This is a genomic window from Pseudomonas alcaligenes, assembly GCF_014490745.1.
Classification (GTDB): Bacteria; Pseudomonadota; Gammaproteobacteria; order Pseudomonadales; family Pseudomonadaceae; genus Aquipseudomonas; species Aquipseudomonas alcaligenes_C.
In genome coordinates, this window is sequence record NZ_LZEU01000001.1 from 4,216,137 (window position 1) to 4,269,537 (window position 53,401).

General features: G+C 66.4%; 55 protein-coding genes (2 of these 55 only partly in view). 24 read left to right on the forward strand and 31 right to left on the reverse strand.

The features are described 5' to 3' along the window. The 3 genes from A9179_RS19285 to A9179_RS19295 form a co-directional block, all read left to right on the forward strand. On the forward strand, window positions 1-835 hold the 3' portion of the coding sequence (locus tag A9179_RS19285) for an ABC transporter permease (protein ID WP_187807823.1). It extends 428 nt beyond the left edge of the window; 835 of the gene's 1,263 nt are visible here — the last part of the coding sequence; its start codon lies off the left edge, out of view; its stop codon occupies window positions 833-835. 7 nt (window positions 836-842) lie between these two features. Beyond that, the gene (locus tag A9179_RS19290; RefSeq protein WP_187807824.1) at window positions 843-1,355 is read left to right on the forward strand and encodes a DUF3299 domain-containing protein; all 513 of its coding nucleotides are present in this window, start codon (window positions 843-845) and stop codon (window positions 1,353-1,355) included. A 115-nt stretch (window positions 1,356-1,470) separates the two neighbouring features. Next, complete coding sequence (locus A9179_RS19295) at window positions 1,471-2,157, forward strand: OmpW/AlkL family protein (protein ID WP_187807825.1); 687 nt, start codon at window positions 1,471-1,473, stop codon at window positions 2,155-2,157. 124 nt (window positions 2,158-2,281) lie between these two features. Here A9179_RS19295 and A9179_RS19300 read toward each other — a convergent pair whose 3' ends face one another. The 5 genes from A9179_RS19300 to A9179_RS19320 form a co-directional block, all read right to left on the reverse strand. After that, on the reverse strand, window positions 2,282-3,214 hold the full coding sequence (locus tag A9179_RS19300) for an NAD-dependent epimerase/dehydratase family protein (protein WP_187807826.1): 933 nt from the start codon (window positions 3,212-3,214) through the stop codon (window positions 2,282-2,284). A 7-nt stretch (window positions 3,215-3,221) separates the two neighbouring features. Further along, window positions 3,222-4,106 carry a sugar nucleotide-binding protein gene (locus tag A9179_RS19305; protein WP_187807827.1) on the reverse strand — a complete coding sequence of 295 codons (885 nt, stop codon included), beginning with the start codon at window positions 4,104-4,106 and terminating at the stop codon, window positions 3,222-3,224. Between the two features lie 344 nt (window positions 4,107-4,450). Beyond that, window positions 4,451-5,815 (reverse strand): DUF1329 domain-containing protein, encoded by a 1,365-nt coding sequence (locus tag A9179_RS19310; RefSeq protein WP_187807828.1) that lies wholly within the window; start codon window positions 5,813-5,815, stop codon window positions 4,451-4,453. A 14-nt stretch (window positions 5,816-5,829) separates the two neighbouring features. Beyond that, entirely contained in the window at window positions 5,830-7,632 is a 1,803-nt protein-coding gene (locus A9179_RS19315; RefSeq protein ID WP_187807829.1) for a DUF1302 domain-containing protein, read from the reverse strand. Between the two features lie 143 nt (window positions 7,633-7,775). Further along, a complete protein-coding gene (locus A9179_RS19320; RefSeq protein ID WP_187807830.1) occupies window positions 7,776-8,402 on the reverse strand; it encodes a TetR/AcrR family transcriptional regulator in 627 nt (208 codons plus the stop codon). 272 nt (window positions 8,403-8,674) lie between these two features. Here A9179_RS19320 and A9179_RS19325 point away from each other — a divergent pair, with 272 nt between their 5' ends. From A9179_RS19325 to A9179_RS19345, 5 genes are all read left to right on the forward strand, one after another. Further along, window positions 8,675-10,264 carry a xylulokinase gene (locus A9179_RS19325; protein ID WP_187807831.1) on the forward strand — a complete coding sequence of 530 codons (1,590 nt, stop codon included), beginning with the start codon at window positions 8,675-8,677 and terminating at the stop codon, window positions 10,262-10,264. Continuing rightward, window positions 10,261-10,890 carry a class II aldolase/adducin family protein gene (locus A9179_RS19330; protein ID WP_187807832.1) on the forward strand — a complete coding sequence of 210 codons (630 nt, stop codon included), beginning with the start codon at window positions 10,261-10,263 and terminating at the stop codon, window positions 10,888-10,890. The genes A9179_RS19325 and A9179_RS19330 overlap by 4 nt, the downstream gene beginning before the upstream one ends. A 14-nt stretch (window positions 10,891-10,904) precedes the next feature. After that, a complete protein-coding gene (locus A9179_RS19335; RefSeq protein WP_187807833.1) occupies window positions 10,905-12,368 on the forward strand; it encodes an aspartate aminotransferase family protein in 1,464 nt (487 codons plus the stop codon). Between the two features lie 2 nt (window positions 12,369-12,370). Beyond that, entirely contained in the window at window positions 12,371-12,982 is a 612-nt protein-coding gene (locus A9179_RS19340; protein ID WP_187807834.1) for a hypothetical protein, read from the forward strand. 181 nt (window positions 12,983-13,163) lie between these two features. Further along, a complete protein-coding gene (locus A9179_RS19345) occupies window positions 13,164-14,201 on the forward strand; it encodes an AraC family transcriptional regulator (RefSeq protein WP_187807835.1) in 1,038 nt (345 codons plus the stop codon). Window positions 14,202-14,396: 195 nt separating this feature from the next. Here the strand turns inward: A9179_RS19345 and A9179_RS19350 are convergent, their stop codons facing one another. From A9179_RS19350 to A9179_RS19360, 3 genes are all read right to left on the reverse strand, one after another. After that, a complete protein-coding gene (locus A9179_RS19350) occupies window positions 14,397-15,608 on the reverse strand; it encodes a DSD1 family PLP-dependent enzyme (RefSeq protein ID WP_187808638.1) in 1,212 nt (403 codons plus the stop codon). A gap of 72 nt (window positions 15,609-15,680) precedes the next feature. Continuing rightward, window positions 15,681-17,075: a D-arabinono-1,4-lactone oxidase gene (locus A9179_RS19355; RefSeq protein ID WP_187807836.1), complete on the reverse strand. Its 1,395-nt coding sequence runs from the start codon at window positions 17,073-17,075 to the stop codon at window positions 15,681-15,683. Window position 17,076: 1 nt separating this feature from the next. Beyond that, complete coding sequence (locus A9179_RS19360) at window positions 17,077-17,424, reverse strand: c-type cytochrome (RefSeq protein WP_187807837.1); 348 nt, start codon at window positions 17,422-17,424, stop codon at window positions 17,077-17,079. Between the two features lie 278 nt (window positions 17,425-17,702). Here A9179_RS19360 and A9179_RS19365 point away from each other — a divergent pair, with 278 nt between their 5' ends. Continuing rightward, complete coding sequence (locus A9179_RS19365; protein WP_187807838.1) at window positions 17,703-19,103, forward strand: flavin-containing monooxygenase; 1,401 nt, start codon at window positions 17,703-17,705, stop codon at window positions 19,101-19,103. 14 nt (window positions 19,104-19,117) lie between these two features. Then, window positions 19,118-19,966, forward strand: coding sequence for an SDR family NAD(P)-dependent oxidoreductase (locus A9179_RS19370; RefSeq protein WP_187807839.1), 849 nt, complete (start codon window positions 19,118-19,120; stop codon window positions 19,964-19,966). 36 nt (window positions 19,967-20,002) lie between these two features. On the opposite strand, the gene A9179_RS19375 is transcribed toward A9179_RS19370, so the two are convergent. The 3 genes from A9179_RS19375 to selD all read right to left on the reverse strand — a co-directional run bounded on the left by A9179_RS19375 (window position 20,003) and on the right by selD (window position 23,963). Further along, window positions 20,003-21,643, reverse strand: a complete 1,641-nt coding sequence (locus A9179_RS19375; protein WP_187807840.1) for a methyl-accepting chemotaxis protein — start codon at window positions 21,641-21,643, stop codon at window positions 20,003-20,005. A 185-nt stretch (window positions 21,644-21,828) separates the two neighbouring features. After that, entirely contained in the window at window positions 21,829-22,929 is a 1,101-nt protein-coding gene (gene mnmH / locus A9179_RS19380) for a tRNA 2-selenouridine(34) synthase MnmH (protein ID WP_187807841.1), read from the reverse strand. After that, on the reverse strand, window positions 22,929-23,963 hold the full coding sequence (selD, locus tag A9179_RS19385; RefSeq protein ID WP_187807842.1) for a selenide, water dikinase SelD: 1,035 nt from the start codon (window positions 23,961-23,963) through the stop codon (window positions 22,929-22,931). The genes mnmH and selD overlap by 1 nt, the downstream gene beginning before the upstream one ends. A 252-nt stretch (window positions 23,964-24,215) precedes the next feature. Here selD and A9179_RS19390 point away from each other — a divergent pair, with 252 nt between their 5' ends. The 5 genes from A9179_RS19390 (at window position 24,216) to dapA (ending at window position 28,615) form a co-directional block, all read left to right on the forward strand. Beyond that, entirely contained in the window at window positions 24,216-25,067 is an 852-nt protein-coding gene (locus A9179_RS19390; RefSeq protein WP_187807843.1) for a putative selenate ABC transporter substrate-binding protein, read from the forward strand. Continuing rightward, on the forward strand, window positions 25,064-25,858 hold the full coding sequence (locus A9179_RS19395; RefSeq protein WP_187807844.1) for a phosphonate ABC transporter ATP-binding protein: 795 nt from the start codon (window positions 25,064-25,066) through the stop codon (window positions 25,856-25,858). The genes A9179_RS19390 and A9179_RS19395 overlap by 4 nt, the downstream gene beginning before the upstream one ends. Next, window positions 25,852-26,679 (forward strand): PhnE/PtxC family ABC transporter permease, encoded by an 828-nt coding sequence (locus tag A9179_RS19400; protein WP_187807845.1) that lies wholly within the window; start codon window positions 25,852-25,854, stop codon window positions 26,677-26,679. The genes A9179_RS19395 and A9179_RS19400 overlap by 7 nt, the downstream gene beginning before the upstream one ends. Then, window positions 26,676-27,443 carry a phosphonate ABC transporter, permease protein PhnE gene (gene phnE / locus A9179_RS19405; protein ID WP_187807846.1) on the forward strand — a complete coding sequence of 256 codons (768 nt, stop codon included), beginning with the start codon at window positions 26,676-26,678 and terminating at the stop codon, window positions 27,441-27,443. The genes A9179_RS19400 and phnE overlap by 4 nt, the downstream gene beginning before the upstream one ends. 293 nt (window positions 27,444-27,736) lie before the next feature. Continuing rightward, window positions 27,737-28,615, forward strand: coding sequence for a 4-hydroxy-tetrahydrodipicolinate synthase (dapA, locus tag A9179_RS19410; RefSeq protein ID WP_187807847.1), 879 nt, complete (start codon window positions 27,737-27,739; stop codon window positions 28,613-28,615). Between the two features lie 21 nt (window positions 28,616-28,636). On the opposite strand, the gene pdxR is transcribed toward dapA, so the two are convergent. Continuing rightward, complete coding sequence (pdxR, locus tag A9179_RS19415; protein ID WP_187807848.1) at window positions 28,637-30,109, reverse strand: MocR-like pyridoxine biosynthesis transcription factor PdxR; 1,473 nt, start codon at window positions 30,107-30,109, stop codon at window positions 28,637-28,639. A gap of 101 nt (window positions 30,110-30,210) precedes the next feature. On the opposite strand from pdxR, the gene A9179_RS19420 reads away from it, so the two are divergent. The 4 genes from A9179_RS19420 to A9179_RS19435 all read left to right on the forward strand — a co-directional run bounded on the left by A9179_RS19420 (window position 30,211) and on the right by A9179_RS19435 (window position 32,710). Continuing rightward, the gene (locus A9179_RS19420; protein WP_187807849.1) at window positions 30,211-30,843 is read left to right on the forward strand and encodes an FMN-binding negative transcriptional regulator; all 633 of its coding nucleotides are present in this window, start codon (window positions 30,211-30,213) and stop codon (window positions 30,841-30,843) included. A 23-nt stretch (window positions 30,844-30,866) separates the two neighbouring features. Further along, entirely contained in the window at window positions 30,867-31,313 is a 447-nt protein-coding gene (locus A9179_RS19425; RefSeq protein ID WP_187807850.1) for a GNAT family N-acetyltransferase, read from the forward strand. 13 nt (window positions 31,314-31,326) lie between these two features. Then, on the forward strand, window positions 31,327-32,007 hold the full coding sequence (locus tag A9179_RS19430; protein ID WP_187807851.1) for a GNAT family N-acetyltransferase: 681 nt from the start codon (window positions 31,327-31,329) through the stop codon (window positions 32,005-32,007). Between the two features lie 136 nt (window positions 32,008-32,143). Further along, the gene (locus tag A9179_RS19435) at window positions 32,144-32,710 is read left to right on the forward strand and encodes a COG3904 family protein (protein ID WP_187807852.1); all 567 of its coding nucleotides are present in this window, start codon (window positions 32,144-32,146) and stop codon (window positions 32,708-32,710) included. A gap of 247 nt (window positions 32,711-32,957) precedes the next feature. Here A9179_RS19435 and A9179_RS19440 read toward each other — a convergent pair whose 3' ends face one another. Continuing rightward, the gene (locus tag A9179_RS19440) at window positions 32,958-34,082 is read right to left on the reverse strand and encodes a M14 family metallopeptidase (protein ID WP_187807853.1); all 1,125 of its coding nucleotides are present in this window, start codon (window positions 34,080-34,082) and stop codon (window positions 32,958-32,960) included. Between the two features lie 174 nt (window positions 34,083-34,256). On the opposite strand from A9179_RS19440, the gene A9179_RS19445 reads away from it, so the two are divergent. The 4 genes from A9179_RS19445 to A9179_RS19460 all read left to right on the forward strand — a co-directional run bounded on the left by A9179_RS19445 (window position 34,257) and on the right by A9179_RS19460 (window position 38,271). Beyond that, a complete protein-coding gene (locus A9179_RS19445; RefSeq protein ID WP_187807854.1) occupies window positions 34,257-34,874 on the forward strand; it encodes a TetR/AcrR family transcriptional regulator in 618 nt (205 codons plus the stop codon). Window positions 34,875-35,024: 150 nt separating this feature from the next. Beyond that, window positions 35,025-35,855 (forward strand): SDR family oxidoreductase, encoded by an 831-nt coding sequence (locus tag A9179_RS19450; RefSeq protein WP_187807855.1) that lies wholly within the window; start codon window positions 35,025-35,027, stop codon window positions 35,853-35,855. Then, window positions 35,852-36,814, forward strand: coding sequence for an alpha/beta hydrolase (locus tag A9179_RS19455; RefSeq protein ID WP_187807856.1), 963 nt, complete (start codon window positions 35,852-35,854; stop codon window positions 36,812-36,814). The genes A9179_RS19450 and A9179_RS19455 overlap by 4 nt, the downstream gene beginning before the upstream one ends. Further along, window positions 36,811-38,271 (forward strand): flavin-containing monooxygenase, encoded by a 1,461-nt coding sequence (locus A9179_RS19460; protein ID WP_187807857.1) that lies wholly within the window; start codon window positions 36,811-36,813, stop codon window positions 38,269-38,271. Before A9179_RS19455 ends, A9179_RS19460 begins: the two co-directional genes overlap by 4 nt. Window positions 38,272-38,343: 72 nt before the next feature. On the opposite strand, the gene A9179_RS19465 is transcribed toward A9179_RS19460, so the two are convergent. Next, window positions 38,344-38,841: a single-stranded DNA-binding protein gene (locus tag A9179_RS19465; RefSeq protein WP_187807858.1), complete on the reverse strand. Its 498-nt coding sequence runs from the start codon at window positions 38,839-38,841 to the stop codon at window positions 38,344-38,346. Between the two features lie 9 nt (window positions 38,842-38,850). After that, window positions 38,851-40,245, reverse strand: a complete 1,395-nt coding sequence (locus A9179_RS19470; protein WP_187807859.1) for an MFS transporter — start codon at window positions 40,243-40,245, stop codon at window positions 38,851-38,853. Between the two features lie 133 nt (window positions 40,246-40,378). On the opposite strand from A9179_RS19470, the gene uvrA reads away from it, so the two are divergent. Next, window positions 40,379-43,213: an excinuclease ABC subunit UvrA gene (uvrA, locus tag A9179_RS19475; protein ID WP_187807860.1), complete on the forward strand. Its 2,835-nt coding sequence runs from the start codon at window positions 40,379-40,381 to the stop codon at window positions 43,211-43,213. Window positions 43,214-43,269: 56 nt separating this feature from the next. Here uvrA and katG read toward each other — a convergent pair whose 3' ends face one another. From katG to rplE, 16 genes are all read right to left on the reverse strand, one after another. Further along, window positions 43,270-45,417, reverse strand: a complete 2,148-nt coding sequence (katG, locus tag A9179_RS19480; protein WP_187807861.1) for a catalase/peroxidase HPI — start codon at window positions 45,415-45,417, stop codon at window positions 43,270-43,272. A 222-nt stretch (window positions 45,418-45,639) separates the two neighbouring features. After that, complete coding sequence (gene rplQ / locus A9179_RS19485; protein ID WP_187807862.1) at window positions 45,640-46,029, reverse strand: 50S ribosomal protein L17; 390 nt, start codon at window positions 46,027-46,029, stop codon at window positions 45,640-45,642. A gap of 43 nt (window positions 46,030-46,072) precedes the next feature. Beyond that, window positions 46,073-47,074, reverse strand: coding sequence for a DNA-directed RNA polymerase subunit alpha (locus tag A9179_RS19490; protein ID WP_187807863.1), 1,002 nt, complete (start codon window positions 47,072-47,074; stop codon window positions 46,073-46,075). Between the two features lie 22 nt (window positions 47,075-47,096). Continuing rightward, entirely contained in the window at window positions 47,097-47,717 is a 621-nt protein-coding gene (gene rpsD / locus A9179_RS19495; RefSeq protein ID WP_187807864.1) for a 30S ribosomal protein S4, read from the reverse strand. A gap of 16 nt (window positions 47,718-47,733) precedes the next feature. Next, window positions 47,734-48,123: a 30S ribosomal protein S11 gene (rpsK, locus tag A9179_RS19500; protein ID WP_021702690.1), complete on the reverse strand. Its 390-nt coding sequence runs from the start codon at window positions 48,121-48,123 to the stop codon at window positions 47,734-47,736. A 30-nt stretch (window positions 48,124-48,153) separates the two neighbouring features. Next, window positions 48,154-48,510, reverse strand: a complete 357-nt coding sequence (gene rpsM / locus A9179_RS19505; RefSeq protein ID WP_187807865.1) for a 30S ribosomal protein S13 — start codon at window positions 48,508-48,510, stop codon at window positions 48,154-48,156. Between the two features lie 133 nt (window positions 48,511-48,643). Further along, window positions 48,644-48,760, reverse strand: a complete 117-nt coding sequence (rpmJ, locus tag A9179_RS19510) for a 50S ribosomal protein L36 (RefSeq protein ID WP_003281814.1) — start codon at window positions 48,758-48,760, stop codon at window positions 48,644-48,646. A 30-nt stretch (window positions 48,761-48,790) separates the two neighbouring features. Next, the gene (gene secY, locus A9179_RS19515) at window positions 48,791-50,119 is read right to left on the reverse strand and encodes a preprotein translocase subunit SecY (RefSeq protein ID WP_187807866.1); all 1,329 of its coding nucleotides are present in this window, start codon (window positions 50,117-50,119) and stop codon (window positions 48,791-48,793) included. Then, window positions 50,120-50,554: a 50S ribosomal protein L15 gene (rplO, locus tag A9179_RS19520; protein WP_187807867.1), complete on the reverse strand. Its 435-nt coding sequence runs from the start codon at window positions 50,552-50,554 to the stop codon at window positions 50,120-50,122. 3 nt (window positions 50,555-50,557) lie between these two features. After that, the gene (gene rpmD, locus A9179_RS19525) at window positions 50,558-50,734 is read right to left on the reverse strand and encodes a 50S ribosomal protein L30 (RefSeq protein ID WP_187807868.1); all 177 of its coding nucleotides are present in this window, start codon (window positions 50,732-50,734) and stop codon (window positions 50,558-50,560) included. A gap of 2 nt (window positions 50,735-50,736) precedes the next feature. Then, a complete protein-coding gene (rpsE, locus tag A9179_RS19530; RefSeq protein WP_187807869.1) occupies window positions 50,737-51,264 on the reverse strand; it encodes a 30S ribosomal protein S5 in 528 nt (175 codons plus the stop codon). 3 nt (window positions 51,265-51,267) lie between these two features. After that, a complete protein-coding gene (gene rplR, locus A9179_RS19535) occupies window positions 51,268-51,618 on the reverse strand; it encodes a 50S ribosomal protein L18 (RefSeq protein ID WP_187807870.1) in 351 nt (116 codons plus the stop codon). Window positions 51,619-51,628: 10 nt separating this feature from the next. Continuing rightward, window positions 51,629-52,162 carry a 50S ribosomal protein L6 gene (rplF, locus tag A9179_RS19540; protein ID WP_187807871.1) on the reverse strand — a complete coding sequence of 178 codons (534 nt, stop codon included), beginning with the start codon at window positions 52,160-52,162 and terminating at the stop codon, window positions 51,629-51,631. 12 nt (window positions 52,163-52,174) lie between these two features. Further along, window positions 52,175-52,567 carry a 30S ribosomal protein S8 gene (gene rpsH / locus A9179_RS19545; protein WP_187807872.1) on the reverse strand — a complete coding sequence of 131 codons (393 nt, stop codon included), beginning with the start codon at window positions 52,565-52,567 and terminating at the stop codon, window positions 52,175-52,177. Between the two features lie 179 nt (window positions 52,568-52,746). Continuing rightward, the gene (rpsN, locus tag A9179_RS19550; protein ID WP_187807873.1) at window positions 52,747-53,052 is read right to left on the reverse strand and encodes a 30S ribosomal protein S14; all 306 of its coding nucleotides are present in this window, start codon (window positions 53,050-53,052) and stop codon (window positions 52,747-52,749) included. 14 nt (window positions 53,053-53,066) lie between these two features. Continuing rightward, window positions 53,067-53,401, reverse strand: partial view of a 50S ribosomal protein L5 gene (gene rplE, locus A9179_RS19555; RefSeq protein WP_187807874.1) — the 3' portion only. 205 nt of this gene lie beyond the right edge of the window; only the last 335 of its 540 coding nucleotides appear in the window; the start codon falls outside the window, past its right edge; its stop codon occupies window positions 53,067-53,069.

The following is a 53,401-nucleotide window of genomic DNA, read 5'->3' on the forward strand; positions in this document are numbered from 1 at the left end:
CGAAGTGGTGCTCGGCGCCGAAGTGGCGCAGGCACTGCACTACAAGCTGGGCGACCGGATCGTCCTGGCCCACGGTGTCAGTACCGTCAGCCTGACCCAGCACGACGACAAGCCGTTCACCGTGGTCGGCATCCTCGCCCGCACCGGCACGCCGGTGGATCGCACCCTGCACATTTCCCTGGCCGGCATGGAGGCGCTGCACGTCGACTGGCAGAACGGCGTGCCGGCCCGTGGTGCCGGCAAGGTCTCGGCCGAGCAGGCGCGCGAGATGCACCTGCAGCCCAAAGCGATAACGGCAGTGCTACTGGGGCTGAAGAGCAAGATCGCCACCTTCGCCGTGCAGCGCCAGGTCAACGAATACCGCGGCGAACCGCTGCAGGCGATCCTCCCCGGCGTGGCCCTGCAGGAACTGTGGAGCCTGATGGGCGTGGCCGAGAAGGCACTGCTGGTGGTCTCGCTGTTCGTCGTGCTGACCGGCCTGATCGGCATGCTCACCGCCATCCTCACCAGCCTCAACGAACGCCGCCGCGAGATGGCCATCCTGCGTTCGGTGGGCGCGCGGCCCTGGCATGTCGCCGGCCTGCTGGTACTGGAAGCCTTTGCCCTGGCCGGCGCCGGCGTGGTGCTGGGCCTGACCCTGCTGTACCTGGGCATAGCCGCCAGCCAGGGCTACGTGCAGGCACAGTACGGCCTGTTCCTGCCGCTGGCGCTGCCGAGTGGCTATGAGTGGAGCCTGCTCGGCGCTATCCTGGCCGCCGCCCTGCTGATGGGCAGCGTGCCGGCCTGGCGCGCCTATCGGCAGTCATTGGCCGATGGCCTGTCGATTCGTCTATGAGGTAGTCATGCGCAGTTTGCTGCTCGCCCTGCTGTTGTCCTGCATCACTCCGCTGTGGGCGGCGGAACCGCGCGCACTGACCTGGGTCGAGATGATTCCGCCGGACGCCCCGCCGCAGCCGGCGCAGCAAGCGCCACTGCACGACCTGTCGCAACTGGCCGACGCCCTGGCTGCGGAAAGCGCCCCCGCCGCCACCCAGCAATCCCCCGCCGCGCCGGTGGTACAGGCGCTGGACGGCCAGCAGGTCAAGCTGCCGGGCTACATAGTGCCGCTGGACGTGACCGAAGAAGGCCGGGTGACCGAGTTTCTCTTCGTGCCCTACTTCGGCGCCTGCATCCATGTGCCGCCACCGCCGTCGAACCAGATCGTGCATGTGCGCAGCGAGCTGGGCGTGCTGATGGACGAGCTGTCGCAGCCGTTCTGGATCGAAGGCCCGCTCAAGGTCGAGGCCAGCAGCAGCGACATGGGCAACGCCGGCTACCAGATGGACGCCGAGAAGATCTATCCCTACGAGATGTAGTGCGACAGGCCGTCGCACCCCAACCTACTTGGCCATTGAGCCAGGTCAACAAGTGCCCCATCAGGCCGGCTGACAATTCACTCAGCCAAACACTTTCAAACTGATGGAGCACACCATGCACAAGCCCCTGCTGAAGGCTTCCCTTCTCGCCCTGGCCATCGCCGCGCCCGCTGCGCAGGCCTTCGAAGCCGGCGACATCATCGTCCGCGCCGGCGCCATCACCGTCGATCCGCACGAGAGCAGCAGCGACATCTGGGTCGGTGCGCTGAACACCGACGTGGCCGGCAGCAAGGCCACCCTCGACAGCGACACCCAGCTGGGCCTGAACTTCGCCTACATGGTCACCGATCATGTCGGTGTCGAACTGCTGGCCGCCACGCCATTCAGCCATGACGTCGGGGTCAAGGGCATGCCCGGCGCCTTCGCCGGCCTCAACGGCAAGCTCGGCTCGCTCAAACAACTGCCGCCTACCCTCAGCCTGGTGTACTACCCGCTGGACAAGCAGTCGGCCTTCCAGCCCTATGTCGGCGCCGGCATCAACTACACCTGGTTCTTCGATACCGAGCTGAGCAGCGAAGCCGAAGACAAGGGCTTCAGCGGCCTGGACATGGACAACTCCTGGGGCCTGGCCGGTCAGGTGGGCATGGACTACATGCTCAGCGACAACATCATGCTCAACGCCCAGGTGCGCTACATCGACATCGACACCACCGGCACCACCCACTTCGCTGGCAAAGAGGTCAAGGTCGATGTGGATGTCGATCCCTTTGTTTACATGGTCGGCCTGGGTTACAAGTTTTAAACCTCGCCCTCCTGCCCATCCGGCACGGCAGAAAAGAAAAAGCCCCGCATTGCGGGGCTTTTTTGTGGCTACGGACTGTAGGGCGGGTGAAACCCGCGAGCAGGCAGCGCGGGTTTCACCCGCCCTACGCGCGCCCCAGCAACTGGGCCAGGCCAACCTGCAGCGGGGTGGCCGGGGCCAGCTGGAAGCGCTGGCGCAGCAGGCCGTTGTCCGCCCGCGAGTGGCGGATGTCGCCGGCACGGGCCGCGCCGTGGCTCACCGCCGGCAGCTCGCCGAGCACCGCGCGGATGCCGGCCAGCAGCTGGTTGAGGCTGACCGACTGGCCGTGGCCGACGTTCACTGCGCCGGCTTGTACCTGCGCCTGGGTCAGGCCCTGCACCAGCAGCGGCACCAGGTCGGCGACGTAGAAGAAGTCGCGGGTCTGCTCGCCATCGCCGAATACGCTGATCGGCACGCCGCCCAGGGCGCGCTCGGTGAAGATGCTGATCACCCCCGAGTAGGGCGAGGACGGATCCTGACGCGGGCCGAAAATATTGAAGAAGCGGAAGATCACCGGCTCCAGGCCATGCTGGCGCTGGTAGAAGTCCAGGTAGTGCTCGCTGGCCAGCTTGTCCGCGGCATAGGGGGTTAGCGGCGCCTTGGGCGTGTCCTCGCGCACCGCCACGCCTTCGCCGTTGTTGCCATACACCGCCGCGCTGGAGGCGAACACCACGCGGCGCACGCCGGCCTCGCGCATCGATTCACAGACGTTCAGGGTGCCGATGAAGTTGCTCTGGTGGGTGGCCACCGGGTCGTCCACCGAAGCCTGCACCGAGGCCACCGCGGCCAGGTGGGCGACGGCCTGGCAGCCGGCCATGGCACGGCGCACCAGGGCGGCATCGGCGACGTCGCCTTCGAGCAGTTCCAGGCGCGGGTTGTCCAGGGCCAGGTTGCTGCGCTTGCCGGTGGACAGGTTGTCCAGCACGCGCACGCGGTGGCCGGCGGCCAGCAGCGCATCGCAGAGGTGCGAGCCGATAAAGCCGGCGCCGCCGGTGACCAGGATCAGGGAATCGGACATGCGTTTCTCAGAGATGACGGTAGTAACGGTCGAGCAACGCCGGCAGCCCGGCGCGCCAGGCCCGCGGCTTGATGCCGAAGGTATGGAAGATCTTCTTGCAGGCCAGCACCGCGTGCTGCGGCTCGTCGGCCGCATCCGGGCGGGCGGCATGGGCCTGCGGGCTGACTTCCTGCACCTTGAGCGGATGCAGCGGGCGCGCCTCGCCGAGAATCGCCTGCCCCAGCGCCAGCGGCGTGGTCGCCTCGTGGGCGCCGTAGTGATAGGTGCCCCACAGCGGGGTCTGGCAGTCGAGCTGCTTGAGCACGGCGAGAATCACCCGCGCGGCATCATCGACCAGGGTCGGGTTGCCGCGGCGGTCGTCGGCCATGAACAGCTCCTGGCCCAGCTCGGCACGCCGCAGGAAGCGCCCGAGCAGGCCCTCGGCGCTGTCGTCGAGCAGCCAGCCGAAGCGCAGCAGCACATGCCGCGGGCAGGTGGCGCGCACGCTCTGCTCGATACGACGCAGGGCCTGGCCGCGGATGCCCAGCGGAATCGGTTCATCCTTCTCGCTGTAGGCGGTGGCGCGCGAGCCGTCGAATACCCGGTAGCTGGAGGGCTGCAGGAGGAGAATGTTGTGGTGCTGGCACAGTTCGGTGAGGCGCTCGACGGCGCGTTCCTGGATGGCCAGGCGCTTCTCGTCGATGGCCTCGGCCTGGAACCAGTCATGGTAATAGGCAAGGTTGATCAGCGCCGCCGGACGGGTCTCGTCGAGCAGCTGGGTCAGGCTGGCCACATCCCAGCCGCCCTCGGGCGGGCGCGGGGCAAGGAAGCCGATATCTTCTTCGGCGCCCAGGCGGATCAGCGCCTGCCCCAAGGCATTGCCGCCGCCCAGCAGCATCAGGCGCATGCGCATGGTGGTGCGGGTTACTCCAATCACAAAAGAAACAGGCTGCCAGGCAGCCGGATTTAAAACCTGTTTACGATTTTCTGAATTAGAGCCAGACAAGGCAAAAGCGGCCGAGGAAGCGCAGTTTACGAGCTGTAAATGAGCATTCCGAGGCCGTTTTTAACGCCGGATGGCCGCGAGTCAGAAGATCGTAGACAGGTTTTTGGGGCATTTTGCGGGTTTTACCGAAGGCCGTCACCCGCAAACTGCCGAACAGGCGCCGGGGCGCCTGTTCGGGGGTGCTGCATGGTGATGGGTAGGGCCCCTCACCCCGGCCCTCTCCCGGAAGCAGAGGGAGGAATGCAGTGGCTCTACTGCGTGCCTTTGCGGCGCAGGCTGGCCGGCGTCCAGTAGCTTTCCGGCGGCGGGGTGAGGAGGAACTGGCGCGGCGCCTTCTCGTTGTTGCGCAGGCCGATCACCGTGTAGCTGCGGGCGATCAGGTCGTGGAACACGATGTTCACCGGGGTGATCACCGGCACCTCGTAGGCATTCTTGGTGAAGGCCAGGTTGACGTGCCACAGCTCGCCACGGGCGTCGTAGTTCTCCACCATCAGGGCGTACCAGCTGTCCTCGTCGAGGTAGAAGCGGCGCTTGGCGTGCACATGGCGCTGACCCGGACGCAAGGTCGCCTCGACCACCCATACGCGGTGCATTTCCCAGCGGGTCAGGTCGCTGTTGAGGTGGCCCGGCTTGACCAGTTCCTCGACCTGCATGCCCGGCTTTTCCATGGCGTAGTTGTGGTACGGCACCAGCAGCTCCTGCTTGCCCACCAGCTTCCAGTCGTAGCGGTCGGTGGCGCCGTTGTACATGTCGGTGTCGTCGGCGTAGATGCCGTCGATCGGCGTGTCGTAGGCCAGGGTCGGCGCACGGCGCACGCGGCGCTGGCCGGGGTTGTAGATCCACGCCGAACGCGGCGCGGCGACCTGGTCGATGGTCTCCTGCACCAGCAGCGCACGACCGACATCGCGCGACGGCGGCAGCAGCTCGCTGGCGAAGTAGTAGAGGATGTTGTCCAGGCTGCCGGCGTCCTTCTTGCCGTTGTAGTAGTTGGACAGCAGCTGGATGTGCTCGCGCAGCAGCGAGTAGCTGCCGCTGGTGGTGACCTGGGCGGTGACCGCCACCTCGTCGATGTAGCGGCCCTGCCAGCGGGCGATATGGTTCCAGATCGCCTGGCGGCCATCGGCCGGGATCGGGAAGGGAATCCCCGCGTAGGCATTCACCAGGCCGTAGCCGGCGCCATCCAGCTCGGCCTTCTGCGCGTTGGCGGCGGTGTTCTGGTAGATGTCCTGCGGCGCGGCGAAGCTGCGGTGGCTGGGGTAGACCGGCACCTTGAAGGTCTGCGGGTAGGTTTTCAGCAGCGCCTTGACCCCCTCGCTGAGGTGCGCGGCATCGGCCTGCATGTTCTGCGCGTCGATCACCCGCAGCGGCTGCTCGCCGGCATAGGGGTCGACATGGAAGCTGCCCGGGCCGCCGTAGCCGGCCGGGGCCTGGGTCAGGCCGCCCGTCCACTCGGGAATGCCATTGGCGGCATCGCCCTGGCGCTCGGCGCCGAACGGCGTGAGGCTGCTGCCCAACTGGGCCGCCTGCTCGGCACTGACCTTGGCCTGGGCCGCCAACGGCAGCAGCAGGCCGAGGGAGAGCAGGACGGAACTGACACGCGAAGCTGTACTGATCATGGTGATTCCTGCGCTCAGAAGGAGTAGGAGACGTTGAGGGCGACGTGGTCGCGGTCGATCAGCGCGTTGTCTTTACGCGCGCCCCAGAACGAGGTGTAACTGAGCTTGCCGGCCAGCTTCTGGCCGTACTTGCCGCCCAGCTCGACGGTGGCCGACTTGCGCCCCTGGATGAAGTTCTCGTTGAGCGCCGGCGAGGTGCCGGAAACATCCTGGCGGAAGGTGATGGCCGGCATCAGATCGAAGTTGGGCCGCACGTCCTGGTACAGGCCGGATAGGTTCACCGTGTAGCCCCAGGCGAAGGAGTCCAGGTAGGCGTAGTTGACCGTGTCCAGCAGGCTGCCGGGGATGTAGTTGAAGGCCGCTTCGGCCAGCACCATCAGGTCGTCCAGGCCGGCGGTGGGGCCGAAGGTGTGGATGGTCGAGACCGAGCCGGTATACAGCTCGTCGCGCTTGTACAGGTCGATGGCGCGCCGCGGGTCGTTGGCCGAACCGTCGCCGAACACGCCCAGGTCGATGCTGCCGCCGCTGGCCCCGCCGGTGGCCAGGGCGCCTTCGGCCAGCTGCTCCAGCTCGTAGGTCATCGCCGGCTCGATCGGCGCGTTGGGCCGGTAGGTCAGCTCGCCGGCCACGCTGGTGTCGCCGACCGTGCCGGACACGCTGAAGCCGAACAGGCGGATGTCCTCGGGGTAGATGAAGTCGTAGTAGGTGCTGTCGAGCAGGGCCAGGCCGTCGACCAGTGGCACCGAGGCCGGGTCGAGCGCCTTGGCCAGGCCGCACACATCACTGAAGCGCCCGCCGCTGCCGCCGCTGCAGCCGTAGGACTGGCCCTTCTGCACGCTGAGGAACGGCACCTTGCTGTGGTAGTTGAGGTAGTAGAGGCTGAATTCGGTGTTGTTCCAGTCCTCGGCCAGGTAGCGCATGGCCACGCCGAACTGGCCGTCGTCGCGGGCATCGTGCTCGGTGCCGTAGCGCGCGCCGGCGACTATGCCGTCCTCGCCGTTGAGCCCCGGCACCAGCTCGGCCAGACTGCCCAGCTCGTTGCGCAGGTCGACCAGCACGCCGTTGCTGCCCTTGCCGAAGTAGTCCTGGTTGTTGAGGAAGGCACCGGTGGGAATCAGCTCGTGGCCCTTCCATTCCAGGCCGTAGAAACCCTCGATATTGAGCTGGTCGGTGAGGCCGAACTGACCGGAGATCATGTTGGTCGGCAGCAGCGCGTCCTTGAAGCTGGCGTTGGGCAGCACCACCCGGCCGATGTCCACCGGGTTGATCACGTTGAGGCCGTCGGCGTAGTAGATGCCCTCGCCCCAGTTGATCACCTGGCGCCCCAGCCGCACGCTGACCGGGTGATCGCCGATGTAGCGGTTGGTGTAGAGGTAGGCATCGAGCAGGCGCGAACGGTGGCCGGCGCGGTTCTCCAGGTCGGAGGGGTAGCGCTCGTCGCTGTCGGTGTTGTGGGTGTCGAAGCCGTCGCCCGTGGGGTTGTGATCCATCAGCTGGGTGTCGTACCAGGCGGTACCCCGCATGAACAGGCCATCCTGCTCGGTGCGCACATGCAGCTCGGAAGTCAGCTTGAACTCGTTGGAAACGAAGCCGCGGTCGTAGTACTCGCTGCCATCGTTGTTGTTGATGAAGACGTTCTGCCCACCGCTCTCGATGTGCTCAGGCGAGGTGGTGCGGTACACCGAGGTGTACTCGGCAACGCTCTCCAGCGAAGTGGTCAGGTTGGGCCCGGTATCGATCTGAAATGCCTGGGCCTGTTGCGCCCCCCACAATCCAATCCCTACTGCCAGCGCTATCTTGCTTTTGTTATGCGACATGCGGCTATCCCCTAGCGGTTCTGATGCGAAACTAGCTGACTTGCGAAAACCTCCACGGGGCCGATCCGGACAAAAAACGGTGCCGAAAGGGCCCTTGAAACATTTCTGAACCATCGCCGCGCGTCCCACCGCGCGGCACTCCACTACGCCTGCCGGGCAAAGGCCTCGAGGCTGCTGGCGTAGACGAACTGCAGGGTCTTTTTCAGCTGGCCTAGGGTGCGCGAGCGTTCCGGCTCGGGCAGCGACAGGGCCAGCTTGGTCACCGAGCTGCCGGCCTCGCACAGCAGCAGCGCCAGGCCGCGCACCTGCTCGGCATCGGCCTTGGGCTGGGCCGCGCGGATGGCGGTGGCCACCAGCTCGGCGGTGGCCAGGGTGTCGGCGCTGTTCAGCGCGCGCAGCTCGGGCGACGCGGCCACGCAGCCCCACACCTCGACGAAGCCGGGATGGCTGACCTGGATATCCACCATCAGGTCGATAAGGCGCTCGATCATCGCCCCCGCCGCCGCACTGTCCGGCGCGCCGTCGATCTGCGCCAGGTCGGCCTGCAGGCGCTCGCCGACGCTGCCGGTATAGCGCTGCCAGACTTCCTGGACGATGGCCAGCTTGGTCGGGAAATACAGGTACAGCGAGGCGATCGGCAAGCCGACCTCGCGGGCAATTTCACGCATCGATACGGCTTCGTAGCCACGCGCAGCGATCAGGCCCAGGGCCACTTCGAGGATCGCCTCGAAGCGTGCCTGGCTGCGTTCCTGCTTCGGCTCGCGGCGCACTCGAGGCGTCGGCGGGGTGCTTGACAAAGTTTTGTTGGCCACAGCATTCTCGAAAAACATGAGCAATGCTTATGTTTTAGCGTGACTCTCACGAAATGGGAAGAGGCCGATGACTGCGAGAACCTGTTTACGATTTTTTGAGCTAGAGGCAGGCAAGGCGAAATTAGGCGAGGGCGCGGAGTTTACGGGCTGTAAATGAGCAGCCCGTGCCTGATTTCAACGCGGCATGACCGACGATCAAAAGATCGTAGACAGGTTCTGAGGGGAAAACAGTGAGCCACGACGAACGCCTGGTACTGGCGGTAGACCTCGGCAGCTCCGGCTGCAAGACCGCCCTGGTCGGCCTCGACGGCCGGGTGCGCGCCTTCGCCTTTCGCCCGGTGGCCAGCCATGTGCTGCCCGGTGCCGGCGTCGAGCAGTGCCCGGAAGACTGGTGGCAGGCCTTCCTCGACAGTGCCGGCGAGGTGCTGCAGAGCAACCCGCAGGCTCGGCAAACGCTAGTTGCCATCGCCTGTTCCTGCCAGGGCGAAGGCACCCTGCCGGTGGATCGCGACGGCAACCCGCTGGCCCGTGCCCTGCTGTACATGGACATGCGCGGCCAGGCCGCCGTGCAGCGCCAGGTCGGCGGCAAGCTGCCGCGGGTGGCCGGCTACGACCCGCTGAAACTGTGGCGCTGGCTGCGTTTGACCGGCGGCGCGCCGGCACTGTCCGGCAAGGACACCTTCGGCCATATCGCGTTTATCCGCGAGGCGCTGCCCGAGCTGTACGGGCGCACCGCCAAGTTCCTCAACGTGCTCGACTTCATGAACCTGCGCCTGACCGGGCGCACCGTGGCCACCGTGGATTCGGCGCTGACCACCTGGGTCACCGACAACCGCGACCCGGCCCATATCCGCTACGACGACGGCCTGCTGCGCCTGGCCGGGCTGCAGCGCGAGCAGCTGCCGGAACTGGTGCGCTGCAGCGAGGTACTCGGCCCGCTGCGCCCGCTGGTGGCCGAGCAGCTCGGCCTGCCGGCCGGCATTCCGGTGGTCGCCGGCGCGGTGGACAACAGCGCCGCGGCGCTGGGCTCCGGCGCGGTGGCGGACAACGCCCTGCACCTGTACGTCGGCACCTCGTCCTGGGTCGGCGCCCACGTGGCGCAGAAGAAAACCGACCTGCGCCGGCAGATCGCCGCCGTGCCCTGCGCCCTGCCCGAGCGCTACCTGATGATGGTCATGCAGTCCGCCGCCGGGGCCAACCTGAGCTTCCTGCGCGACCGCATCCTGTTTGCCAAGGACGCCCTGCTGCAGGACGAGGCGCGCCCGGATGTCTACCGCATCCTCGATGAGATCGCCGCCGGCGTGCCGGCCGGGGCCCGCGGCCTGCTCTACCTGCCCTGGCTGATGGGCGAGCGCAGCCCGGTGGACGACGCCAACCTGCGCGCCGGCCTGCTCAACCTGAGCCTGGAACACGCCCGCGAAGACATGGTGCGCGCCTTCCTCGAAGGGGTGGCGCTCAACACCCGCTGGATGATGGAAGCGGTCGAGGGTTTCCTCGGCACGCCGGCACGGGAAATCACCCTGGTCGGTGGTGGCGGCCAGTCCGATGTGTGGAGCCAGATCTTCGCCGACGCCCTGGGCATCACCGTGCACCAGCCGGAGCAGCCGATCCAGGCCAACGCCCGCGGCGCCGCCTTCCTCGCCGCAGTCGGCATCGGCGCCCTGGACTTCGCCGACATCCCGGCGCGGGTCGCCATCCGCCGCAGCTTCGAGCCCGGCGCCGGCAACCGCCAGCGCTACAGCGACAGTTACGCCACCTTCCGCGCCGCCCACCAGGCGCTGGCGCCGTTCTACGCCAAACTCCACGGAGCCCGTTCATGAGCCTCGAACAACAGGCCCGCGAGGCCGTGGTGCGCACTGCCGTACAACTGGCCGACCAGGGCTTTCTCGCCGGGGTCGGCGGCAACCTGGCACTGCGCATCGATGCCGAACGCTTCGCCGTCACCCCCTCGGCCAGCGACTACTACGCGATGAGCGCAGACGACATCTGCGTGCTGCGCCTGGACAGCCTCGAACAGCTTTCCGGCCACGGCAAACCCTCGGTGGAAAGCGGTCTGCATGCCCGCGTGCTGCAGGCTCGCCCGGACTGCTGGGCCAGCGTGCACACCCACCAGCCGGTGGCCAGCGCCTTCACCCTGCTCGACCGGCCGTTGCCGGTGTACAGCGCCGAGGCCCGCCAGCTGATCGGCGGTGAGGTACCGATGTGCGCCTATGCACCCTCCGGCACCCGCTGGCTGGCCGCCAACGTCGGCAAGCAGGTACGCCCCGAACTGAACGCCTACCTGATGCGCAACCACGGTGCCGTATGCCTCGGCGCCACCCTCGCAGACGCCTGTCGGGTGGTCGAGCTGCTGGAACAGGAAGCCGTGCGCTGGTTCCGTCAGGCACTCGCCGCCGAGCCGGACAACCTGCTCTACCAGCACACCCTTGCCGCCCTGAATGCCTAAGAAGAGAGCCCGCCATGAACGCCTCCACCCAGCCTGACCCACAGACCTCCGGGATTTCCCACTGGCCGGATACCGCTGCCATCGACGCGCGCCTCAAGGCGCTGATCAAGCAGCCGATCCGACCGATCCGCCGCGAACACATGGACAAGGTGCTCGGCTACTTCGAGCAGCACTGCCAAGGCTCCAAACGCCTGGCGGAAAAGGCCGGCGCGGTGATCCCCGGCGGCGTGCAGCACAACCTGGCATTCAACTACCCCTTCCCGCTGGCCATGAGTCAGGCACAAGGCGCGCATCTGCAGGACGTCGACGGCAACCGCTACATCGACTTCCTCCAGGCCGGCGGGCCGACCCTGCTCGGCAGCAATGACCCGATCGTGCAGGAGAAGGTGATCGAGAGCCTGCGCGAATGCGGCCCGGTCACCGGCCTGCTGCACGAGTACGAGGTCAAGCTGGCCGAGCTGGTCTGTCGCCTGGTGCCCTCGGTGGAGATGTTCCGCATGCTCGCCTCCGGCACCGAATCGGTGATGGGCGCCATCCGCCTGGCCCGCGCCTACACCGGCAAGAAATGGGTGATCAAGATCGGCGGCGCCTACCACGGCTGGAGCGACCAGCTGGTGTACGGCATGCGCATCCCCGGCACCGGCCGGCGCGAGGCGGTGGGCATTCCGCGCGGCGCCACCAGCCACACCCAGGAAAGCTTCCCCAACGACCTGGCTGCCATTCGCCGGCGCCTGCAGCTCAACCGCCTGCGCGGTGGCACCGCGGCGATCATCGTCGAGCCGCTCGGCCCGGAAAGCGGCACCCGCCCGGCGCACCAGGAGTTCAACGCCAACCTGCGCAAGCTGTGCGACGAGTTCGGCGCACTGCTGATCTTCGATGAAGTGGTCAGCGGTTTCCGCGTCGGCCTGGCCGGCGCCCAGGGCTACTTCAACGTGCAGCCCGACCTGACCATCTTCGGCAAGTGCCTGACCGGCGGCTACCCGATGGCCGGCGGCATCGGCGGCCGCCGCGAGGTGATGATGCTGCTGGCCGGCGGCATCGGCGGCAAGCAGACCAAGCGCGCCTTCGTCGGCGGCACCCTGACCGCCAACCCGCTGTCCTGCGTGGCCGGCTACCACAGCCTGATGGAGATCGAACGGCGCAACGCCCCGGCCATCGCCGGCCGCGCCGGCGACCGTCTGACCACCGGCCTGGCCGCCATCATCGAACGCCGCGGCCTGCCCTACGTGGTCTACAACCAGGGCTCGGTGGTGCACCTGCAGACCTCCGGCGTGCTGCTGCTCAACGTGCGCAACCCGATCCAGCTGCTGCGCGAGGTCAACCCGCGCAAGCACATGATGGAAGAGATGGGCGCCGCCTACATGGCCCACGGCCTGGTGACCCTGGCCGGCAGCCGCATGTACACCAGCGCCGCCGACACCGACGCGATCATCGACGAGGCGCTGAACCGCTTCGACGACGTATTCGGGCTGGTCTGAACATGCACGAGGAACTGCTCCAGGCCGGCACCCGGCTGGCCACCAAGGGCTTCCTGCATGGCGCCGCCGACGGCCTCTCGCTGCTGCTGCCGGGCAGCGGGTGCATGCTCCTGCTCGGCCACGACCAGGCGCCGCGCGAAGTTGCGCTGGATCAGCCGGACAGCCTGCTGGCCGCCCTGCACGCGCAGGTCTACCAGTTGCGCCACGACGCCGGCGCGGTGGCCAGCCTCAGCCCGCGCTGGAGCCTGCTGCTCGGCGAGCTGAACGAGGCCATGCCCACGGTGTTCGACGAACAGGCGCGGCATATCGGCCGCTCCTGGGCGCCAGCCAGTTCCCGCCAGTTGCCGGCAGTGCTGGCCGGCGGCGGCAATGCCGGGCTGGTCGACGGCCACCTGCTGAGCATCGGCGTCACGCGCAACCGCATGCTGTTCAACGCCGAGCTGTTCGAGAAGTGCGCCATGGCCTATGTGCTGGCGCGCCAGGGCGGCGGCAAGGTCAGCCGGGTGCCCTGGTGGGTGCGCCTGATCGCCGGGCGCCGCCTGCTCCAGGACGAGGCCCGCGCCGCCGCCAGCCATGCCGCCGGCGAGCACGCCGCGGAGCTCGGAGCCTATTGAGCAGGGCGGGGGCAACCCGCGTTAACCACAGCCTTATGCACGCGGGCTGCACCCGCCCTACGCGATCTCTGGCGCCACTCCACACGCTCGTGCTAACTATGCCAGCGGCGCCCAGCGAGGCGCCGCATAACAACAAGAACCAGGCGGCAGACGCCAGCGACCTCCTGCCAGGAGCGTACCCATGAAACCCATCGCCGATCCGCGCTACTCGGAAGCCTCCGCGCCACCGCAGATCTCGCGCTTTCTCCTGCAGCACGTGGCCGCCCTCGGCCGCGACCCGGCCCTGCTCTGCCGCGGCCTGGGCTTCGAGCCGGACGACCTGAAGAAACCCGACTATCGCCTGTCCTACCGGCAGAGCTACCTGCTGGTGCGCCGCGCCCTGCAGAGCCTGGGCGACAGCGGCCTGGGCCTGGCCGTCGGCAGCCGGCAGACCGCCGTGTCCTGGGGCCTGGTGGGCATGGCCATGCTGGCCAGCCCGACCCTGGGCGAGGCGCTGGCCCTGGCCATCCGCTACCAGCGCGACACCGGCGCCCTGCTCGACTACGAAATGGAGCTGCGCGGCGGCCGCTGCCTGGTGTTCGCCAGCACGCGCTTCTTCGATCCGGAGGTGGCGGTGTTCTACCTCGAGGAGGCCTTCGCCAGCTCCCTGGCCATCGTCCGTCACCTGTCCGGCCAGGATCTGACCCTCGACCGCATCGAGCTGGAATACCCGCGCCCGCCGCACTGGCAGCGCTACGCGGAAATCTTCCGCTGCCCGGTGAAGTTCGGCGCCGGGCACAACCTGATCGCCTTCGACGCACACTGGCTGGAGCTGCCGCTGCCGACCCGCGACGACTATGTCGCCGCCGAAATCGCCGCCCTGCTCGACAGCGCGCGCGGGGAACAGCAGGGCAGCTCCGACCTGATCGAGACCATCCAGCGCGAAGTGCGCAAGAACCTCTGCCGCCCGCCGCAGCTGGCCGAGCTGGCGCAGCAGCTCAACCTCGGCGAACGCACCCTGCGCCGGCGCATCGACGAGGCCGGGCTGTCCTACCACGGCATAGTCGACTCGCAGCGCCGAGCCAAGGCCCTGGCCCTGCTCAGCCACCGCGACAGCCGGTTGATCGACGTGGCCAGCGAGACCGGCTTCAGCGACGTGCGCAACTTCCGCCGCGCCTTCAAGCGCTGGACAGGGCTGACCCCGCGCACGGCCAAGCAGCGGATTGCTCAGAGCGATTGAGAGTACTCAGTACAAACTCCCTCTCCCCTTGGGAGAGAGAGTTGCAGGCAGCTCGGAGTAGCCGGCAAGACCCTCACCCCGCCCCTCTCCCAGAGGGAGAGGGAGCCAGTCCGGAGTGCCAGGAAACATCGTACTAGCAGCCAGCAACGAGTCAGCCCCCTCTCCCTCCGGGAGAGGGCTGGGGTGAGGGGAGGCTTACTCCTGATACACCGGCCAGCGCTCGACAATCTTGCCGCCGCGCACGGCCAGCAGATCACCGAACTGCAGCAGCACCGACTCGCTCTGGGTCGGCCGCAGGAACACCTGGTCGTCCACCTCCAGACTCACTGTCGGCGAGCCGTTGACCAGTTCCTGGTTCGAGCTGCGCCCGTACAGCCCGCTCAGTTGCAGGCCGGCCGGCGAGGCCAGGTCGGCCTGCCAGTTGCCGCCGTAGATGAAGAAGGTCTCGCGCTGGTTGACGTCCCACCAGGCAAACAGCCGCGACTTGTCGTCCAGCGCCGGGATGCGCAGCGCGCCCGTGCGCTTGAGCACCGGCGTGGCGATATACACGGCCGGCTCGTGCTCGGCCAGCGACGGCAGGTCGTAGTGGCTGGGCTTGAGCAGGCCGGTGCCGATCGCCACCTCGCTGCTCAGCTTCTCCTGCTCGTGAGCCCGGTAGCTGGGGCTGCCGGCGGTATTGAGGGTCAGGCCCTCATGCCACAGGGCCGGGAAGCGCTGACGGGTGAAGTCGACATAGCCCTGGTACAACGCCATGACCTTGGCCAGCAGCTCGTCCGGCGTGCCGAGCACGGAAGGCAGGTTCATCCCGACGAAGGGGTCGTAGCCCATGAAACCGGCGAACTCCAGCTGCTGCGGGTTATCCGCGATCAGCTGCAGCAGCTGCCCCAGGGTCTGGGTATCGCTCACCCCGCCACGGTGCAGGCCCACGTCCAGCTCGATATTGATGCGTAGCCGGGTGCCCAGCCCGCGAGCCAGTTCCAGGTACTGCTGCAGGCGCGCGGGGGTGTCGATCAGCCACTGCAGTTGCCTGGCCGGATCGAAGGGGCCGCGGTGCTGCTGGTAGAACAGCTGGGCCGAGCGCACCGGCAGCGGCTTGCCGAGCAGGATGTCAGCCTCGGGAAACTGCTGCGCATCGTGATTGAGGAAGGGCTGGTGGAAGGACATCAGCCGCCGCGTGCCGAGACGCTCGCCGATATAGCGCAGCAGGCCGGGCGCCGGCAGCGACTTCTCCACCAGGCGCAGCTGCTTGCCGCTGCGGGCGAGGAACTGGCGCACCACCTCGATGTTGTGGTCGAGGCGATCAAGGTCGATCAGCAGGCTCGGACGCATCGGCCCGTTGGCCTTGAGCTCCTGGTTCAGTGCCTGGAAATAGCCATCGTGCGGCTGCCCATGGTCGCCCGGGCGCAGCCAGGTGGCGGCCAGCAGTCCACCAGCACCCAGACCGGCCAGTACAAGCGTGCGTCGCTTCATCGTGGTTCCTCAACCGAGACCGAACAGCGCGGCCAGATGCTCATTGACCAGGCGCCCCTGCGGATCCAGCGCCTGGCGCAGCTCGCTGAATTCCTGCCAGCGCGGGTACAGCGCCGCCAGCTGAGGGGCGCCCAGGCTGTGCAGCTTGCCCCAGTGCGGGCGGCCCTGGTACTTCCAGAAGATCGGCTCGATGGCAGCGAAGAATTCGCGATGATCCATCGCATAGTGCTGGTGGATCGAGATCGCGCAGCTGTCGCGGCCCTCGAACATGCTCAGGGGAATGTCGTCGGCCTTGATATAGCGGTACTCGATGGGCATCCAGGTGCGCAGGTTGCCGTCGTCGATGCGCTTGATGATCTCGCGCAGGCAGGCCGGGCCGTACTCGGCCGGCACCGAGTACTCCATCTCGTTGAAGCGCACGTTGCGCACATTGGCGAAGACTTCGTAGGAGGCGTCCACCCGGTCTTCGAAGCTGGCCAGGTGGCGCATGTTGTTGAGCAGGCTGCGGCGCAGATCGGGATGGTCGTGCAGGTGCTTGTCCAGGCCCTCGATGATGTCGATAAAGCCATTGCCGCCCTCCTCGTCCGGCGGCACCGGCGGCGTATTGGCATCCTCGCTCTCGTTCAGCGCCACCGACAGCGCGTAGTCGGAATGGGTGATCACCAGCATCTCCCAGTGCTGGTTGTCGCGCTTGAGGTTCTCGACATCCTCCAGCAGCTCCTCGGTCTTGCCCAGCCACTGGCGCTCGCGCAGGCGGAAGGCGGCGCGGTTCTGCATGCGCACCTTGGTTACCACACCCAGCGCGCCGAGCGAGACGCGGGCGGCGGCGAACAGCTCGGGATGGCTCTCGCGGCTGCAGTCGAGCACCTCGCCGGCAGCGCTGACCAGCTGCAGGCCGCACACCTGAGAAGAGTAGGAACCGAAGCCAATGCCGGTACCGTGGGTCGAGGTGGCGATCGCCCCGGCCAGGGTCTGGTAGTCGGTGTCGGCCATGTTGATCAGCGCCTGGCCGACCTCGCGCAGCGGCGCGCCCATGCTCGACATCGGCGTGCCGCCACCGAACTCCGCCTGCAGGCTCTGCGCGTCATGGGCCAGCAGCCCGGAGAAGTTGCTCAGCGACAACAGGGTGCCGTCGGTGGGCACCAGCGCGCTGAAGGAATGCCCCGAGCCGACCGGGCGGATCTTGCCTGCAGCCTGGCGGATCACCTGCACCAGCTCGTCCAGGTTCTTGGGCGCCAGGCGCTGCTGCGGCAGGCAGCTCTGCAGGCCCGACCAGTTGCGCCAGGGAATCGGTCGCGGCGCTTCCGCCGCGGCGGCCCACAGCGAGCGCCCCGGCAAGGCCAGGCAGGCGCCCAGCAGGCTGGCACGTTGCAGCAGTTGTCGACGGGAGAGTGGCTGACCCATGTCAGTGGCCCTCCGCTGGCTGCGGCTGGGCCGCCATGAAGCCGATCAGCGCGCGGAAGTCCGCCTCCGAGCACTGCATGCACAGCCCCAGCGGCGGCATGGCCTGGAAGCCATTGATGCTGTGCTCGAGCAGCGTATCCATGCCCTTTTCCAGGCGTGGTGCCCAGGCCTCGGCATCACCGGTCAGCGGCGCACCGGCGCCGGGGTTGGCATGGCACTGCTTGCAGCTGGCGCCATACAGCTGCGCCAGCGCCGCATCCTCCGGCATGCGCTGCGCGGCGGCCGCCCGTGCCTGCGGCGAGTCCTCGCCGCCGCAGCCCGCCAGCAACACGCCCAGCCCCAGCAGCATGAACCAGCCACGCCAGACACCGGCCGCTCTGCGCCCCCCGTTTCGCCCTGCCCGCATAGTCCCCTCCGCGCATTCGCTCATCTCGATAGCGCCACACTAAAGCAGCGGCGCCAAGCGTATGAGGTCTCAAACGGCCAGCCAGGAACAGCTAAACGGCCAAAACCCGGCACGTGTCGACTGGCCGTTGCAGCCCTCTTTCGCGGCCATTACGCCCCTGCCTGGCCGGCGCCTGCTTGGCTAACGTGAAACCATCGCCACCAACCAGCGCGGAGCGTCCCGTGAGCACAGCCAACACCATCCAGGATTGCGGCGATGCCGTGTGCATCATCGGCGCCGGCCCCGGCGGCCTGTGCATGGCCCGCGCGCTGAAGCGCCAGGGCCTGGCCTACGAGCAGTTCGAACGGCACAGCGATGTCGGCGGCGTGTGGGACATGAGCAACCCCGGCACGCCGATGTACGAGTCCGCGCACTTCATCTCCTCGCGCGACCTCTCCGGCTTCCTCGACTTTCCGATGCCCAAGCACTTCCCCGACTACCCGAGCAACCGGCAGATCCTCGAATATGCCCGTTCCTTCGCCCGCACCTTCGAGCTGTACGACAAGATCCGTTTCAACACCGCCGTCGAGCATGTGGCCAAGCGCGAGGACGGCCGCTGGCAGGTGACCCTGCAGGGCGGCGAGCGGCGCGGCTACCGCGCCGTGGTGTGCGCCACCGGCTGCAACTGGGACCCGAACATGCCGGCGGTGAAGGGCCAGTTCAACGGCGAGATCCGTCACTCGGTGACCTTCAAGAAGGCCGCCGAATTCAACGGCAAGCGCGTGCTGATCATAGGTGCCGGCAACTCCGGCGCGGACATCGCCTGCGATGCGGCGACCCACGCGGAGAAGGCCTTTATCAGCCTGCGCCGCGGCTACCACTTCATTCCCAAGCATCTGTTCGGCCTGCCCGCCGACGAGGTCAGCGAGAAAGGCCCGCACCTGCCGATCTGGCTAGTACGCCCGCTGTTCAGCCTGATCCTGCGCCTGATCAACGGCGACCTGACCCGCTTCGGCCTGCCCAAGCCGGATCACAAGCTGTTCGAGAGCCACCCGCTGATGAACACCCAGCTGCTGCACTACCTGCAGCACGGCGACATCCAGGCCAAGCCCGACCTCGACCACTTCGACGGCGATTACGCAGTGTTCAAGGACGGCAGCCGCGAGCCGATCGACCTGGCCCTCTACGCCACCGGCTACCGGTGGAGCTGCAAGTACGCCGCCGACTACTTCGAGTGGAAGGGCGGGCGGCCGCAGCTGTACCTGTCGATCTTCAGCCGCCAGCACCACAACCTGTTCGGCATCGGCTACCTGGAAACCAACTCCAGCGCCTACAAGCTGTTCGACAACGAGGCCCACGCGGTGGCCAGCTACCTGCGCGACCAGCTGCAGCGCCCCGAGCAGGCGCGCCAGTTCGAGCAGCTGATCGCCGAGGACGATCCGGATCTGTCCGGCGGCATCGACTTCATCAAGTCGCAGCGCCACGAGGTGTACCTGGAAGTGCACGCGCTCAAGACCCACCTGCGCAAGCTGCGCCGGCAGATGGGCTGGGGCGAGCTGGACGACGGCTACTACGCCGGCCTGCGCAGCACCAGCAGCGGCGCCTCGCCGGCAGCGCTGCAGCATCCGCAGCAAGCCGTCTGAGCCGGGAGCCGAGCATGCACGAAGTCGTCCTGATCACCGGCGCGGCCGGCGGTATCGGCCAGGCCATCTGCCAACGCCTGCACGAGCGCGGCATGCACCTGGTGCTGCTGGATATCGACGCCGCGCGCCTGCAGCAACTGGCCGAGCGCCTTGGCGAGCGGGCCACGCCCTACGCCGTCGACCTTACCGACCACGCCACCCTGGCGCGGGTGCTGGAGCAGGTCGAGGAACAGTTCGGCCGCCTCGACATCCTGATCAACAACGCCGGCATCGCCCACGTCGAAGCCTTCGACGAGCGCTCGGTGGAAAGCATCCTCGGCGAGCTGAACATCAACCTGATCGCGCCGCTGGTGCTCACCCGCCTGGCCATCCCGCTGCTACAGCGCTCGGCCGATGCGCGGGTGATCAGCACGGTGTCGCTGGGCGGCATCTTCCCGCTGCCGGAAACGCCGATCTACGCCGCCAGCAAGTTCGGCCTGCGCGGCGCCATGCTGTCGATCGGCCTGGATCTGGCGGCCAAGGGCATCCGGGTCGGCTCGATCCTGCCGACCGCCACCGAGACGCCGATGCTGTACCAGGAAGCCATCGCCGGCGGCAACGCCCTGCAGTTCATCGATCCGCCACAGCAACCGGAAGACGTCGCCGCCCAGGTGCTGCTGATGCTCGACAAACCCTGCCTGGAGCGTACGCCCAAGGCCAGCGAGGCGTGGCTCGCCAGCCTGGCCATGCTGCTGCCTAACTGGCTGCCGCAGAGCATCCGGCTGTTCAGAAAGCGCGGCGAAAAAGGTCGCCAGCGCTACCTGGAATCCCTCGCCGCGCGCGGCCTGGCGCAGCAGCTGAACGGCCGTTGGGAGTTGAAGTGAAGGACGCGGGACGACTGTGGCCGCCCCGACTTCTGCTCAGGTGCGGAACACGCCCAGCCCGCCCTTGAGCGCGCGGGCGGTGGAGCCCAGTTCGGCGGCGGAGCGGTTGATCGCGTCGACGTCCTGGCGGGTGTGCTCGAAGGCGTCGCGCATGCTGCCCAGGCGCCCGGACATGTCGGCCACGGCGTGCTGGATTTCCTCGCTGCTGGTCAGCGCCTGCTCCACCGTGTGGCTCACCTGGCCCATCTGCTGCACCAGGGTGTCGAGCGCTTCCAGCGCCTCGTCGGCGTCGCCGGCCAGGGCCTGCGAGCGCTCGGCGGTGCTGCTCATGCGCTGGGCGATCTGGCGGATCGCGCCGGTGACCTTGTCGATCACCTGATGCGCCTCGCCCAGCACGCTCTGGGTCTGCCCGGCCAGCTTGCGCACCTCGTCGGCGACCACGGCGAAACCGCGCCCGGCCTCGCCGGCACGTGCCGCTTCGATGGCGGCGTTGAGCGCCAGCAGGTTGGTCTGTTCGGAGATGCCGGCGATCATCTGCAGCACCTGGCCGATCTGTTCGGCCTCGCTGCTCAGGCGCTCCAGGTCGGTGGCCAGGCCGACATTGGCCGAGGTGCTGCCGTGCACGTCGCCGATCAGCCGTTGCAGTTCGTGATGGGCACGGCTCAGCTCGCCGCTGGCGCGCTCCAGGTTGGCCCGCACCGCGCCGGCCAGGCTGGAAGAATGCCCGGCCGCATGCTGGATCGACTGGCCGTGCTGGTCGACGTCGGCCAGTTGGCCGGCGGCCTGCTGGATTTGCCGGGTGATGTCGTCGGCACGATGGAGGAAGGTGTCGGCCAGCTGCTGGTTGCTGTCGGCCATGCCCAGGGCGCCGGCCAGGGTCTGCCGCAGATCCTGCAGCAGGCCGGACAGGCGCGCGCCCATCTGCCCCAGCTCGTCGCCGCTGACCAGGGCGATGGGCCGCGACAGGTCGCGGCTGTCGGCGATGTGATTGAGCTGCCCGGTCAGGCGCAGGATGGCATGCACCAGCATGCGCGCGGCCAGCCAGGACAGCAGCAGGCCGACGCCGAGGGTGGCGGCGCCGATCAGCAGCAGGCTGCGCAGGCTGTCATTGATGGCCTGGGTGAGGCTGTCGAGGGTGACGTCCACGCCCACCACGAAGGACTGGCCACTGGCGGTGTGCAGCGGCAGGAAGATCGAGCGGAAGCTGCCGTAGCTGTCGGTGTATTCGTCGTACTGCACCTGGCCACTGCGCGCCGCCTGGGTCACCGCCGGGCTGGCGTCGGTGTAGTGCTCCAGGTGCTTGGCATAGCTGTCGCCGGCGATGTCCTCGGCACTGGCGCCGTCGGAGAGGTAGAACACCTGGCCGCCGGCATCCACCATCATGGTGTAGGCGAACTTGAGGTCGACCTCGGCCGCGTATTCGCCGAGGTTGCGTACCTGGGCCAGGTACTCGCCGTCCTTTAGGCCGTCGGCACTGCGCGCGCGATCCAGGTAGTCGTCGCCGAGCAGGCGTGGCACCGCGTGGGCGGCGGCACGCAGGCGGTTGTCCATCTGCGCGCGGATATCCAGCGACTTGGCGTACTGGGCATAGCTGATGAAGGCGGCAATGCTGATCAGGTTGACCAGGGTGAAGGCCAGCAAAAGCTTGGTTTGCAGGCTGAGATTGCGCAGCGACATGACGACAGTTCCATCTGGTGGCAAGTGGCCGCGGCGGGTGGCGGCCTCCCATATGACGGTTGGCGCCGGTAAAACTTTAGTGGCCAATTGCCTGTAGCCGCCGCAGAGCCATTCGTCGTAGCCGCCCAGTCTAGTCTGCCCTGCCGATTGCCGACGAACCTCCCGCCATACGGCGCAGGCCGCAACTAGCCTCGCGCCGTGCGCTGGCGCAGGTACTCCAGCACCGCCGTACGATCGCCGGCGAACTCGATGCGCGAGCTCTTGCTGTCGCGCTGGTAGGCGTACATCGGATCGTAGTACTCGCTGAGCAGCCCCTCGATCCAGGCCCGGTGCAGATCCACCGCGCCGCTGCGCTGCTGCTCGGCCAGCGCCTCGGCCAGGATGGCCGAAAGCCGCTGGTAGCGCTCGCCGCCGAGGCGCTTGAGGATATTCGCCATGCTCTGCTGCAGCCGCTCGGCGAACAGCACGAAGCCCTGCTCCGCACCATGCAGGGCGACGAACTCGGCACACAGGCCGGTGACATAGTCGCGCAGGATGCGCTCCACGCGATTGGCAAAGCTGTCTTCCAGCCACACCAGCGGGTAGCGCTGCATGCCCTGGTACAGCTCCAGGGGCACAGTGCAGCTGCCGACGATGCGCCCTTCGTCCTCAAGCACGAACTGGCGATGGCCGGCCGCCCGTTTTTTCAGCAGATCGATAGCCAGACGGTTCTCGAAGTCGATCTGCGCCGGCTGGCCGGTGGCGCGCTTGCCGAAGCTGGAACCACGATGGTTGGCATGCCCCTCCAGATCCAGGGCGTTGTCCAGGGCGGCGAGCACCTCGGTCTTGCCGGTACCGGTCATGCCGCCAACGCTGACGAAGTCGCACTGGGCAACCGCCTGCTGGGTGGTCTCCAGAAGAAAGCCGCGCATCGCCTTGTAGCCGCCAAGCACTCGCGGGTAATCGATGCCTGCCTCCGCCAGCCACTGCTGGACGATCTGCGAGCGCAGGCCGCCGCGGAAGCAGTACAGGTAGCCATTCGGATTGGCCTTGGCGAAGGCAGCCCAGGCCTCGATGCGCTCGGCCTTGGTCTGGCCCGAGACCAGCTGGTGGCCCAGTTCGATGGCCGCCTGCTGGCCCTTCTGCTTGTAACAGGTGCCGACCTTCTGCCGCTCGATATCGGTCATCAGCGGCAGGTTGACAGTGGCGGGGAAGGCGCCCTTGGCGAACTCCACCGGGGCGCGCATATCCATCATGGGCACATCGGCGAGGAACAGCTGGCGGTAGTCGGCGGTGTTGTCGCGCATCACAGCACCTCTACCGCGTGACCCTGTCGCTCGACCAGCTGGCCGATGGGCGACAGCTGCAAGCCCAGCTCGGCGGCCACAGCGAGGAACTCGGCCTCGCCCTCCGGCGCCACCGCCACCAGCAGGCCACCGCTGGTCTGCGGGTCGCACAGCAGGTCGCGTTGCTCCGCGGAGATCGGCGCGATCTTCTCGCCGTAGCTGTCGAAGTTGCGCAGGGTGCCGCCGGGCACGCAGCCCTCGGCCAGGTAGTAGTCGACGCCCGGCAGGCGCGGCACGGCAGCGTAGTCCAGCTGGGCGGTGAGCCCCGCACCATCGGCCATCTCCACCAGGTGGCCGAGCAGACCGAAGCCGGTGACATCGGTCATCGCCTGCACAGCGGTCAGTTTGCCGAAACGGCTGCCGGGCTTGTTCAGGGTGCACATCCAGTCGCGCGCCAGGCCCACATCCTGCGCACGCAGCTTGGCCTTCTTCTCGGCGGTGGTGAGGATGCCGATGCCCAGCGGTTTGCTCAGGTACAGCTTGCAGCCGGCCGTGGCGGTGTCATTGCGCTTCATATGCTTCTTGTCGACCACGCCGGTCACCGCCAGGCCGAAGATCGGCTCCGGCGCATCGATCGAGTGGCCGCCGGCCAGCGGGATGCCGGCGGCGTCGCACACGGCGCGGCCGCCACGGATCACCTCGCGGGCCACTTCCGGCGGCAGCACATTCACCGGCCAGCCGAGGATGGCGATGGCCATCAGCGGGTCGCCGCCCATGGCGTAGATATCGCTGATCGCATTGGTCGCAGCGATGCGGCCGAAATCGAAGGGGTCGTCGACGATCGGCATGAAGAAGTCGGTGGTGGAGACCACCCCACGCTCGTCATCCAGGGCGTACACCGCCGCATCGTCGCGCGAGGCGTTGCCGACCCACAGCTTGGGGTCGAGGTTCTGCGCGCCGCTACCGGCGAGGATCACTTCCAGTACCTTGGGGGAAATCTTGCAGCCGCAGCCGGCGCCGTGGCTGTACTGGGTCAAACGGATCGGCTCGCTCATCGACAAGGCTCTCGGCAAAACGGAAACAGGCCGGGATTCTAGCAAAGCTGCTCTTTGCCCCGGTCGCTCCTATAATCGCGCGCTTTCAACTTTACTCATGGGGGCGCGCGAGCGGCTGAAGGGCTAGGCGCCCGGAGCGCAGCAACCGGAGTGGGCTGTAGCCCATGAGGATTGCGAGCACCGCGCAACGCAGCCATTCTGTCGCGCAGCCGCCCAACCAAGCCTTTTCCGCTATTGAACCGGAGAATCCTTATGCTCAAGCGTACTCTGGCGCTCGCCGCCGGCTTTGCCCTGTGCCTGTCCGCCACCCTGACCCAGGCCGCCGAAGTGCTGAAGGTCAGTGCCATTCCCGACGAAGCGCCCACCGAACTGCTGCGCAAGTTCAAGCCACTGGGCGCGTACCTGGAGCAGCAGCTGGGCATGAAAGTCGAGTTCGTCCCGGTGGCCGACTACCCGGCGGTGGTCGAGGCGCTGGCCACCGACCGCCTCGACCTGGCCTGGCTGGGCGGTTTCACCTTCGTCCAGGTGCGCCTGAAGACCGGCAACGCCATCCCCCTGGTGCAGCGCGAGCAGGATGCTCAGTTCACCAGCAAATACATCAGCGCCAACCCCGAGGTGCACAGCCTGGCCGACCTCAAGGGCAAGACCTTCGCCTTCGGCTCGGTGTCGTCCACCTCCGGCAGCCTGATGCCGCGCTACTTCATGCTCAAGGACGGCATCCAGCCGGAAAGTTTCTTCAGCCGCGTGGCCTATTCCGGCGCCCATGACGCCACCGCCGCCTGGGTGCAGGCCGGCAAGGTCGATGGCGGCGTGCTCAACGCCAGCGTGTGGGACAAGCTGGTCGCCGCCGGCAAGGTCGACACCAGCAAGGTGCGGGTACTGGCCACCACGCCGGCCTACTACGACTATAACTGGACGGTGCGCGGCAGCCTCGACCCGGCCCTGGCCGCGAAGATCAAGCAGGCCTTCCTCGCCCTCGACCCGGCCAACCCGGAACACAAGGCGATCCTCGACCTGCAGGCCGCCTCGCGCTTCATCGAGACCCAGCCGGACAACTACAAGGGCATCGAAGAGGCCGCACGCGCCGCCGACCTGCTGAAATGACCATCCGCCTCAGCGGCGCCAGCCTCCACCATGGCCAGAGCCTGGCCCTGAGCGGCATCGACCTGCACATCGCCGCCGGCGAGCGGGTAGCGATCATCGGCCCGTCCGGCGCCGGCAAGTCCAGCCTGCTGCACCTGATCGCCACGGCCCTGCGCCCCAGCAGCGGCGAACTGGAGCTGCTTGGCCAGGCGCCCTGGCGCCTCGCGGCGGGTGCCCGGCAGCGCCTGCGCGCCAAGGTCGGGCTGATTCACCAGGCGCCGCCGCTGCCACCGCGGCAGCGGGTGGTTACCGCCGTGCTGGCCGGGCGCCTCGGCCAGTGGGGCACCCTGCGCGGCCTGCTCAACCTGCTCCACCCGCTGGATGTCGCCGGAGCCCGCGCAGTGCTGGCCAGCCTGGATATGGCCGACAAGCTGTTCGTGCAGTGCCAGCAGCTGTCCGGCGGCCAGCTGCAACGGGTCGGCATTGCCCGCGCGCTGTACCAGCAGGCCGAGGTGCTGCTGGCCGACGAGCCGGTGGCGGCGATGGATCCGGTACTGGCCGAACACAGCCTGGGCATTCTCTGCCGGCATGCCGAGACCCGCGGCATCACCCTGGTGGCCAGCCTGCATGCGGTGGATCTGGCGCGCACGCACTTCCCGCGCATCATCGGCATCCGCGCCGGCCAGGTGGCCTTCGACCGGCCGACCGCCGAGGTCAGCGAGGCCCTGCTGGAAGCCCTCTACGCCAACGAGAAGTTGCACTCGCCGACCCTGGCCGCGCCCACCCTGAGTCTGCAGATTCCGCGATGCTGAAGGTGGCGAACCGTGACCCGGCAGCCCTGCCGCGCCTGCTCCTGAGCCTGCTGGCGATTGCCGTGCTGTGGCCGGGCATCCAGCTCAGCGAAGTGAACCCCGGCGTGCTGCTGCAGGCCGACAGCCGCCGCGAGATGGGGCATTTCCTGGGCGCCTTCTGGCCGCCGGCCCACGACGCGGAATTTCTCCGCCTGCTGCTGGACGCCACCCTGCAGACCCTGGCAGTGGCCACCGCCGGCATGGCCCTGGCGCTGCTCCTGGCCATCCCTGCCAGCCTGCTGGCCAGCCGTGCGCTGTCGCGCTCGGCGGCCGCCCGCGGTGGCCGGCCGGGGCCCTGGGCGCTGGCTCTGCGCTGGCCGGTGCGAGCTACCCTGGTGTTCCTGCGCAGCGTGCCGGAAATCGTCTGGGCCCTGCTGTTCGTCCGCGCCGTGGGCCTGGGCCCCACGGCCGGGGTGCTGGCCATCGCCATCACCTACAGCGGCATGCTCGGCAAGGTCTATGCGGAAATCTTCGAGTCGGTCAGCCAGCGTCCGGCCCATGCCCTGCTGCTGGCCGGCAGCGGGCGCCTGAGCGCCTTCGCCTACGGCATCCTGCCGAGTGCAGCGCCGGAGCTGCTGTCCTACACGGTGTATCGCTGGGAATGCGCAATCCGCGCCTCGGTGGTGATGGGTTTCGTCGGCGCCGGCGGCCTGGGCCAGCAGATCGACCTGTCGATGCGCATGTTCGCCAGCGCCGAGGTGGCCAGCATGCTGCTGACCTTCCTGCTGCTGGTGTGGCTGGCCGATCAGCTCAGCCGCCTGCTGCGCGGGAGGCTGGCATGAGGGCGCTGTGCAATGGCCTGCTGTTGCTCGCCCTGCTCGGCGCGGTAGTGGCCTCCTTCGCCTACCTGGGTCTGGATCTGCGCACCCTGCTGGAGGGCACTGCGCTGCAGCAGATGGGCGCCTACGCGGTGCGTTTCCTCAGCCCGGATCTCAGCGCCGGGCACCTGCGGGCCGTGGCCCGCGGTGCCCTGGAAACCCTGGCCATGTCCGGCCTCGGCACCCTGCTGGCCGCACTGTTCGGCCTGCTGCTCGCCCTGCCCGCCGCCGGGCGTTTCGGCTGGCCACTGCGCAGTGTCGCGCGTCTGCTGCTCAATGCTCTACGGGCGATTCCCGAACTGGTATGGGCGGTGCTGATGGTGCTGGCGGCCGGGCTCGGGCCGAATGCCGGCACCCTGGCCCTGGCCCTGCACACCGCCGGCGTGCTCGGCCGCCTGTATGCCGAGGCCCTGGAAAATGCTCCGCGCGAACCGGCCGCGGCCATCCGCCTGCAGGGTGGCAGCCAGCTCAGCGCCTTCTGCTATGGCGTGCTGCCCAACCTGTGGCCGCAGCTGCTGGCCTACTCGCTATACCGCTGGGAAAACAACATCCGCATGGCCAGCGTGCTCGGCTTTGTCGGTGCCGGCGGTCTGGGACAGATGCTCTACATGAGCCTCAGCCTGTTCCAGGAGGCCCGCGCCAGCACGGTGATTCTGGCCATGCTGGTGCTGGTGCTGCTGGTCGACGGCCTCAGCGACCGCGTCCGCCAGCGCTGGGTACGCGCCTAGCCCTGGCTTGACAGGCGCGCGCCGCAGCCGCTAAAAATCAGCCCTCGATCACGCGGCCAGCTTTCCATGCCCCATATTCACGACCTTGTCTCCCGCGCCATTGGCTTGACTGCCAAGGCCCAGGGTCGTGCCGTTGCCGCCAACAAATCGAAGAAACAGTCGCTCATTTGACCGGGGCGCGCTGTCCCGTCAGATGAGCTGACAGGACTGAGCGCCACGATCCACCGCACCACCCGCCCACTTCCTTCGCTCTTCTGACGCCGACAATACGGTCAGCCATCAGGAGAACACGCATGTCATCGTTTCACGGAATCTGGGTTGCTCTGGTAACTCCCTTCAACAACGCCGGCGCAGTCGACTTTCCCGCCCTGCGCGGCCTGGTCGATCACCTGCTGGCCGGCGATGTCGCCGGCCTGGTGGTCTGCGGCACCACCGGCGAAGCCGCCGCTCTCAGCCAGGCCGAGCAGTTGGCCGTGCTGGACGCGGTGCTGGAACTGGCGCCGCCGGAGAAGGTGGTGATGGGCCTGGCCGGCAACAACCAGGCCGAGCTGCTGCAATTGCAGCGCGAGATTGTGCAGCGCCCGATCGCCGGCCTGCTGATCCCGGCGCCCTACTACATTCGCCCGTCCCAGGACGCCCTGGTGAGCTTCTTCCACACCCTGGCCGATGCCTCCAGCGTGCCGGTGATCCTCTACGACATTCCCTACCGCACCGGCGTGCACCTGCAGCTGGACACCCTGCGGCGCATCGTCGCCCACGAGCGTATCGTCGCCATCAAGGACTGCGGCAACAACCCGGAGAACACCCTGGCCATGCTGAGCGAAGGCCAGGTCGATGTGCTCACCGGCGAGGACGGGCAGATCTTCAACGCCCTGTGCCTGGGCGCCAGCGGGGTGATCTCGGCGGCCGCGCACCTGTATCCCGAACGTTTCGTGCGCCTGCACCGGCAGGTGCTCGCGGGTCAGCTGGAGGCCGCCCGACAGAGCTTCTTCCAGCTGCTGCCGCTGATCCAGACGCTGTTCAGCGAGCCCAACCCGGCCCCGGTGAAAACCGCCCTGGCCCAGCAGGGGCTGCTCTGCGACGCGCTGCGCGCGCCCATGCAGGCCAGCAGTGCGGCCACCGCCACGCGCCTGCAGGCCCTGCTGCAGCAGCTGGATGGCGCGCCGCGCTGATGTGGCGCCCGCGCGGCGGCGTCAGGCCGGCTCCAGCCAGGCCTGGCGCAAGGCCCGCAGGGCCGTGGCGATGGCCACCTCGGGCACCGCGGCGAAACCCAGCACCAGCCCGGCGCGCTGATCCGCCGGGGTGTCGCTGTCCGGCAGCCAGTAGCTGCTCAGGCCATTCACCTCCACACCCACCTGCGCGGCGGCGGCGATCAGCGCGCGCTCACGGGCCAGGCTGTCGAGGCGCACGCACAGGTGCAGGCCGGCTTCCACCACAGGCAGGGGCGCACAACCGGGAATACCCGTCGGCCAGCCGGCCAGCAGCGCGTCGCGGCGACTCCTGGCGGCACTGCGCATGCGGCGGATATGCCGCTGGAAATGCCCGGCGGCAATGAACTCGGCCATCACCGCCTGGGTGCCGATTTCCGAGTGACGCATGTCCAGCGCACGGCGCCGGGCGAAGGCCTGGGCCAGGCTCGGCGGCAACACCAGGTAGCCCAGGCGTAGCGCCGGGAAGGCGATCTTGCAGAAGGTGCCGACGTACAGCACGCGGCCCTGGCGATCCAGCGCCGCCAATGGCGCCAGCGGGGTGCCGCTGTAGCGGTACTCGCCATCGTAGTCGTCCTCGACTATCCAGCCGTCGTGACGTTCGGCCCAGTCGAGCAGCTCCAGGCGTCGCGCCAGCGACAGGGTGACGCCGGTGGGGTACTGGTGCGAGGGCGTGACATAGGCCAGGCGGCAGCTACCGACCCGTTCCAGGGCGGCAGTATCCAGGCCCTCGCCATCCACGGCGATGCCCTGCAGCTGCGCCCCGGCCACCGCAAAGGCATGCCCGGCGGCGCGGTAGCCGGGGTTCTCGATGGCCACCCGGTCGCCCGGCTGCACCAGCAACTGGGCGCACAGGCTGATGGCCTGCTGGGCGCCGCAGGTGACCACGATCTGCGCCGGGTCGCAGTGCAAACCGCGGCTATTGCGCAGGTAGGCGGCGATCAGCTCGCGCAGCTGGCTGTCGCCGGCCGGGTCGCCATAGCCCAGGCGCGCCGGTGATGGCTTGCGCCAGAAACGCGCGGACAGCCGTGCCCAGGTCTCGAAGGGGAACAGGTCGAAGGCCGGCACGCCGACCCGAAAGGCCCGTGGCGCGCCCTCCAACGGCGCCGCCAGGTGGTGCGCCTGCAAACGCTGCAATGCCACGCTCGGCGCCGGCCCGCTGGCCGCCAGCGGCGCCGGGCGCACCACGCCGGTCAACGCGGCGACATAGGTGCCGGCGCCAACCCGCCCCTCGACATAGCCCTCGGCGTACAGCTGGTCGAAGGCGCGGGTCACGGTGTTGCGCGAGATGCCCAGCAGCCCGGCCAGGTCGCGGCTGGCCGGCAGCCGCGCGCCGCTGGCCAGGCGGCCGTCGAGGATGCGTTCGCGCAGCGCCTGGTACAGCTGGCGCGCCAGGCCCTGGGCGGGATCGAGCTGGATACCGGACAGATCGACCGGCAGCGGCGGAGCAAGCGGCATTGATTGGCTCCATTGAAGTCGCAGGAAATGGCTCTTACAACAGACCAATATCCTGCCTAGCATGAGCCCATCACGCCAGCGCCCGTTGTGGAGAAACCACCATGTACCTGCCCAGCGCCTTCCGCCAGGACGACCTCGCCGAACTGCACCGGCAGATCACCGCCAGCCGCCTGGCCAGCGTGATCAGCCAGGGCCCGGGCGGCCTGCAGGCCAGCCACCTGCCCCTGTTGCTGGTGGAAGGCGAAGGCGAACTCGGCACCCTCTACGGCCACTTCGCCAAGGCCAACCCGCAGTGGCGCGAACTGGCCGGCGGTGACCAGACGCTGGTGATCTTCAATGGCCCGGACGCCTACGTCAGCCCCTCCTGGTACCCGGCCAAGGCCGAGCACGGCAAGGTGGTGCCGACCTGGAACTACATCGCCGTGCACGCCTACGGCCAGGCCGAAGTGTTCGACGACGCCAAGCGCCTGCTGCAACTGGTCAGCCGCCTCAGCGACCAGCACGAGGCCGGGCGCGCCCAGCCCTGGGCGGTCAGCGAGGCGCCGCGCGACTACCTCGACAGCATGCTGCGCGCCATCGTCGGCTTCGCCCTGCCGATCCAGCGCCTGGAGGGCAAATGGAAGCTCGGGCAGAACCGCAGCAGCGCCGATCAGTTCGGCGTGCAGGCCGGCCTCAGCGCCAGCCACGACCCACGCGACCAGGAAATGGCCGCACGCATGCACCCCGTCACCTGAATCCCGTACGCCAAGGAAAGCCCATGTCCAGCCTCGAAATACGCGCCATCACGCCCGCCGACCACGCCGCCTGGCTGCCGCTCTGGCAGGGCTACCAGCGCTTCTACAAGACCGCCATCGCCGACGAAACCAGCGCCGTCACCTGGCAGCGCTTCCTCGACCCGGCCGAGCCGATGCACGCCGCCCTGGCCTGGCAGGACGGCCGCGCCGTGGGCCTGGTGCACTGGATCTTCCACCGCTCCTGCTGGACGGTCGGCGACTACTGCTACCTGCAGGATCTGTACGTCGACGAAAACCTGCGCGGCGGCGGCATCGGCCGCCGGCTGATCGAGCACGTCTACGCTCAGGCCCAGGCCACCGGCGCCTCGCGGGTGCACTGGCTGACCCAGGAAGACAACTACACAGGCCGCCAGCTGTACGACCGCATCGCCGACCGTTCCGGCTTCATCCAGTACCGCAAACTGTTCTGATCAGGAATCCGCCATGACCCAGCAAGAGCAACTCGACTGGCAACCCGTTGCCGCTCCCGCCCGCGCCCCATTGGAAGGTCGCTACGTGCGCCTCGAACCGCTGGACAGCGCGCGCCACGGCGACGACCTGTGGCTGGCCCTGCAAGGCCCGGATTCCGACCCGCTGCTGTGGGACTACCTGCCCTACGGCCCGTTCGCCGAGCGCGCGCCGTTCGACGCCTGGCTGGCCGGCAATGCCGCCAGTGCCGACCCGCAGTTCTTCGCCGTGATCGAGCTGGCCAGCCAGCGTTGCGTCGGCCTGCTCAGTTTCCTGCGCATCGCGCCCAAGGACGGCTGCATCGAGATCGGCCATATCGCCTTCGGCCGCGCCATGCAGCGCAGCCCGGCCTCCACCGAGGCGGTCTACCTGCTGGCCGAGCTGGCCATGGGCACGCTCGGCTACCGCCGCCTGGAGTGGAAGTGCAACGCACGCAACGCCCGCTCGATGCGCGCCGCCGAGCGCCTGGGCTTTGTCCACGAGGGGCTGTTCCGCCAGCACATGGTGATCAAGGGGCGCAACCGCGACACCGCCTGGTTCTCCATCATCGATGGGGAATGGCCGCGCTGCCGCGACGCCTTTCAGCGCTGGCTGGCGCCGGCCAACTTCGACGCCCAGGGCCGCCAGCTGCAGCGCCTGGAGGCACTGCGCGGCTGATGCCGCGCCGGTATTGGCAACGGGTTCGGAGTCACCGTCCCTTGCCATGCCATGCCGCGGTCGCCAGTCGTGCGGGCAGGCGCCGATCAGGGTATCTTCAGCGCCCTGCGACAACCGCCGAGGATGTTCCCGCTTCATGCGTAATTCCCTGTTTTCTGCCGCCCTGGCCTGCCTGGCAGCGCTCTGCTCGACCCAGGCCCTGGCACGGGTCGAAGTGCAACCGGTGCAACACACCAGCCTCGGTCGCATCCTCGCGGTCAAGGTTGCCGAGGACATCGCCCCCGGCGACTACGAGGCGCTGCTCAAAGGCCTGCGCGCCAACCCCGGCAAGTTCGCCCGCAAGATAGTGGTGCTCGACAACATCGGTGGCAGCGTGGCCGAGGCGATCCGCATGGGCCGCCTGCTGCGCGAAACCGGCTTCGACGCGCTGGTGCCCAGCGATGCGGTGTGCCAGGGCAGCTGCATCTACCTGCTGGCCGCCGGGCGCGACAAGAGCGTGCGCGGCTATGTCGGCCTGCACCGCCCGTACTTCCCTGCCGGCGACTCCGCCCTGGCCGCCAGCAGCCCCGGCGGCTACAGCCCATCGGCCTACCTGCGCGACATGAACATCCCACCCAGCCTGTTCAGCGACATGAACAGCATCGCCCCGCAGCAGATGCGCGTGCTCAGCCCCCAGGAGCTGGCGCGCTACCGCCTCGACTGATCGCGTACTGCGTTCCACGTAGGGCGGGTGAAACCCGCGAACCGGCACGCGGGTTTCACCCGCCCTACGTCCTGCCCCTGGAAGCGACCGAGTGACCACGGAAATGACGGATCTCCGGAGGCTTCCCCCTACCTCGTGATCCCCGCGCAGGCGGGGATCCAGAGCGGGACACCCAGGTACAACACCGGCCGGACACATAGCCAAGAAAAAGCCCGCCATCTGGCGGGCTTTTTTATTGCACCAGCGCTTAGCGCAGCTGCTCGAGCATACCGGTCACCACCGTCAGCACGTCGCGCGCCAGGCGCTTGGAGCGTTCGCCGTTCCAGCCGGTGCGCGGGTTGGGCGACAGGTTGTGATCCTTGAACGGCATCTCCACCGTGTAGGCCAGGCAGTCGTAGGTCTGCCCGACCCAGTTGCAGGCCAGCGCCAGGTTGGCCTGGCCCGGCTCGTCGCGCACATAGCCGTGCTCGACCTGGAACTCGCCGATCGCCATCAGTTGCTGGCGGAAGGTGTTTTCCAGGGCATCCAGGCGCGGGCTGAAACCGGGGTTGCCCTCGCAGCCGGCGGTGAACACGTAGGGGATTTCCTCGTCGCCGTGGATATCGAGGAACAGGTCGACGCCGATGGCCGCCATCTGCTGCTGGACGAACAGCACCTCGGGGCTCTCCTCGGCGCTCGGTGCCTGCCAGGCGCGGTTGAGATCCTTGCCGGCGGCGTTGGTGCGCAGGTTGCCGTTGAAAGCACCGTCCGGGTTCATGTTCGGCACCAGATACAGATCGGCCTTGGCCAGCAGTTGCTGCAGCTCGGCGTCGTCATTGGCCAGGCGCTCGATCAGGCCCTCCATGTACCACTCGGCCATGTGCTCGCCGGGGTGCTGCTGGGCGATCAGCCACAGCTTGCGCGGTGCGCTGGCGCCTCGGCTGACGCGCAGCAGCGGGATGTCGCGGCCCTGCACGCTCTTGCCACTGGCCAGCAGCTCGACCCCGGGAATGCTCAGGGCCTTGGCGATCAGCTGCTCGTGGCGCGCCCGGCTGTAGGGCTCGAAGTAGGCGAACCAGGCCTGCGGCTGGCTGGCCTCCAGCTCGAAGTGCAGGCCGTCCTGGTCGAAGCGGGTGGGCACGCGGAACCAGTCCTGCTGGTCGTAGGAGGCCACCGCCTGGTAACCGCTCCAGGCATGGGCGTAGGACGACTGCGCGGCATTGCTCAGGGTGAAACCGTGGCGGCTGCCCGGCACCAGGCCCTCGGCCTTGAAATGGAACCACTGGAAGTGCGCACTGGCGATGTCCGGGCGAATGGCCAGCAGCACCTGCTGCGGGTTGCTGGCGTCCAGCACCTGGATATTGCCGCTGTCGAAATCACTGCGAATGTTCATGGGGTTCTCGGAAAACGGATAAATACCGGCGAATTGAAGCGCGTCATCGCCGGCAAGTCCATGCCGCACCGACCGGGGGCCCGCCTGCCGTTGAATGCGCCGGCTGGGCCGTGGGTATACTGCGCCGACCGGGCCGGCCTGCGGCCCGGGTTCACCCTGCCCCGCCGAGAGTTCATGAGCACCAGCAAATCCCCCGGGCCGCGCGAGCAGCGCAAGGCCGAAACCCGCCAGCTGATCCCCGCCATCCAGGTGTTCGAGCAGGCCGGCTTCGAGGGGGCCTCGACCCGCGAGATTGCCAAGCGCGCCGGGGTCGTCCAGGGCCTGGTCACCTATCACTTCGCGAACAAGGACAACCTCTGGCGCGAGGCGGTGAAGCTGGCCTTCGCCGATCTGCCGGCGCTGCCCGAGCTGCCGCCGGCGCCCTCCCCGGACGAGGTGCGCCAGGCCCTGCGTGCCTGCATTCGCGGCTATGCGCTGCTGTGCCTGCGCTCCTCGGGCATGGCCATGCTGCTGTACCAGCAGATCGGCCAGCAGGACGAACGCTTCGACTGGCTGGTGCGCGAGCAATTCCTCCCCAGCCAGCAGCGCCTGCGCCCGCTGTACGAGGCCTGCCAGGCCTGTGAGCTGGTCAAGCCGATGCCCTTCGAGCACTTCTGCTTCAGCCTGGCCGGGCTGACCAACACCTACTTCGCCCTGGCCGGCGTGTACCGCATCGCCACCGAGCGCGACCCGCAGGACGAAGCGGTGTCCGACGCCATCATCGAGCACATCGAAGCGCTGCTCCTGCGCTGACACGCTCCCATCATCAGCCACAGCTGCCCCCGGTCATTCACGCCGCCGAGGGTGGAGCTGCGGCATTGACTAAATACTGATCATCCGAAATATTGCTGTTCACTCGAACAATGAAATCTCGCCATAACCATCTGCGGAGGTTGAGCGGACATGCACAGCAAGAACGTGGTGATTACCGGTGCCGGCAGCGGCATCGGCCGTGAACTGGCCCTGCAACTGGCCGCCCGTGGCTGCCGCCTGGCCCTGGCCGACCGCGACGAGCAGGGTCTGGCGGAAACCGCCATCCAGGCCCGCCTGGCCGGCGCCGGCAGCCTGCTGACGCAGCGCCTGGATGTCAGCGACGAGGCCCAGGTCAACGCCTTCGCCGCCCAGGTGCAGGACGGCCTCGGCGGCGTCGACGTGCTGATCAACAACGCCGGCATCACCCGTTTCGGCGACTTCGCCAGTACCTCGCCGGAGGCCTTCCGCCAGGTGCTGGACGTCAACTTCTGGGGCGTGGTGTACGGCAGCCGCGCCTTCCTGCCGGCCCTGCGCGCCAGCCGCGGCAGCCTGGTCAACCTGTCCAGTTTGTTCGGCCTGATCGGCGTCGCCGCGCAGACCCACTACTGCGCCAGCAAGTTCGCCGTGCGCGGCTTCAGCGAGGCGCTGCGCCAGGAACTCAAGGACGACGGCGTGCATGTGGCCTGCGTGCACCCCGGCGGCGTGCGCACGCGCATCGCCAGCAACGCCCGCTTCGATCAGGAAGTCGAGGATCAGGCCGCACTGGTGCTCAAGCTCGAACAGAACACCCTCAAGCTGCCGCCCAGCGAGGCGGCGCGGATCATCCTCAGCGGCATCGAGCAGCGCCGCGAGCGCATCCTGGTAGGCCGCGACGCCAAGGCCGTCGACCTGCTGCAACGCCTGCTGCCCACCGCCCACTCCGGCCTGGTGCACCGCCTGCTGAGCAAGGCCTCGGGGCTGCGCAAGAAGGTGACGGCATGATCGAACGCCGTCTGATCCGCTCACGCTCGCTGCGTTCGCGCCTGGTCAGCCTGGTGCTGCGGCGCAAGCTCAAACCCATTCTCACCGCCGAGCACTTCGACCACCTGCGCTTCCGCGCCTGGCTGGAGCGCACCAACGCCAAACGCAAGACCGCGCCTGGCGTGGCGATTCGCGAGGGCGGGCATGGCGCGATCCAGGGCGAGTGGAACATCCCGCAGGCCGCCGCCCCCGGGCGCTGCATCCTCTACCTGCATGGCGGCGGCTACATCTTCGGCTCGCCGCGCACCTACCGCAGCTTCACCACCCGCCTGGCCAAGCTGGCTGACAGCGCGCTGTTCTCCCTGGATTACCGCCTGGCCCCGGAACACCCCTTCCCCGCCGCGGTGGATGACGCGCTGGCCGCCTACGACTGGCTGCGGCAATCCTTTCCGGCCAGCGCCATCGTGCTGGCCGGCGATTCGGCCGGCGGCGGCCTGACCCTGGCCCTGCTCCTCGCCCTCAAGGCCCGTGGCCGTGCCCTGCCGGCATCGGCCATCCTGCTGTCGCCCTATACCGACCTGCTAGCCAGCGGCGCATCGCTGCAGGCCAATGGCCGCAGCTGCGTGATGTTCAATGCCGCCGCCATCCAGCGCGCCGCGAGCATCTACCTCGATGGCCAGGATGGCGCCCTGCCGCTGGCCTCGCCGCTGTATGGCGAACTCTCCGGGCTGCCGCCGCTGGCCATCCATGTCAGCGACAACGAGGCCCTGCGTGACGACGCCTATCGCCTGGCGGATCGTCTCGACGCCGCCGGCGGCGAAGGCCAGCTGACCGTCTGGCGCGGCCAGGCCCACGTCTGGCCGACCTTCTACCCGCTGCTGCCGGAAGCCGATGCCTGTCTGCGCGACATGGTCGCCTTCGCCCGGCAGCACTGGCAGCCCGCCCCCGTCACGGGGAGCAACGCGAGCCCGGCGCCATGAGCCGGGTGCACGAGTACCTCATCGTCGGCAGCGGCTTCTCCGGCCTGGGCATGGCGATCCAGCTCAAGCGCAGCGGCCGCGAGGACTTCCTGATCCTCGAGAAGGCCGCCGACGTCGGCGGCTGCTGGCGCGACAACACCTACCCCGGCTGCGGCTGCGACATCCCCTCGCACCTCTATTCCTTCTCCTTCGAGCAGCGCGCCGACTGGTCGCGCAAGTACCCGCTGCGCGAGGAGATCCACGCCTACCTGCAGCACTGCGTGAACAAGTACGGCCTCGACCCGCACCTGCGCCTGAACTGTACGGTGCAGCGCCTGCGCTACCTCGACGCGGAGCAGGTGTGGCAGGTCGAGCTGGTCGACGGCAGCAGCCTGCGCGCGCGCTTCGTGATACTCGGCAAGGGCCCGCTGCATGTGCCGACGCTACCCGAGCTGCCGGGACTGGAGCGCTTCACCGGTGCGGTGTTTCACTCCAGCCACTGGGATCACGGCTACGACCTGCGCGGCAAGCGGGTCGCCTCGATCGGCACCGGCGCCAGTGCCATCCAGTACATCCCGCAGATCGCCCCGCTGGTGGCCGAGCTGAGCGTGTTCCAGCGCTCGCCGGCCTGGGTGCTGCCGCGCCCGGATCGGCGCATGACCACAGTAGAGAAGACCCTGCTGCGCCTGTGCCCGCCGTTGCAGCGGCTTTACCGCCACCTGCTGTTCCGCCTGCACGAAGGCCGCCTCAAGGCCATGCAGAGCGGCAGCCTGGCCAACCGCCTGGCCAGTCGCATGGCGCGCCGGCACATCGCCCGCCACGTCAGCTCGGCGGACAAGCGGCGCAAGCTGACACCGGACTACCAGCTGGGCTGCAAGCGCATCCTGATCTCCAACGACTTCTACCCGGCCATCGAGCGCAGCAACGTCGAGCTGATCGCCGCCGGCGTCAGCGAAGTGAGCGAGCGCCACGTGATCGCCAGCGACGGCACGCGCAAGGAAGTCGACGCGATCATCTTCGCCACCGGCTTCGCGGTGATGGATGCCCTGGTGCCGCCCGGCTTCATCCTCGGCCCCGGCGGTGTCGATCTCGGCCAGCGCTGGCTGGAACAGGGCGCCGCGGCATTTCGTGGAGTGAGCGCGCCGGGCATGCCCAACCTGTTCTTCCTGATCGGGCCGAACAGCGGCCTGGGCCACAACTCGATGATCCTGATGATCGAGGCGCAGATCGGCCATATCCTCGCCTGCCTCGACCACCTGCAGCGCCAGGGCCTGCAGCGCCTGACGGTGCGCGACGAGGCCGCGCAGGCCTACACCGAGCAGCTGCAGGCGCAGCTCGCCGGCTCGGTCTGGCAATCCGGCTGCAGCAGCTGGTACCTCGACAAGGACGGGCGCAACCAGACCCTGTGGCCCGGCAGCGTGGCGACCTACCAGCGCCTGATGCGCAGGCTGCCGCTGGCCAGCTATCACTGGGAGTGACGGGCCACAATGCAAAAGGCCCGTAGCTGTTGGGCTACGGGCCTTTTCATGTACCGCCGGAGCAGCTTTCGATCAGAACGGGATATCGTCGTCGAAGCTGTCGTAGTCGGCGGCCGGCTGCGGCTGGGCAGCCGGTTGCGGGGCCGGACGCGGGGCCGACTGTTGCGGCGCCGGGCGCGACTGCTGCTGACGCGGGGCGTATTCGCCACCGCCTTCGCTGTTGTTGCCACGACCGCCGAGCAGCTGCAGGGTGCCGTTCATGTCGACCACGATCTCGGTGGTGTAGCGCTTGACGCCGTCCTTCTCCCACTCGCGGGTCTGCAGGCGGCCTTCGATGTAGCACTGGCCGCCCTTGCGCAGGTATTCGCCGGCGATTTCCGCCAGCTTGCCGAAGAACACCACGCGGTGCCATTCGGTACGATCCTGCTGCTGGCCGGTCTGCTTGTCCTTCCAGCTGTCAGTGGTGGCGAGGGTGATGTTGGTCACCGCGTTGCCATTGGGCAGATAGCGGGTTTCCGGATCGCCGCCGACGTTGCCGATCAGAATGACTTTGTTAACCCCACGGGCCATTTCGTTCTCCTAAGCTGAATGCGTCTCCGCGGCCTCTTCGAGCACACGCTCGAGCAACTCGCGGTCCAATTGTTGGGTGTCCACTTTGATGTACAACGCGGCCTCCTCGGCTACCACTATGGCGTCGCTGACGCCGGGTATGGCGAGGAGTCGCCCCACCAGTGCGCTATCGGCCACGGCATGGGCCGTGAGCGGCCGGCGCAGGCTGGTCACATAAGGCGGCTCGCGCATAGTAGCAGCTGCCAGCAGCCAAATAACCCCCAGCGCCGCACAGCCGACGAACACCAGGCCGAGGCCGCCGTGCTGGTACAGCCAGCCGCCGAGAATGCCGCCCACGGCAGCGCCGAGGAACTGGCTGGTGGAGTACACGCCCATCGCCGTGCCCTTGCCGCCGGCCGGCGCCACCTTGCTCACCAGCGACGGCAGCGAGGCCTCGAGCAGGTTGAAGGCGGTGAAGAACAGGATGAAGCCGCCCACCAGCGCCGAGAGGCTGTGGCCGAACAGCCAGAAGAACAGTTCGCAGAGCACCAGCGCCAGCACCGCGCCAGAGAGCACGCGCTTCATCTGGCGTTTCTTCTCGGCGTAGATGATGAACGGCACCATGCCGAAGAAGCCGATCAGCAGCGCACTGAGGTAGACCCACCAGTGCTCTTCCTTGGGCAGGCCGCCCTGCTCCACCAGGGCCAGCGGCAGTACCACGAAACTGGCCATGAGGATCGCATGCAACACGCCGATACCCAGGTTCAGACGCAGCAGCTCGGCGTTGCGCAGAGTCGGCAGCAGCGCCTGGCGCGCCACCCCGGATTCGCGATGCTGCAGGGCGCTGGAGGCGCGCGGCACGAACAGGGCGATGATCAAGATGCCGACCAGCGCCATGCCGGCGGTGGCCCAGAACAGCCCGGCCAGGCCGAAGGCGCGGGTCAGCAGCGGGCCGACCACCATGGCCACGGCGAACGACAGGCCGATGCTCATGCCGATCATGGCCATGGCCTTGGTACGGTGCTGTTCGCGGGTGAGGTCGGAGAGCAGCGCCATCACCGCCGCCGAGATCGCCCCGGCGCCCTGCAGCACGCGGCCGGCGATGACGCCCCAGATCGAGTCGGCGTTGGCTGCCAGAACGGCGCCGGCGGCGAAGATCAGCAAGCCGACGTAGATCACCGGCAGGCGGCCGATGCGGTCGCAGAGAATGCCGAACGGAATCTGCAGCACTGCCTGGGTCAGGCCGTAGGCGCCGATGGCCAGGCCGATCAGCGCCGGGGTGGCGCCGGCCAGATCCATGCCGTAGGTGGCCAGAACCGGCAACACCATGAACATACCCAGCATGCGGAAGGCAAAGACCAGGGCCAGGCCGCCCGCGGCGCGGGTCTCGCTGGCGCTCATGCGCTCGCTGTGCGGATCGTGCATCGATAAACCCCATGTAAACGAGGCGGCGATTCTAGCAGCAGCGGCCCGTCCGGCACAGGCGTGACGCTTTGCCGCGTGACGGCCGAGAGCCGTATACTTCGCGGTTTCCAGGCGCCAAACGAGGCCGCTGTTCGTGGACAAGATTCTGATTCGTGGGGCCCGTACCCATAACCTGAAAAACGTCGACCTGACCCTGCCGCGCGACAAGCTGATCGTGATCACCGGCCTGTCCGGCTCCGGCAAGTCGTCGCTGGCCTTCGACACCCTCTACGCCGAGGGTCAGCGCCGCTACGTCGAGTCCCTTTCGGCCTACGCCCGGCAGTTCCTGTCGATGATGGAAAAGCCTGACGTCGACACCATCGAGGGTCTGTCGCCGGCCATCTCCATCGAGCAGAAGTCCACCTCGCACAACCCGCGCTCGACCGTCGGCACCATCACCGAGATCTACGACTACCTACGCCTGCTCTACGCCCGCGTCGGCATCCCGCGCTGCCCGGATCACGACGTGCCGCTGGAAGCACAGACCGTCAGCCAGATGGTCGACCAGGTGCTGGCCCTACCCGAGGGTCGCAAGCTGATGCTGCTGGCCCCGGTGATCCGCGAGCGCAAGGGCGAGCACCTGTCGGTGTTCGAGGAGCTGCGCGCCCAGGGCTTCGTGCGTGCCCGGGTCAACGGCAAGCTGTTCGAGCTGGACGAACTGCCCAAGCTGGACAAGCAGAAGAAGCACTCCATCGACGTGGTGGTGGATCGCTTCAAGGTGCGCGACGACCTGCAGCAGCGCCTGGCCGAATCCTTTGAGACCGCCCTCAAGCTGGCCGACGGCATCGCCCTGGTGGCGCCGATGGACGACGAGGAAGGCGAGGAGACGATCTTCTCCGCACGCTTCGCCTGTCCCCATTGCGGCCACTCGATCAGCGAGCTGGAACCCAAGCTGTTCTCCTTCAACAACCCGGCCGGCGCCTGCCCGACCTGCGACGGCCTGGGCGTGAAGCAGTTCTTCGACACCCGCCGCCTGGTCAATGGCGAGCTGACCCTGGCCGAAGGCGCGATCCGCGGCTGGGATCGGCGCAACGTCTACTACTTCCAGATGCTCGGCTCGCTCTCCGCGCACTACGGCTTCAGCCTCGAGGTGCCGTTCGACGAGCTGGACAAGGAACAGCAGCAGGTACTGCTCAACGGCAGCGGCAAGGACAACGTCGAGTTCCGCTATCTCAACGACCGTGGCGACATCGTCAAGCGCGCCCACCCGTTCGAGGGCATAGTGCCGAACCTGGAGCGGCGCTACCGCGAGACCGAGTCGGCCACCGTGCGCGAGGAGCTGGCCAAGTTCCTCAGCACCCAGCCCTGCCCCGACTGCCGCGGCACCCGCCTGCGCCGCGAGGCGCGCCATGTATGGGTCGGCGACAAGACCCTGCCGGCGGTCACCGGTCTGCCGGTGGGCGATGCCACCGACTACTTCGGCAGCCTGAGCCTCACCGGCCGCCGTGGCGAGATCGCCGACAAGATCCTCAAGGAAATCCGCGAGCGCCTGCAGTTCCTGGTCAACGTCGGCCTCGACTACCTGACCCTGGATCGCAGCGCCGATACCCTGTCCGGTGGCGAAGCGCAGCGCATTCGCCTGGCCAGCCAGATCGGCGCCGGCCTGGTGGGCGTCATGTACATCCTCGACGAGCCGTCCATCGGCCTGCACCAGCGCGACAACGAGCGCCTGCTCGGCACCCTCACCCACCTGCGCAACCTGGGCAACACGGTGATCGTGGTCGAGCACGACGAGGACGCCATCCGACTGGCCGACTACGTGGTCGATATCGGCCCCGGCGCCGGTGTGCACGGCGGCCAGATCGTCGCCGAGGGTACCCCGGACGAGGTGATGAACCACCCCGACTCGCTGACCGGCAAGTACCTCTCCGGCCGCGAGAAGATCCGCTACCCGGCCACCCGCACCCCGCGCGACAAGAAGAAGGCGCTGAAGCTCAAGGGCGCGCGCGGCAACAACCTGCGCAACGTCGACCTGGAGATCCCGGTCGGCCTGCTCACCTGCGTCACCGGGGTGTCCGGCTCGGGCAAATCGACGCTGATCAACAACACCCTGTTCCCCCTCAGCGCCACCGCGCTGAACGGTGCCACTACCCTGGAAGCCGCCGCCCACGACTCGCTCGACGGCCTGCAGCACCTGGACAAGGTGGTCGACATCGACCAGAGCCCGATCGGCCGTACGCCGCGCTCCAACCCGGCCACCTACACCGGGCTGTTCACCCCGATCCGCGAGCTGTTCGCCGGCGTACCGGAGTCGCGCTCGCGCGGTTACGGCCCGGGCCGTTTCAGCTTCAACGTCAAGGGCGGGCGCTGCGAGGCATGCCAGGGCGACGGCATGATCAAGGTGGAAATGCACTTCCTGCCGGACATCTACGTGCCGTGCGACGTGTGCAAGGGCAAGCGCTACAACCGCGAAACCCTGGAAGTGAAGTACAAGGGCAAGAGCATCACCGAGGTGCTCGACATGACCATCGAGGAAGCCCGCGAGTTCTTCGATGCGGTGCCGGCACTGGCGCGCAAGCTGCAGACCCTGATCGACGTGGGCCTGTCCTACATCAAGCTGGGGCAGAGTGCGACCACTCTCTCCGGTGGCGAGGCGCAGCGGGTCAAGCTGAGCCGCGAGCTGAGCAAGCGCGACACCGGCAAGACCCTGTACATCCTCGACGAGCCGACCACCGGCCTGCACTTCGCCGATATCCAGCAGCTGCTCGACGTGCTGCACCGCTTGCGCGATCACGGCAACACGGTGGTCGTCATCGAGCACAACCTGGACGTGATCAAGACCGCCGACTGGCTGGTGGATCTCGGCCCCGAGGGCGGCTCCAAGGGCGGCATGATCATCGCCACCGGTACCCCGGAGGACGTGGCGGCCAACCCGGCGTCGCACACCGGGCACTTCCTCAAGCCGTTGCTGGAACGCGATCGCGCCTAAGCGGCACCAAAACGAAAAAGCCCCGCAGATGCGGGGCTTTTTCTTGTGGCGGCGAATCAGGCCAGATCGAAGCGATCCAGGTTCATCACCTTGACCCAGGCGGCGACGAAGTCCTTGATGAACTTCTCCTTGCCGTCGACACTGGCATACACCTCGGCGTAAGCGCGCAGCACCGAGTTGGAGCCGAAGATCAGGTCGTTGCGGGTACCGCTGTACTGCACTTTGCCGGTCTTGCGGCATTTGCCCTCGAACAGCTCGGCATCGGCGCCCGTCGCCTTCCACTCCAGCCCCATGTCCAGCAGGTTGACGAAGAAGTCGTTGGACAGCACGCCGGGCTTGTCGGTGAACACGCCCTGCGGGCCGCCATCGTGGTTGGCTCCAAGCACACGCAGGCCGCCGACCAGGACGGTCAGCTCCGGCGCGGTCAGGGTCAGCAACTGCGCCTTGTCGATCAGCAGCGCCTCGGTCGCGGCACCGACCGGCCCCTTGCGGTAGTTGCGGAAGCCATCGGCCAGCGGCTCCAGCAGAGCGAAGGACTCGACGTCGGTCTGTGCCTGACTGGCATCGACACGGCCTGCGGCAAACGGCACTTCGATGCTGACACCGGCAGCCTTGGCCGCCTGCTCGATGCCGACCCCACCGGCCAGCACGATGACGTCAGCCAGCGAAGCCTTACCGGAAGCCTTCTGGATCTCGACCAGCTTGGGCAGCGCCTTGACCGCCAGCTTGTTGACCTCCCAGTCCTTCTGCGGCGCCAGGGCCAGGCGTGCGCCGTTGGCGCCGCCACGCTTGTCGCCACCGCGGAAAGTCGAAGCGGACGCCCAGGCCACGGATACCAGGGCACTGACCGACAGGCCGGAGGCGCCGATCTTGGCCTTGAGGTCGGCAATATCGGCCGCGCTCGGCTTGTGCGTGGCGGCCGGCAGCGGATCCTGCCAGAGCAGCTCCTCTTTCGGCACTTCCGGGCCCAGGTAGCGCGCCCGCGGCCCCATGTCACGGTGGGTCAGCTTGTACCAGGCGCGGGCAAAGGCCTCGGCGAAAGCCTGCGGATCTTCGTAGAAGTGCTTGGAGATCTTGCCGAACGCCGGGTCGAAACGCAGGGTCAGGTCGGTGGTGAGCATGGTCGGCTTGTGGAACTTGCCCGGCACATGGGCGTCCGGAATGATCTCCGGCGCATCCTTGGCCACCCACTGTTTGGCACCGGCCGGCGACTTGGTCAGCTCCCACTCGTACTTGAACAGGTTCTCGAAGAAGTTGTTGCTCCACAGCGCCGGGGTCTTCGTCCAGGTGACTTCCAGGCCGCTGGAAACGGTGTCCTTACCATGGCCGCTACCGAAGTTGCTGTTCCAGCCCAGGCCCTGGGCCTCGATCGGCGCACCTTCCGGCTCCGGCCCCTTGTGCGACTCCGACGCGGCGCCGTGAGCCTTGCCGAAGGTGTGGCCACCGGCGATCAGGGCGACGATTTCCTCATCGTCCATGGCCATACGACCGAAGGTGGAGCGGATGTCCTTGGCCGCGGCCAGGTAGTCTCCGCTGGCGTTCGGGCCTTCCGGGTTCACGTAGATCAGGCCCATATGGGTGGCGGCAAGGTTGTGATCCAGCTCGCGATCACCGTGGAAGCGCTTGTCGTCGCCCAGCCACTTGGTCTCCGCGCCCCAGTTCACGTCCATGTCCGGCTCCCAGACATCCGCGCGGCCGCCGGCGAAACCGAAGGTGCGAAAGCCCATGGACTCCAGCGCGACGTTGCCGGCGAGGATGAACAGGTCGGCCCAGGAGATCTTCTGCCCGTACTTCTGCTTGATCGGCCACAGCAGGCGCCGCGACTTGTCGATGTTGACGTTGTCCGGCCAGGAGTTGAGCGGGGCGAAGCGCTGCTGGCCACGCCCGCCGCCGCCGCGGCCATCGAGGGTGCGGTAGGTACCGGCGGCATGCCAGGCCATGCGGATCATCTGCGGGCCATAGTGGCCGAAGTCGGCAGGCCACCAGTCCTGGGAGTCGGTCATCAGTTTGACCAGATCGGCCTTCAGGGCCTTGTAGTCGAGCTTCTTGAATTCTTCGGCATAGTTGAAGGTTTCCCCCAGCGGATTGGACTTCTCCGAATGCTGGTTGAGCAGGTCAACGCGCAGCTGATTCGGCCACCAATCCGCGTTGCTAGTGCCACCACCGGCGGCATGATGGAACGGGCATTTACCTTGGTTCGACATTGCTCTCTCCTTATCTTCTCATCAGGTCGGCCCCTTCAACTGCGGCCAACGATGGGTCAAGACTAGACCTGCTTTATCAGCATAACCAATTTATGGAGAGCAACGACTTGATAGTTTTTTTCTCTTAAAAGAGTCCCCGCCTGCCTGCTGTTCACCACATGGAAAAGCGCAGGCAACAAAAAACCGGGCACATGGCCCGGTTTCTTGTGCAGCAGAAACGGCTTATTCAGCAGCTTCTACAGCTTCACCAGCAACCTGACGGTCAACCAGCTCGACGTACGCCATAGGAGCGTTGTCGCCAGCACGGAAGCCGCACTTCAGGATGCGCAGGTAGCCGCCCTGACGGGTGGCGTAGCGCTTGCCCAGGTCGTTGAACAGTTTGCCGACGATGGCTTTCGAACGGGTACGGTCGAAGGCCAGACGACGGTTGGCAACGCTGTCTTCTTTAGCCAGAGTGATCAGCGGCTCGGCGACGCGGCGCAGTTCTTTGGCTTTCGGCAGAGTAGTTTTGATCAGCTCGTGCTCGAACAGCGAAACCGCCATGTTCTGGAACATGGCCTTGCGGTGTGCGCTGGTGCGGCTGAGGTGACGGCCACTTTTACGATGACGCATGGTTCAATTCCTTACCAAACTTCAAGTTCGGTGATCGTGACGATCAGGCAGTCGCCTTATCGTCTTTTTTCAGACTTGCCGGCGGCCAGTTGTCGAGGCGCATGCCGAGGGACAGACCACGGGAGGCCAGAACGTCCTTGATTTCGGTCAGGGACTTCTTGCCCAGGTTCGGAGTCTTCAACAGCTCTACTTCGGTACGCTGAATCAGGTCGCCGATGTAGTAGATGTTCTCCGCCTTCAGGCAGTTGGCCGAACGTACGGTCAGTTCAAGGTCGTCAACCGGGCGCAGCAGGATCGGATCGATCTCGTCTTCCTGCTCGACCACTACCGGCTCACTGTCGCCCTTCAGATCAACGAAGGCCGCCAGTTGGTGCTGGAGGATAGTCGCGGCACGACGGATAGCCTCTTCAGGATCCAGGGTGCCGTTGGTTTCCAGGTCGATGACCAGCTTGTCCAGGTTGGTACGCTGCTCGACGCGGGCGTTTTCCACCACGTAGGCCACGCGACGAACCGGGCTGAACGAAGAGTCCAGCTGCAGACGACCGATGCTACGGCTCTCGTCTTCATCGCTCTGACGGGCATCAGCCGGCTCGTAGCCACGGCCACGACGCACGGTGAGCTTCATGTTCAGAGCGCCGTTGTCCGCCAGGTTGGCGATAACGTGATCGCCGTTGACGATCTCGACATCGTGATCCAGCTGAATATCGGCAGCGGTGACCACACCCGAGCCCTTCTTGGCCAGAGTCAGGGTGACTTCGTCACGACCGTGCAGCTTGATAGCCAGGCCTTTCAGGTTCAGGAGGATCTCGATGACATCTTCCTGTACACCTTCGATGGCGGAGTACTCGTGGAGTACACCGTCAATCTCGGCCTCGACTACTGCACAGCCAGGCATGGAGGACAACAGGATGCGACGCAGCGCATTGCCCAGGGTATGGCCAAAACCACGCTCGAGAGGCTCGAGGGTGATCTTGGCGCGGGTCGAACTGACCACCTGCACATCGATGTGGCGGGGGGTCAGGAACTCATTTACCGAAATCTGCATGGATGCACCTATTTTCTAGCCCTTACTTGGAGTAGAGCTCGACAATCAGGCTTTCGTTGATGTCGGCGGACAGGTCGCTGCGAGCCGGGACGCTTTTGAACACGCCAGACTTCTTCTCAGCATCCACTTCCACCCACTCAACGCGGCCACGCTGGGTGCACAGCTCGAGAGCTTGAGCGACGCGCAGCTGGTTCTTCGCCTTTTCGCGAACTGCAACCACGTCACCAGCTTTGACCTGGTAGGACGGGACGTTCACGGTCGAACCGTTCACGGTGATGGCTTTGTGCGATACCAGCTGACGGGATTCGGCACGAGTAGCGCCAAAGCCCATGCGGTAAACCACGTTGTCCAGACGGCATTCCAGCAGTTGCAGCAGGTTTTCGCCGGTAGCGCCTTTACGGCTGGCAGCCAGCTTGTAGTAACCGCTGAACTGACGCTCCAGTACACCGTAGATGCGGCGGACTTTCTGCTTCTCACGCAGCTGGGTACCGTAGTCGGACTGACGACCACGGCGAGCGCCGTGCTGGCCAGGAGCCGATTCGATGTTGCACTTGGATTCGAGCGCGCGCGCACCACTCTTCAGGAAGAGATCGGTGCCTTCACGGCGAGACAGTTTGCATTTGGGACCAATGTAACGAGCCATTCTTCACTGTCTCCTATTACACGCGACGCTTCTTCGGCGGACGGCACCCGTTGTGCGGGATCGGCGTCACGTCGGTGATGCTGGCGATTTTGTAGCCGCAGGCGTTCAGAGCACGCACAGCGGATTCGCGACCTGGGCCCGGGCCCTTGACGTTCACGTCGAGGTTCTTCAGGCCATATTCCAGGGCTGCTTGACCAGCACGCTCGGCAGCCACCTGGGCAGCGAACGGGGTGGACTTACGGGAGCCGCGGAAACCGGAACCACCGGAGGTAGCCCAGGACAGAGCGTTACCTTGACGGTCGGTGATGGTCACGATGGTGTTGTTGAAAGACGCGTGGATATGGGCGATGCCATCCACCACTGTCTTTTTGACTTTCTTACGAGTACGAGCAGCAGGCTTAGCCATGACTTAATTCCTGTCGATTCGCGGGCGCAATTACTTGCGGATCGGCTTACGCGGGCCCTTACGGGTACGCGCGTTGGTCTTGGTGCGCTGACCGCGGACCGGCAGGCCACGGCGATGGCGCAGACCGCGGTAGCAGCCCAGATCCATCAGACGCTTGATTTTCATGTTGATTTCGCGGCGCAGATCACCTTCGGTGGTGAGCTTCGCGACTTCGCCACGCAGCTGCTCGATCTGCTCGTCAGAGAGATCTTTGATCTTTGCTGCCGGATTGACACCGGTAGCAGCACAGATTTTCTGTGCGCTGGTGCGACCTACACCGTAGATGTAGGTCAGCGAGATAACAGTGTGCTTGTTATCTGGAATGTTGACGCCTGCAATACGGGCCATTCAGTGGAACTCCAATTGACAGCTACCCACGCCCTGGAAGCCAAGAAATAGGGCGCGCGATATTAACGCTGTAATAACAAAGAATCAACCCGGCAGCACACTAGCTGCCGGGCTCACTACGCGTGAATCACACTCAGCCTTGGCGCTGTTTGTGACGCGGCTCCGCGCTGCAGATCACGCGCACGACGCCGTCGCGACGGATGATCTTGCAGTTGCGGCACAGCTTCTTGACCGATGCACGAACTTTCATCAGTAACTCCTAAAACCTTACGGGACAGGATCAGCGGAGCATGCCGCTGCCATAGCCCTTCAGGTTGGATTTCTTCATCAGGGATTCGTACTGGTGAGAAACGAGGTGCGATTGTACTTGGGCCATAAAGTCCATCACAACCACGACCACGATCAGCAACGAGGTCCCGCCAAGGTAGAACGGTACGTTCGCTGCAACCACCAGGAACTGGGGCAGCAGGCAAACAGCCGTCATGTACAGAGCACCGAACATGGTCAAGCGGGTCAGTACGCCATCGATATAGCGCGCCGACTGCTCACCCGGACGGATACCCGGAATAAAGGCACCGGACTTCTTCAGGTTCTCCGCTACGTCTTTCGGGTTGAACATCAGAGCCGTATAGAAGAAGCAGAAGAAAACGATCCCTGCACTAAACAGCAGAATGTTCAACGGTTGACCGGGAGCGATCGACTGCGAGATGTCCTGCAGCCAGCCCATACCTTCGGACTGACCAAACCAGGAACCCAGCGAAGCCGGGAACAGCAGAATGCTGCTGGCGAAGATGGCCGGGATTACGCCCGCCATGTTCACCTTCAACGGCAGGTGGCTGGTCTGCGCCGCGAAGACCTTGCGGCCCTGCTGACGCTTGGCGTAGTGCACCGCAATACGACGCTGGCCACGCTCAATGAACACCACGAAACCGATGATCGCTACCGCCAACAAGCCGATGGCAACCAGGGCGAAGATATTGATATCGCCCTGACGAGCAGACTCGAAAGACTGCCCGATCGCCCTCGGCAGACCGGCTACGATGCCCGAGAAAATCAGCATCGAAATGCCGTTACCGATACCGCGCTCGGTGATCTGTTCGCCCAGCCACATCATGAACATCGCGCCGGCCACGAAGGTCGACACCGCCACGAAGTGGAAGCCGAAATCAGTCGAGAACGCGACACCCTGACTAGCCAGGCCAATGGACATGCCTACAGCTTGTACCACTGCCAGGATCAAGGTGCCGTAGCGGGTGTACTGGCTGATCTTGCGACGGCCAGCTTCCCCTTCCTTCTTCAACTGCTCCAGCTGCGGGCTGACGACAGTCATCAGCTGCATGATGATCGATGCCGAGATGTACGGCATGATCCCCAGTGCAAAGATGCTCATCCGCTCCAGCGCGCCGCCGGAAAACATGTTGAACAGGCTAAGAATGGTCCCCTCATTCTGTCGAAACAGGTCGGCCAGCCGGTCAGGGTTTATCCCGGGAACCGGAATGTGCGCACCGATCCGATAGACGATGATCGCCAGGAGCAGAAAACGCAGCCGAGTCCACAACTCGGACAACCCGCCATTGCTGAGCGCAGAGAGAGCACCTTGCTTAGCCATTTAGTCCTCGAACTTGCCGCCAGCTGCTTCGATGGCCGCACGCGCACCTTTGGTGGCGGCGATACCTTTCAGGGTGACCGCACGAGTAACCTCGCCGGACAGCATGACTTTCACACGCTGTACGTTTTGGTTGATCACGTTGGCATCCTTCAGCGACTGCAGAGTAACGACGTCGCCTTCCACTTTGGCCAGCTCGGAGGTACGCACTTCGGCGCGATCCATGGCTTTCAGGGAGACGAAGCCGAACTTCGGCAGGCGGCGGTGCAGAGGCTGTTGACCACCCTCGAAGCCCGGAGCAATGGTGCCACCGGAGCGCGAGGTTTGACCTTTGTGACCACGGCCACCGGTCTTACCCAGACCGCTACCGATGCCACGGCCCGGACGGTGCTTTTCGCGACGGGCACCCGGCGCGGAACGCAGATCGTTCAGTTGCATGGATTAACCCTCCACACGCAGCAGGTAGTAAGCCTTGTTAATCATGCCGCGATTTTCAGGAGTGTCCTGAACTTCGACGGTGTGATTGATGCGACGCAGGCCGAGGCCCTTGACGCAGGCTTTGTGATTGGCCAGACGGCCGTTGGTGCTTTTGATCAGCGTAACTTTGACGGTAGCCATGATCAGAGAATCTCCTCGACGCTCTTGCCACGCTTGGCAGCTACGGACGCCGGGGATTGCATGGCCTTCAGACCCTTGAAGGTGGCATACACCACGTTCACCGGGTTGGTGGAGCCATAGCACTTGGCGAGAACGTTCTGCACGCCAGCCACTTCCAGCACAGCACGCATGGCGCCGCCGGCGATGATGCCGGTACCTTCGGAAGCCGGCTGCATGAACACGTGGGACGCGCCATGGACGGACTTCATCGGGTATTGCAGGGTGGTGCCGTTCAGGTCGACCTGGATCATGTTGCGGCGTGCAGCTTCCATCGCTTTCTGGATGGCAGCAGGCACTTCGCGGGACTTGCCACGACCGAAGCCAACACGACCTTTACCATCACCTACCACGGTCAGCGCGGTGAAGGTGAAGATACGGCCGCCTTTGACGGTCTTGGCAACGCGGTTAACCTGAACCAGCTTCTCGATGTAGCCTTCGTCGCGGCTTTCGTCGCGATTGTCGCGATCGCGTCTTTGCTCGTTATTTGCCATAACTTAGAACTCCAGCCCGCCTTCACGAGCAGCATCAGCCAGCGCTTTCACACGGCCGTGGTACTTGAAGCCAGAACGATCGAACGCAACCTGGGTAACGCCAGCGGCTTTCGCACGCGCAGCGACCAGTTGGCCTACCTTCGTGGCCGCGTCGATGTTGCCAGTGGCGCCATCACGCAGTTCTTTGTCCAAAGTCGAGGCGCTGGCCAGGACTTTGCCGCCGTCGGCCGAGATGACCTGGGCGTAAATGTGCTGCGAAGAGCGGAACACGCAGAGACGCACGACTTCGAGTTCGTGCATTTTCAGGCGTGCTTTGCGAGCGCGACGCAGTCGAGTAACTTTTTTGTCGGTCATTTGCTATGCCCTACTTCTTCTTGGCTTCTTTACGACGGACGACTTCGTCCGAGTAACGTACGCCCTTACCTTTGTAAGGCTCCGGCGGACGGAAGTCGCGGATCTCGGCGGCCACTTGACCAACCAGCTGCTTGTCGATGCCCTTGATCAGGATATCGGTCTGGCTGGGGGTCTCAGCGGTGATGCCTTGCGGCAGTTCGTAGTCCACCGGATGCGAGAAACCGAGAGCGAGGTTCAGCACCTGGCCTTTAGCCTGGGCTTTGTAACCCACGCCAACCAGCTGGAGCTTGCGCTCGAAGCCCTGGCTTACGCCAATGACCATGTTGTTGACCAGCGCACGGGTGGTACCGGCCATGGCACGGTTCTGCTGATCGCCATTGCGGGCAGCGAAACGCAGCTCACCAGATTCCTGGGTCACTTCCACGGACGGATGTACGTTCAGTTCCAGAGCGCCTTTGGCACCCTTGACCGAAAGCTGCTGGCCAGCGAGTTTGACCTCGACACCTGCCGGCAGTTTGACGGGGTTCTTAGCAACGCGAGACATGCTTATCCCCCCTTAGAACACGGTGCAGAGCACTTCGCCGCCGACACCGGCAGCGCGCGCAGCGCGATCCGTCATCACACCTTTGCTGGTGGAGACGATGGACACACCGAGACCGCCACGAACTTTCGGCAGTTGGTCGGCAGGTTTGTACTGGCGCAGGCCAGGACGGCTGACGCGTTTTACTTCTTCGATAACCGGACGGCCTTCGAAGTACTTCAGCTCGATGGACAGCTGCGGCTTGACGTCGCTGCTGATCTCGTAACCCGCGATGTAGCCTTCGTTCTTCAGAACGCTGGCGACTGCCACCTTCAGCTTGGAAGACGGCATGCTTACTACCGACTTTTCAGCCATCTGGGCATTACGGATACGAGTTAGCATGTCCGCTAACGGGTCCTGCATACTCATGGGCTAGATGCTCCTGATACAAAAAAGAACAGCCTTGCGGCTGGAATCATCCACGAACTCGACAAATGCCAGGCTCAGGAGAGCCGGACATTCTAGAGATCGATCAAAAATGAATCAAGCCCCAAAAGGGGCTTGATTCATAGAAAGACAAAGCCGGCACTAGGCCGGCTTCGCTTTTGTTACCAGCTGGCCTTGACCAGACCCGGCACATCACCACGCATTGCCGCTTCGCGCAGCTTGTTACGGCCGAGGCCGAACTTGCGGTACACGCCGTGCGGACGGCCGGTGAGGCGGCAACGGTTACGCAGGCGGCTGGCGCTGGCGTCACGCGGTTGCTTTTGCAGGGCTACCTGGGCTTCCCAACGCTGCTCCGGAGTGGAGTTCGGGTTGGCAATGACAGCTTTCAGCTCGGCACGCTTTTTGGCGTACTTGGCTACCGTTTGCTGACGCTTCAGCTCACGGTTTTTCATGCTCGTTTTGGCCATGTTCCAAACTCCAATCAGTTGCGGAACGGGAAGTTGAAAGCGCGCAGCAGAGCGCGACCTTCATCATCCGTACGGGCGGTGGTGGTCAGGGTGATGTCCAGACCGCGCAGCGCATCAATCTTGTCGTAATCGATTTCCGGGAAAATGATCTGCTCTTTGACACCCATGCTGTAGTTGCCACGGCCGTCGAAGGACTTGGCATTCAGGCCGCGGAAGTCACGCACGCGCGGCAGGGAGATCGCGAGCAGGCGATCCAGGAATTCGTACATACGATCGCGACGCAGGGTCACCTTGACGCCGATCGGCCAGCCTTCGCGAACCTTGAAGCCTGCAACGGATTTGCGGGCGA

What these genes read in the sequence shown, in the direction of transcription:
- A9179_RS19290 (WP_187807824.1), top strand. Translation starts at nt 843, where the DNA reads ATGCGCAGTTTGCTGCTCGCCCTGCTGTTGTCCTGCATCACTCCGCTG.
- A9179_RS19295 (WP_187807825.1), top strand. Translation starts at nt 1,471, where the DNA reads ATGCACAAGCCCCTGCTGAAGGCTTCCCTTCTCGCCCTGGCCATCGCC.
- A9179_RS19300 (WP_187807826.1), bottom strand. Translation starts at nt 3,214, where the DNA reads ATGTCCGATTCCCTGATCCTGGTCACCGGCGGCGCCGGCTTTATCGGC.
- A9179_RS19305 (WP_187807827.1), bottom strand. Translation starts at nt 4,106, where the DNA reads ATGCGCATGCGCCTGATGCTGCTGGGCGGCGGCAATGCCTTGGGGCAG.
- A9179_RS19310 (WP_187807828.1), bottom strand. Translation starts at nt 5,815, where the DNA reads ATGATCAGTACAGCTTCGCGTGTCAGTTCCGTCCTGCTCTCCCTCGGC.
- A9179_RS19315 (WP_187807829.1), bottom strand. Translation starts at nt 7,632, where the DNA reads ATGTCGCATAACAAAAGCAAGATAGCGCTGGCAGTAGGGATTGGATTG.
- A9179_RS19330 (WP_187807832.1), top strand. Translation starts at nt 10,261, where the DNA reads ATGAGCCTCGAACAACAGGCCCGCGAGGCCGTGGTGCGCACTGCCGTA.
- A9179_RS19335 (WP_187807833.1), top strand. Translation starts at nt 10,905, where the DNA reads ATGAACGCCTCCACCCAGCCTGACCCACAGACCTCCGGGATTTCCCAC.
- A9179_RS19340 (WP_187807834.1), top strand. Translation starts at nt 12,371, where the DNA reads ATGCACGAGGAACTGCTCCAGGCCGGCACCCGGCTGGCCACCAAGGGC.
- A9179_RS19345 (WP_187807835.1), top strand. Translation starts at nt 13,164, where the DNA reads ATGAAACCCATCGCCGATCCGCGCTACTCGGAAGCCTCCGCGCCACCG.
- A9179_RS19355 (WP_187807836.1), bottom strand. Translation starts at nt 17,075, where the DNA reads ATGGGTCAGCCACTCTCCCGTCGACAACTGCTGCAACGTGCCAGCCTG.
- A9179_RS19360 (WP_187807837.1), bottom strand. Translation starts at nt 17,424, where the DNA reads ATGCTGCTGGGGCTGGGCGTGTTGCTGGCGGGCTGCGGCGGCGAGGAC.
- A9179_RS19370 (WP_187807839.1), top strand. Translation starts at nt 19,118, where the DNA reads ATGCACGAAGTCGTCCTGATCACCGGCGCGGCCGGCGGTATCGGCCAG.
- A9179_RS19375 (WP_187807840.1), bottom strand. Translation starts at nt 21,643, where the DNA reads ATGTCGCTGCGCAATCTCAGCCTGCAAACCAAGCTTTTGCTGGCCTTC.
- mnmH (WP_187807841.1), bottom strand. Translation starts at nt 22,929, where the DNA reads ATGCGCGACAACACCGCCGACTACCGCCAGCTGTTCCTCGCCGATGTG.
- selD (WP_187807842.1), bottom strand. Translation starts at nt 23,963, where the DNA reads ATGAGCGAGCCGATCCGTTTGACCCAGTACAGCCACGGCGCCGGCTGC.
- A9179_RS19390 (WP_187807843.1), top strand. Translation starts at nt 24,216, where the DNA reads ATGCTCAAGCGTACTCTGGCGCTCGCCGCCGGCTTTGCCCTGTGCCTG.
- A9179_RS19395 (WP_187807844.1), top strand. Translation starts at nt 25,064, where the DNA reads ATGACCATCCGCCTCAGCGGCGCCAGCCTCCACCATGGCCAGAGCCTG.
- A9179_RS19400 (WP_187807845.1), top strand. Translation starts at nt 25,852, where the DNA reads ATGCTGAAGGTGGCGAACCGTGACCCGGCAGCCCTGCCGCGCCTGCTC.
- phnE (WP_187807846.1), top strand. Translation starts at nt 26,676, where the DNA reads ATGAGGGCGCTGTGCAATGGCCTGCTGTTGCTCGCCCTGCTCGGCGCG.
- dapA (WP_187807847.1), top strand. Translation starts at nt 27,737, where the DNA reads ATGTCATCGTTTCACGGAATCTGGGTTGCTCTGGTAACTCCCTTCAAC.
- pdxR (WP_187807848.1), bottom strand. Translation starts at nt 30,109, where the DNA reads ATGCCGCTTGCTCCGCCGCTGCCGGTCGATCTGTCCGGTATCCAGCTC.
- A9179_RS19420 (WP_187807849.1), top strand. Translation starts at nt 30,211, where the DNA reads ATGTACCTGCCCAGCGCCTTCCGCCAGGACGACCTCGCCGAACTGCAC.
- A9179_RS19425 (WP_187807850.1), top strand. Translation starts at nt 30,867, where the DNA reads ATGTCCAGCCTCGAAATACGCGCCATCACGCCCGCCGACCACGCCGCC.
- A9179_RS19430 (WP_187807851.1), top strand. Translation starts at nt 31,327, where the DNA reads ATGACCCAGCAAGAGCAACTCGACTGGCAACCCGTTGCCGCTCCCGCC.
- A9179_RS19435 (WP_187807852.1), top strand. Translation starts at nt 32,144, where the DNA reads ATGCGTAATTCCCTGTTTTCTGCCGCCCTGGCCTGCCTGGCAGCGCTC.
- A9179_RS19440 (WP_187807853.1), bottom strand. Translation starts at nt 34,082, where the DNA reads ATGAACATTCGCAGTGATTTCGACAGCGGCAATATCCAGGTGCTGGAC.
- A9179_RS19445 (WP_187807854.1), top strand. Translation starts at nt 34,257, where the DNA reads ATGAGCACCAGCAAATCCCCCGGGCCGCGCGAGCAGCGCAAGGCCGAA.
- A9179_RS19450 (WP_187807855.1), top strand. Translation starts at nt 35,025, where the DNA reads ATGCACAGCAAGAACGTGGTGATTACCGGTGCCGGCAGCGGCATCGGC.
- A9179_RS19455 (WP_187807856.1), top strand. Translation starts at nt 35,852, where the DNA reads ATGATCGAACGCCGTCTGATCCGCTCACGCTCGCTGCGTTCGCGCCTG.
- A9179_RS19460 (WP_187807857.1), top strand. Translation starts at nt 36,811, where the DNA reads ATGAGCCGGGTGCACGAGTACCTCATCGTCGGCAGCGGCTTCTCCGGC.
- A9179_RS19465 (WP_187807858.1), bottom strand. Translation starts at nt 38,841, where the DNA reads ATGGCCCGTGGGGTTAACAAAGTCATTCTGATCGGCAACGTCGGCGGC.
- A9179_RS19470 (WP_187807859.1), bottom strand. Translation starts at nt 40,245, where the DNA reads ATGCACGATCCGCACAGCGAGCGCATGAGCGCCAGCGAGACCCGCGCC.
- katG (WP_187807861.1), bottom strand. Translation starts at nt 45,417, where the DNA reads ATGTCGAACCAAGGTAAATGCCCGTTCCATCATGCCGCCGGTGGTGGC.
- rplQ (WP_187807862.1), bottom strand. Translation starts at nt 46,029, where the DNA reads ATGCGTCATCGTAAAAGTGGCCGTCACCTCAGCCGCACCAGCGCACAC.
- A9179_RS19490 (WP_187807863.1), bottom strand. Translation starts at nt 47,074, where the DNA reads ATGCAGATTTCGGTAAATGAGTTCCTGACCCCCCGCCACATCGATGTG.
- rpsD (WP_187807864.1), bottom strand. Translation starts at nt 47,717, where the DNA reads ATGGCTCGTTACATTGGTCCCAAATGCAAACTGTCTCGCCGTGAAGGC.
- rpsK (WP_021702690.1), bottom strand. Translation starts at nt 48,123, where the DNA reads ATGGCTAAGCCTGCTGCTCGTACTCGTAAGAAAGTCAAAAAGACAGTG.
- rpsM (WP_187807865.1), bottom strand. Translation starts at nt 48,510, where the DNA reads ATGGCCCGTATTGCAGGCGTCAACATTCCAGATAACAAGCACACTGTT.
- rpmJ (WP_003281814.1), bottom strand. Translation starts at nt 48,760, where the DNA reads ATGAAAGTTCGTGCATCGGTCAAGAAGCTGTGCCGCAACTGCAAGATC.
- secY (WP_187807866.1), bottom strand. Translation starts at nt 50,119, where the DNA reads ATGGCTAAGCAAGGTGCTCTCTCTGCGCTCAGCAATGGCGGGTTGTCC.
- rplO (WP_187807867.1), bottom strand. Translation starts at nt 50,554, where the DNA reads ATGCAACTGAACGATCTGCGTTCCGCGCCGGGTGCCCGTCGCGAAAAG.
- rpmD (WP_187807868.1), bottom strand. Translation starts at nt 50,734, where the DNA reads ATGGCTACCGTCAAAGTTACGCTGATCAAAAGCACCAACGGCCGTCTG.
- rpsE (WP_187807869.1), bottom strand. Translation starts at nt 51,264, where the DNA reads ATGGCAAATAACGAGCAAAGACGCGATCGCGACAATCGCGACGAAAGC.
- rplR (WP_187807870.1), bottom strand. Translation starts at nt 51,618, where the DNA reads ATGACCGACAAAAAAGTTACTCGACTGCGTCGCGCTCGCAAAGCACGC.
- rplF (WP_187807871.1), bottom strand. Translation starts at nt 52,162, where the DNA reads ATGTCTCGCGTTGCTAAGAACCCCGTCAAACTGCCGGCAGGTGTCGAG.
- rpsH (WP_187807872.1), bottom strand. Translation starts at nt 52,567, where the DNA reads ATGAGTATGCAGGACCCGTTAGCGGACATGCTAACTCGTATCCGTAAT.
- rpsN (WP_187807873.1), bottom strand. Translation starts at nt 53,052, where the DNA reads ATGGCCAAAACGAGCATGAAAAACCGTGAGCTGAAGCGTCAGCAAACG.